This is a genomic window from Paenibacillus xylanivorans, from assembly GCF_001280595.1.
Classification (GTDB): Bacteria; Bacillota; Bacilli; order Paenibacillales; family Paenibacillaceae; genus Paenibacillus; species Paenibacillus xylanivorans.
Window position 1 is genome coordinate 186,057 of record NZ_LITU01000082.1, and the last position, 49,168, is coordinate 235,224.

Below are 49,168 nucleotides of genomic sequence, written 5' to 3' on the forward strand. Positions count from 1 at the left end.
AATGAACGTGCCGCGTGGCAGGTTCGAGAAGCCGTTCTCGACGTAATGCGAGATGGAATGTTTAGTCGTACCGATCAGGGCGCGGAATTTATCCTGAAATCTGTATTCCTGCTGGCTTGTCCGATGAAATCGAGCCGATTAGGTACTCTTTGCCCTCGCTATACGAAGTCCACGACCTAACTGTTACAGGAATAAGGTCAGATGAATCTCGGCGGCAATCATATGATCAAAGAAGGCAGTATTGTCTTTGGCATCCATTCATTCCGGGGTGTGGTTAATTCAAGCAGGATTTTCGGTTCGTAGAGTAACAACAGCCTCTATAAACAAAGCTGCTGCCTCCTGTTAGAATTCATCCACAATGATAACATTTTTATATGGAAAATAAATCATATAAAAAAATTATTAAGCGCAACTTTTCCCGCACTTATTGAGTCTATTTAATTGTAAGGTTTATCCAAATAAAATCACAAATGGAAGGGGGTACGAACAAAATATCACATTATCTAAAAAACCTTACAATTAAATAATGAAGGGATGCAACCGGAATATGGCCAAAAAAATGACAGTTCTATTCTCTTTCTTTTTTGCTTTTATTCTAATTGTTGGTTCCAGTTCTGCTAATGCAGATAGCTGGTATGCGGGTGTTACCAAGCCAGGAAGTACTTATTTAGGTATGTATGCGTATATTACAACACCAACATCTCTTCCTAGTCTAGGCGATAGCGGTGAATCAGCATGGGTATCAAATGTTACTTCAACTAGGGATTGGATTCAAACGGGTATCCGCTATTATTCGGGATACTCAGGCTTTAGAACTTACATTGAGCACACCTATAATGGTGTTCATGGTATGGAAGAAGTAGGAACTCATCTTTTGGACACCTCAATCCAATACACCGTGCAGTATGAAGGAGCAGATAGTAAATGGCACGGATATATTGCTGGTTATGATAAGGGGAGTTGGAATCTAGGTACGTATAACAATGTTCAGGCAAACGCAGAAAGTCATGCAACAAATACGCAGATGGGGCCGTTTAGATTTACAAGTGTATCTTATAAAAATTCAAGTGGAGTTTGGACTGTAAATGACACAGCTCCAACCGCTAAAAGCCCTTATTCAGTCAGTAAGACCAGTAATGCAAATTTCCGAGTCTATGGGCCTTAAATTTAACTATTTATATGGAGGATAATTATAATGAGAAATAAAAAGTGGTTTCTTGTCGCAGCAGCAGTTATCGTCCTGAGCGGAGCGTTTTACATGAACTCTATTTCTGCTGAAAGTCCTACCCAACTAATCCAAGATCAGCTTGTTAAAGAAGGAGTGGCTATTTCAAAAATCACCTCCCAAGAGAGGAATTTAAAATTGGAAACAAAATCAACTTCTACTTCTGGAGAAGCAACCATAGAGGATATTAAAGCCATCCGAAAAATCCGGAATGAAGTAAGAAGTGGTGTTAATGGAACCTCTCAAATCAAAAATATTGATCTCACGATCACGGGCAAAAATGGTCAAAATATATACAATGGTGTTTCTAATGACATTACCCAAATACCAGACTTCTCATTTAAAATTGTAGGTAAGCTCGATTCTGAATCAGTCCAGAACGCTATATATAGTGAACTGAAGGCAAACGGTGTAAGTGTGGAATCGACAGAAATTATGGATAACCAACTGGGTGGAAAGCTGGCCTCGATCGTGCTTACAACGGAAATCCCAGAGGTGAACAGTCTCGTTCCTAAAATTGAGCAATGGATCACAGCGCTTAATGATTCTGATGGTATTGGAGTTTCTCAATATGAACTGACCATTAATGATAAAAGTAATCATTCAACGTTGTTATACTTGACAACAGATTTAGTGTATCGTGATTTTTATTGGTGGCAATCCCCAGCTCTTGGCGATGAAGTTTGGACAAAAACTAAACCAGAAAGCCAAGAATCAGCTGCTAGTAAAGACAAAGTTCCGGCGACAATTGAAGAAGGGATACATGCTGGGCCCTCTGGAGCAGATAACAATGGATATGAAGGGCCTCAATTTAAAAAATAAAAAAACTGAGTTTATCTAAACTCTCGTTTGAAAGACACAACAGAATCTCTCTGAATTTGAGGAGACTCTGTTGTGTCTTTTGGTAATTAACCCCTCAAACAATACATTTATTCGCCACCGCCACCATCTTCGCGGGCATTTCTTCTCGCAGTCGCCACACAAAGCTCATCGGTTTGTTCCCCTCATGACTCACATAATCGGCTTCGCCCAAGAAAACAAATGGAGACGTGTAACTATGCTCCTCCTTATATTCCCGCACGAAGAGCGCAATCCGGTTGCCTGTCTCCCGGTGATGGATATACCGCTGCGCGGTCGCCGTATGCTCCGACACCCTGCTCTGAGTCTGCCAGTGGAATAGACGCTCGTTGATCGCATAATCCTCATACAGAGTAGAAGGAGAGAAATCTTTGTCCGACTTGTTCAGCGTAATGAAGAAGATATCGGTCTGTTCATCTGCAAAATACTTCACGCCTTCACGGAAGGCGGGTGATTGCTCAGCGTTCCAGTAGCCGAAGGCTGCGAGCACTTGGTCAATGGAGTACAGACAGTGGATATCCAGTGGACAAATGTACGGGAACGAATTGCTTTTATCCACAAATCGCAGATGAGCTAGATTATACTTGAAAATATCCACAAGCTCTGCTCGGAATGCTTCGCAAGACAGCACACGCTGCACACCCTCTTTGATGCTGCTCAACCCTAGTTTCTCAGGTGCGGCCCGGTGGAATGTTTAATAGAACATAATGAGCATGCGCTGTTAATCCTGCTCCGGCTAACATACCGCAGAGATACCTTTTACCCGTTCGTCCACCATACAATTGATACATTGTCATCCCGTGATGTTCCACCAAAATGAGCCAAGGTCAGCGGCAGTCAGGTATCTTGCTGGAACATTTGCAGCTTCTCGATCAACGCTCTGCGGTTGCGACTCATTTGCTTGAGGTTACGCATGATGTAGTCTTTCGCCTGTTTCTCCAACTGGATGAACGTGCCGCGAGGAAGATTCGAAAAGCCGTTCTCAACGTAGTACGAGATGGAATGTTTCGTGGCGCCGATCAGGGCGCGGAATTTATCTTGGAACCTGTACTCCTGATGCGCTTGCCCGATGAAGTCGAGCACGGTCAGGCACTCTTTGCCATCCGCCATCCGTAGTCCACGTCCCAACTGTTGCAGGAATACGGTCAGACTCTCGGTAGGTCGCAGGAACAGAATGGTGTTCACCTCAGGGATATCCACCCCCTCATTGTACAGATCCACGACAAAGATCATGCGCAGTTCCCCGTTCACCAGCTGTCCTTTCGCAGAATGACGTTCCTGTTCGCTGGACCCACCATGCAGGGCCATGGATGGAATGCCGGCTTCGTTAAATATTTTTGCCATATACAGCGCATGATCCACCCCTACGCAGAAACCAAGGCCCTTCACATCGTCCAGATCGGTTACGTATTTGTTCAGACTTTGGATGATCTGGTTGGCACGGATTTTGTTATGAGTGTAGAGCTTTTCCAGTTCGTTCAGGTCATAGCCTTTACGCGACCACTTCACCTGAGATAGATCGACAGTATCGGTGACGCCAAAATACTGAAAAGGACTCAGTAGCTTCCTGTCAATCGCATCCGTTAGACGGATCTCGGCGGCAATCGTATGATCGAAGTAGGCGGTAATGTCTTTGCCATCCATCCGTTCAGGCGTGGCAGTGAGTCCTAGCAAAATCTTAGGTTCATAGTGGGATAACAGCTTCTGGTACGAAGGCGCTGCGGCATGGTGGAATTCATCCACAATGATGTAATCGTAATAGTCTGGGCTGGTGATCTCCGTCAGCTTCATGGAGTTAAGACTCTGAATACTAATAAACAGATGGTCCAGCGCCTCTGCTCGGTAATTCGCGACATGTAGCTCACCAAAGTTCATATCCTTCAAGATATACCGGAACGTATCCTGGCTTTGCTTCAAGATTTCTTCCCGATGGGCGACAAAAAGCAGCTTGGCTCCCGCATGGCTTGCACGGAATCGCTTGTAGTCGAAGGCTGAAATGACCGTTTTGCCAACGCCTGTGGCGGCGACGATCAGGTTACGGATTCGTCCATACAGCGTACGCTCGGCGTTCAGCTGTTCCAGCACTTCTTTTTGGTAATCGTAAGGCTGGATGTCGAGGTGAAAGTGGTTGGACTGATCTTTTTTGCGATTCAGAGCCGCTTTCAACTGTGCCTCATGGCCTTCATCCTCAGCCATATACCGGGTAAATTCACGGTCATTCCAGTAACTCTCGAAGGTCGCTTCAATCTTGCGCAGCACATCGAGTGAATCTTTCTCTGTCACCTTGAGGTTCCACTCCATACCACTGGTCAGCGCCGGGTTGGATAGGTTGGAAGAGCCGACATAGGCTGAAGTGAATCCGGTATCGCGGTGAAAAATGTATGTTTTGGCGTGCAACCGGCTCACTTTGGTATCATACGAAATCTGGATTTCGGTGTTAGGTAATTTGCTAAGTTCAGTGATGGCTTTAAGATCGGTTGCTTCCATATACGTGGTCGTGATAATACGCAGCTTGCCACCGCTCGCCGTGAATTGTTGAAGTTGTTCCAGCAGCAGGCGAAGCCCGCTGAACTTGATAAATGACACCAACCAGTCGATCCGATCGGCAGTCACGATCTCCTTTTGCAATTCCAGTAACATACTTGGTTCGGACTTCGCACCTGTGAATAAAGAGCTTTGGGAGATGGACGTATCTGGACGAACGATTTTGGTATCCCGGATCGCACGAATGCTGTTCAGTTTGGAATACACATGGGTCAACACTTCCCCCTGCTCATCCAGTTGCAATTCGTTGTACTCTTCTTCCCCCAGTGTGTCTTTCAGGGTGGCAATAATCTCATTACACGTTTGGATCTGCGCCAACACTGCCGTCTTATCTTCCGTCTGTTCCCGCACAATCTTGAGCGCCCGCCGGGTTACCGCCGCCAAATACGTGGACAGCAGCTTGCGTGCCTCCTCTGCATCCAACTTCTCAGTCCCAATGTTATACACATCCGGGTCCAGCGCCGAAATCTCCTGCCTGGTGATGGTGTTGATAAGCTGTTCATATATGCCTTGTTTCATGAATGTACCTCGTGTGGGTGTAGGATGGTTGTGGATAATTCTCTATGTATAGGGTGCGCTAAAAATTACTTCTTCTATATTATCGACCAACCTGTGGAAGATTTCATTAGTTGTTTTGATTTCATAGAAAAGCACCTCTACTTGTGGTTTGATAATATACGTATAATAGTTTAGTTTTGAAGATCCGTTTCTATTAGAAGTTAAACCAAGTACCCCGGTAAAACGATATAGTCTTTTTTTCCTGTTTGTTCACACCAGCTAAGCCGCTCGAAGATGACACTGTAATTCTGATAACATTATAAAAGGTCGCCAGTGAGGCGACCTTTTATGTACATATGTTTTTTTCCATATACACCTGAAGATTAAACCTTCTTTGAAAGAATCGTTTTACTTCATTCTTTGTCCTTTTATTATATTCTTCACATCTGACAAATCTGTTCCAGAGATGTTATCAATCCAATTATAATTGGCTTCTGATGTAACGTTTACAATTTCCTTGGTATCCTCAAATTCATAAGATTTTTCGATAGATGACTGAAATTCATTTAGATTTGTCTCTACATTCACTTTATTTTGAGAGTCTACTATGAGTTTGAACGGTTCAAACGGCGTGAAATACATATCCAAATCTGTATCTTTACTTAAAAATAATATATAACTTGCACTTGTGTTTGGACTCTTAAAGAGAGGATTATCTATACTTATTCTTTTTTCATTTCCTTCTTTATCTGTAAAGAGATATTCGCTATCGGATCTCAATCCAATGTCAATTATTGTTTCACTAACATTGCCTGAGATAATTTCATCTATTTCAAAATCATAGATAAGTCCCTTTTGATATCCTAGTGTACTTTCTTCTTTTGGATTATTTGGATCTCTTAACATGTTTATAGTTCCTTTTGAGTTATTAAAATGTCCCATAACTATTACATCAGCGTTATTGGCCATTTGCTCTAAACTATTAAAAGTAAGAATATCAGAAGAAACAAATATGTTATTTATGTTAAAATCAGATTCTTTATTTAGTATAAGCTCATCTAACACATTATTTTTAAAAACAGGATACCGCGCGTTAATACCATTCACATCGTCAGTCTGTGGCAAGTAAATTGTAGCTCTATCTCTATTAGAGTTCATAACTGAAGTTCCGCTAACATGATCAAGTCCCATTGCATGAGCTAATTCGTGATTAGCAGTACTCCTTGCTACATTTGTTGTAGTAATATTGTTTGCATTGTTATTGATGTAGCCGTTGAATTTAGTTACAAATTTTAAAAGATCGGAGGTCCATTGCATTTCACCATATAAAGTTTTATCAGCACTATGATAAGAGTGTAATTTACTATCTGAACTGCTAGAATATACAAACTCAACTTTACTTTGTTTATTTTTCCAATCACTAACTGCTGACTGCCACGCCGATTTAATTACGCTTGATCCTCCCATGTTATCTCCCCATGAATATGAAGGGTATGCTGTTTCGCAAGTAGAACATTTGAAAAATCGGTTATTATCGTCATTAAATTTGTAGGCAGATGCTTCTAAGCTAAATGATATTGAGAGTACAAGGACAACCGGCAAAACCAGATATTTTTTTACTTTTTTCAATTACAAAACCTCCATTTACTATATTTTCATAGACCAAAAAGGTATATAATGGATATAATAACATAAGGAGGTGTGAAATGGTAACTAAAGTTATTTACTTTTTTCTATTATCTACTGTCACAATATTTAGTATAGTTGGCTGTACAGCAGAAACTAGCGCTACCCAAGAAGTAGCCCAAACCTTAATGAAAGAGGATAATAATAGTGATATATTTTTAATCGAGTCCATTCTCTATAAAAAGGTCAAAACCGTTAATGAAACAGAATTTAAATCTGTAAATACTACTTCATACGGACAAATATCTATGAACTATAATAAAAATAAAAAGTTTCAATCTGGTATGGCTTCTGTGTTGCCTATAGGTACAAAATTATATCGTTCTGTAGAAAATCCTGAGTATGTATATTCCAGTGAAGAACGCGGTTATACGATGTATAAGTCTGTCCCTGAAGGTTAATCTAAAAGCGTCGTCGAACTTATGAACTCGATGCTAATCTTTCCTTCATTCGCATTTTTATGATCAATTTTCCCCTCGAATAGACTACTTTATCCAACTTGACAGTCTGAACTAAATTTGTTTTAACTCTTATGAAAGTGCAGTGATTCTAGCTAAGCTGACTCCTTTTAGTGTAGTTACCCATGATAGAGAATTATCACGGGATATTTCTGAGCATCTAACTTAAATTGCTCTCTATGTCTTTTAATTAGATTTATTTCTATCTTCTAATGGATTTTACAACATACTTATCAATTATTTATCATTATTTTGGCTTTGGTAACTTACAATCTCCTTAATATGTACTCTAAGTATTACTGTATTAACTTTATCTAGATGTCACCACCAACTGATTGAAGGCCTGTCTTATTTCGTTACCTGCTATAATCAATATGTTACCATCATCTATATAGTCTAACTACACACCATTGAATCAGATTAATAATGCAAGTATTCTAGAACTGATTATGAAAATAAGCCTATTCCTACTTAGTAACCAAGTTGGATTAGGCTTTTTAACAATTTATTGCACAATAATAATCTTTAGGGTCGCGGATTCTTATAACACCAATCCGGGTCGTACTGTAGAGCCTTTAATTTTTTCATATCCTCCCAACTGTAAACCCAGTCATAGTCTGCTACCCAAAAATAATCATCAGGATTTAACTTGAGGTAGTGGTATATAAACTCAAAAACAAGTTCCTGAACACCGTATATCTCTTCTATGCAGCCCACCTGAAAAAAATCTCTGTCTGCTTCTAGTCCAACATCATCATTATAGTAAAATTCCAATCCCGAATTATCTGTTGCATCCACGTAGAAGATAAACGAGTAGTTATTTTCTTTCACTAATTTATGGCTTATGTTCATGGTAGTTGAGAGAAAATGGCCGTCTGTTGAATAATTTTTACTATTGTGAAAGTTGAGTATAACATCTGCATTAAAAGCTGCAACTATAGAATCTGATAGTAACTTTTCAGTTGTATATTTTTTTCGATCCGTTAATATAAATGCGGAAGTTCCCATTATTTTAATACTCCTTGCCGATGCCTAATCCTTATTAATCCCCCGTTATTTTTAAATGTATAAAACTAGACAATCTTTTCACTGCACCACTTAGAGTCATATGGCATCTGACTTAATTTTAGAATATCCTCAGCCGTGTAATACCATTCGACATCATCAAACCATAAATAATCCTCGCCGTTATCTTTGAAATACTCTACAACGAATCTAAAGATAAACTTGTACTCATGATTAATATTTTCGATATCTAAAGCCCAGAAGTACTTTTCGTCTTGAGTAAGCCAAGTGAAACTATCAATTGAGTCTGCTTCTACTTGATTAACATTAAATGTGAAGTACTTTAAGTTGTCTTTATTATCTATGCTTTTAAAAGTACATTCATCAACTTCTGAAAGTGTCCCTTCAGCAGATATAAAAAGATCATCTCGGTATTTATCTTTTATCAAAATGCAAAACATATTCGCTTTTTGCGCTGCTTTCTTAAAATCCTCAATGGCTTTTTCAGGTGAATACTTTTCTAACTTTTTTAGGAAAATGACAGAACTCATCTCAAACAGCCCTCTTTCAATTCTTCTCGATTAGCTTTCCCGCTCTCATAGTTCGTCTTCGAAGTTGATTTTGTAACTTCTAAAATTTAGATCCTCTACCCTATAAAAACAATTACGTCCTGTCTTTGAAATGGAAGTGGCAACTTTTCTCGAAGTCCGTCTATTCTTTCGACTATTTTATTTATTTGCTCATCTTTTAAATTCTTTACAGCCCATTCCTTTACCAGAAGTAGTTCCTCAATAATCATCGGCACATCTTCCTCCTCTACATAAACACCAGTTGAAAAGAGATCTATCCATTTTAAATCTAATACTTCAACAGCGGGTTTCCAGCAATCCTTAAAAAAGATTCTGTTGCAACTGGAACAAAAAACTCTTTTCAAAATCACTTTGTAGTTCAAGTATTTTCAATTTATTTCTATTAATTATTGATTTTAGAACATACTTATCGATTATTTATCATTATTTTGGCCTTGGTAACTAACAAATCCCTCCTTGATATGTACTTTGAGTATTCCTGAATCCACTTTATCAAGATGCCACCACCAACTGTTAATAGGTAAATCTCTATTCTCATCCCCAGCAGTTATCAATAATTTTTCATCATCTATAACCAATAATCTCAAAATCAACTCATCTACATGATTTATCTTTTCTTTAAGAGACTTATTTAAAGATTGAACTTTTAGATCGTCTCTCATCTCAAAAAGGTTCCTAAATAAATCTAAGTATTGCAACTCCTCTCCATCCCATCCACCGTCTTCTTCAATACACTCTATTCCACCGACAAACTCTTCGTTTAAACATTGGATAATACCTTCGATTATTTCATCATTAATTAGTCTAGAGTCATAAAATTGTTGAGTGTTTTTAAATTTCAGATTCTCTATCTCATCATTAACAAATAATCCACTATCACCATGATATATAAACACATCTTTGCTTTTATCAAGGATTGAGTAAATCTCTTCACAAAAAGATAACGCCAAAAACGTAGCATTTCGATCCTTGCTAGGTTGAATAAATAATGCAGTTTTCAGATTAGTATTTTTAACCTTATCCTTAGAAATATCAAACCACATATTCCTTATCTCATCATTATCTTTAAGAATATAATAGTTAACCCATATCCAACTGTTGGATCTTTCTATTCCCCAAGAGGATATTTGATCTTTGGCACCAAACTCAGACAGCACACTGTTTAATTTCTCAATACTAAGTTCTTCTTCCATGTACATTACTATATTGGATTGTGACATTATCTTTTGTCTCCTTTTAGGGTATTAATTAATTCCTCTGGAGATGTTACAATTTGAACACCAATTGAACTTATATTTTTTGCTTTCACAGTATCAATACCATTTGGGGCATATAGAATAACTCCTTTATGTTCAGGATTTATATGTGGCTGCTTAACATCGCCTTCAAAGTATTTATAAAAATCACTGTTACAGGATAACTGGGTATGTCCAGTCTCTCGAACGTCATTCGCATGCGGTGAAGTGTAGGTGGCATTACATCATCTTGACCTAAGCTATTTGTAAATAATGCTGCGGGTTGTACCAGCCAATTGGCTTCTTCACTGAAATTTAGATTCATCAAGTTATACTTATCCATAATCTGCGTCATATCTGTAAAGTTGTAATAGAGCTGGCTGCCTTGTTCTCCATCCTCAACCATCTCGTTTGTTATTTTCTCATTCTTAAGTATTCGGTCAAATAAAATATCATTATTTATAATCGCACTCTTCATATCAACCATATCTTGTCGTACATTCATCGTTAGATACTCTTCATACATTCTTTTTTCTTTATAAAAGCTATAGGTTAGAACAAGCAAGAATACAAATCCAATGCAGCAGCCAATCATTACAAATCGTTTCTTTAATATCATGGCAATTTGTTCTCCTAGGATTTTGAAAGTAAGAAGGACCTCTACGTTGTCTGGTAGAGCCTTTATGCATTATCTGTAATTCAGTTGTGAGGTTTTGTAAAAACCGAATACTCGATATTTTCAAGAAGTTCTCCATAATGCGTCTGGAGCAATTCAAGGTATGTTCCGATCAAACTCATGGATGAACAATGAATTGTGTTGTCTGGTTATATAATTCACTTCAAAGTTCTTACTTTCAATTAATTTCTCCAACCATAACGCATCTTGTTTTCCATTCAACCTCAATGAATATTCCATAACCTTTTCGCCTTTACTTTAATTTGTGGAATGTTTAGACTAGTATACTTCCAGATAATTTCCCTTATTGTTCCAGCCCCCTTTCAACATAAGAACAGTTAAGTAAACAAAGTAGGCTTGAAGTTAAGTACTTCACTTGATACTGATTTAAAGAATTATTAACCATCAACTGACCACTTTCCATTCTAAGTAACTGAGCTGAACCATCTTCCAAGAATAATAGATTTCCATTGACATGTCTTATTAGCTTTCCTATGACTTTAAATAATTTCTCAATACCTTTATAAAACGTACTCCCATACAATTGAACCCTAATACATACATTAACATCTAAGTTATAATGCTTTTTAACAAAAGCGATGTCAGAAATATCCTCTATCTCAAGTGTCAATGAGAAAAAATCAGAACCAATTACAATCTCTTCATCGTTACTATTAAAAGAAACCGATCCGTTAACAAATTCAGTGGTATATCTTTGTAACAGTTTCCCTAAAGAATTAAGATCTAAATTAGATCGTAGAAATAATTCGTAATCCATTTATTTATCTCCCCCAAACCCGACTTTGTAGCCCACGCAAACTTCTGAGCATCACCTAGATTATATCTCCAACCTGATAACTTAATCCTAATCCACGAAAAGGGAATTCAACTGATCCATTTAGCTTATTATCATCCACAGTTATTACACTGTTTTTTCGCAATAATATTGGTTTATCATTCAACTCTAGAAGACAGTCTCCATCCATACCATTAATTAATTTTCCAATGAAGACCATTAGCTCGTCTGCCCAATTACTATAAGAAGATATAATATCAATGTAACAACTAAATTTTAATTCAATATTATAATCTTCACTTGCAAACATAGTACCAGGCCCTCCCTCATTAATGGATAGTGTGAACCCGTCGCAAGGGACAGTTAGCTTATTATTCTCTTCTATTATTTCAACATTTTGAAATAATTTAGTTAATGAGTTCTTTAATTTTTTATATTCAAAGTAACCTCCAAAATAAAAATTACCAAACATATTTTTTCTCCTTTTCTTAGGTTTTAATCTCGTTATCTATCAAATCTAGTTGTTTTGATTTTATAGAAAAAGCACCTCTACTTAGGGTCTGGTAGAAGTGCCTGAATCTTAATTATTGTGTTTCACTTAAATGTTTTTTGGATCTATATAGCACCAATTATTATTGTAGGATGCCTTTATCTTTTTCATATCTTCCAAATTGTAAAACCAATCTTCCTCAATCCATACTCTTGCATCGGGGAATTCGCTCAGAAAAGCAAAAAGGAATTGAAATAATAAATCCTCATTATCATCAAAATCATCAGATACTACTTCTTTAAAATATTCATTTTGCGTATCATCCCAGTCATAAGTAACGGTTTGAAATTCATAAGGTTCATCATATACACTAAAGCTAAGCGTCCTTGAGTAATTCTCCTTGAATGGCGTGTCGCTTATATATAGTCGAGTATATTTTAATGCACCTTCGCTATTGTAAGTTTCTTCATCATTATCAAAGAAAAGTTTCTCTTTTGTACATATGTTCCGAGCAGCACTCGATAAAAGATAAGTCGGCATGCCCTTTCCATGTTTAAATAGTATACAAGATGATATCCCCATGAATTAAATCTCCCAATAATAAGATGATACAACTCTTCACTGCTTGCCGACCATGATTAGGAATGAGCTTTACATCATCTATTGTATAGATTCATTTTCTATACTCTCAACTTCTAAAATCTTTTGTTCAACCCATTTCATAACCATTTCTGCCTCCTTTAAAGCAATCACTCCCTTTTTACTTTTAAATTTGTAAGTTTCGTAAGCCCATAGTAATATAATTTTCACAAATTCAACTGTCTCTAATTTACAGATCGGTTCAATTTCATCTTCTTCCTCATCATAAAATGGATCTTCAATTATTGTATAGTCTTTATGTGATATAACGCTGGATGCGTTTCCTCCATGTCTGTATTCGGGTATCCCCCCCCTTAATAATTCAAAATAATTCTCAATATCTTTTTTCAAATCTTTAAATCTCCAAGGTATATCAGATCCTAAGGGATCACTTATCATACTAGCGAACTCTAGTGATTTTTCCTCGTCAAAATCCAATACAACCATATTAAATTCATCCATATATTTTAATTTATATTTATATTTTATCGTCACTAATTTACCCTCCAATTCAGTATATTGGGTATGCTGAGATTATCTTATCATTTCTTAAAATAAGCTCTATTTCCATTCCTGTGCTTGTTTTCCCTATATATTTATTGTTTTTTATATTTACTTTATTATTAAAAGCTTCATTTACTGAATCAATTACCTGTTGTGGTGTCCATTCCTTTGGAAAAAATGTGGATTTGGGTCCTTTTGGTACTCCATTAATTTCAACATTGGCTTGATAGACACCAAACTCATTAGGTGTATCAACTTTCCCGACAATTTTACCGTTACTATTTGGGATCCCTTCATAATGAAAACCATTGGCATTCCCATTTTTGAGTATTTCACCACCAAAAATATGGCTTAATCCGTTTTCTTTAGTTCCTGTTTTAAAGTTTTCTGTATTTTGTAGACTCCCGAGCCACCTCTCTTTATCTACAACAGGTTTACCATTTTGTCCAGCCCCTTCTTTACCCTTATCCGATTCTCTCTTACCTCCCCCTAATCCCCCTCCCGATCCCATATCCTCTTTCGAACGAAGCGCCTTGCCAACAAAAGCATAGGCCAACACCTGACCCATCATGGAGCCACTGTAATAACCAAGCCCGTTCTCATCCACCTGTTTCTTCTGCTCATCCACAAATTGGCCTACATCAGACCTGGCTGTTCCGTTTCCCCAGGTTGCATCCCAAGCAAACTTAATGCCTCGCCCAACATCGACCACTCTACCCAAGGTCATAGCATAAGCCACACTGGTCACTGTACCGAATGGATCATAAAAGAGCGCCTCTGCTGTCTGTCCAATTCCAGTTACGGTCTCTCCAATCGACTTGTCGAGCAGTCCAACACCGAAATTTCGTTTCAGTTCTTCAGGTATATATAGAGCAACCTCACCCGAACCATCCGCTGTTCTAAAATTCTTCGCTATAAAAATAAATTCATTCTGAATTTTATCCAAAAGACCCAGTGTGGCAGGGAAAACTTCTTTCAACTGCATAAAATCCCAAAAGAAACGTTCCCCCGTCACACCCGACCATTCCGATTGCAACAGATAAATTGATTTTTCTAGTTCCCGTACCATCCGCTCCAGTTTCAGTTTCTTTTGCTGGACCAACCGGGCTTTTTCCTCTAATACATCGGGATGTATCTCGATTCGTTGCATTCCGTCTTCACCGCCAACCTGACCGTAGTATATGTACCTAAATTTTAACAAGTAAGAAGGACGATTGGAATCAAACGGAGGATTCATTTTTTACGGGTGATCCGATAGGTGGACCATATTCCTTAGGCAACTATTTTGCGTATTCATGTATTTTCAGCACCGCTTAAACACTACGTCTATAAAGTGGAACCTTGAGTCGATGGATGTCTTATACAAAAAGAACGACTTCTATCTACGATAGAAGCCGCACAAGGTAAAAGGTAGAATGGTTCTGGCTAGTTTTAAGACACTACGAATTGTACGACAACTGGAATTCCTGCATTCAGTGCATCTCCTCCGGGAATCGTAATCGTGGTGGTTGTAACGGTGGATGTATCCGCTGTTTGCATAATGCCATTAATATAAAGATTGTAATAATTGAACGTGCCCGGAAATGCCGTTGCGGCTGTACCCGCGTCATTTGTAAAAGTAGTCGCGGCAATTGCAAACGTTGCTCCGGTTCCCGTTCCATCACCAATTGTTGCAGCAAATCTTAAACTGTTCTGAAAGGGTGTCACGAGTGGCATGTTTCTCACCTCCTACCTGACATAGTATATGTGGTAGATTCGAGAGTAGTGAAGGCAAAGTCACGAGGAGGTTCGACCAATTTTAACCATTAGTTATTTTGGCTGTTAACTGAATCGTCTCAAGAATGATCGGTGTTTCTGCAAAGAGTACACCGCTTTGTGACGGAAAAAACAACATGTCATGACTTACGTCGTATGAGTTGCCCGGCTGGACGATCCCGTTTATATAAAGATTGTTGAAACTGGTAAGCCCTATTCCGGCAAATTCGGTTACGCTACCGCCTTCGTCATTTATAAATTCCCCGGCAGGAACCGTAACCGGGTCCGATAAATCCAGATCGGTGTCCGGAAAAAAGAAGTAACGGTTTACCGTAGGAATAATCTCAATTCCGGGAACGCTACCCGGTGGTCCTTGCTCACCAGGAGGGCCGACAGGCCCTTGCGCTCCAGGAGGGCCGACGAGACCCTGGGCTCCGGGAAGACCCGGCAGGCCGTGCTCGCCGTGAGGACCGGCGGGACCTTTAGCGCCTTGCTCCCCCACTAGCCCCTGCATTCCGGGCGGTCCGACAGTCTTCGTTTCATGTTCTCTCACCGGAGCAAGCCGGGGCCCGGGCTCTGCAAATGCCGGGTTGACGCCAATCCCCCTCGGCAAAGCAATGACTTTTTTGTCCCAGATGATCTTCAGTTGTCTTATTGGACGCTGCGGTCGGAGGGAGCGGCGTTTTCTCCGGCAAGGTTTACAGATAATATGGCATTTCTTGCGTTTTTCCGGGGATTTTTTTCTGCTTTTTGGTGTTGGACGTCTGGACCTTAATTTACTGGACGTAGCTATCCTCTTATTCAGATACCTCAAAACGGTCACTCTCCTTAGGCCAAGGCACACAGTGTGTATGCCCTATGTATATGTCATTCGCACATTCAGAGAGTGTGCTAATAACTATAGAGGAGGCCCAATAAAAAAAGACAGAGTTGCTCCTAATATATAGGAGTCTGACATGAAGCGATCTACGCCGAGTAGGCGCGCCATGCCTTCCACCGGAATGACATTGTTCGGGATGGTGGTCAGCGTTGCAGCCAGCGTTATATCGCCATGAGACACTTTCTTCTACCATCTATCGTAATACTTCGCACTCTGAGCTCTGAGGTATAATAAACGAAATACTACTATAAACAACCCTCGTTTCACAGGAGCTAATGTTCCATTTCAAAGGAGGCCTCTATCCATGAAAATAGAACGTCTGGATCATCTCGTGTTAACTGTGGAAAATCTGGAAGCGACGATTGTATTTTATACGAACGTATTAGGCATGCAGGTAGTCGAATTCGGCCAGGGCCGGAAAGCGTTACAGTTTGGACAGCAGAAAATTAATCTGCATGAGCGAGGAAAAGAATTCGAACCCAAAGCTCATACGCCCACGCCCGGTTCAGCAGATCTTTGTTTTCTGGTCAGCACACCGCTGGAGCAAGTCATTGTGCATTTAACACGACAGAACACGAAGATCGAAGAAGGACCGGTAAAGCGGACAGGTGCACTCGGACCAATCTGTTCGGTATATGTGCGTGATCCTGATGGAAATCTGATTGAACTGTCCAACACTTTATATGGATAACCATCGGCTCGTAATGTTCACCTAGCGCAAAAAGATCCTGCAAAGCCTCGGCTTTGCAGGATCTTTTTGGTTTACAGCCTTAATAATTACATATCTCAAATATTTACGGATAGATATCACTCTCATAACTTGGGAATAGAAAAGGCGTCCCCTTCCTTCTCACACCCTGTTAACACATAAAACACACGTCCCTGTTCACTCTTAATCGTACCGATCCCTTTGCAGATGTTGTTCGGTCTCCCCTGTTTTGAGCCGTAAGCATCTCTTGAGTTGTCATAAGTCGTTTGAATGGCTGTGCCATCGTAAATCAATTCTTGGATGATGGCTCCGCTTGCTCAGGGTTATGTGGCTCAATAATTTCCGGAAATGAATTCATGATTACTGGAGAATCCACTGTCTGAACATTTGTTTCACAGGCTGTTAACATCATTAATGCTAACAGTATGATGATGAACATACTTTTTCTCATCCTATCACCTCATGTTTATAACGCTATAGACCTCCGTACATGTTACCTATGTGCTGTAAGTAAAAACTTAAACAACACTCAGCGCCGATCTTCAATATAAAGGAAATTTTTATCATTTGTATGTAACTTCAATCCTCCATAAAGTGTTTATATAGAAATGCATCATTTACGTCCATCTCATCCGAAAAAGAGGCGATACCATGCGCTCGGTTAACCCATCCGATGATACAGCAAAAGAAAAACGACGCTCCACTTCACGCTTGAATCATAGGCCTAATGGTAAAGGTAAATCATCCCGACGATTCGCCATTGCAATGGCTGCCGCATTAGTTGCATCAAGCCTGTTGTTGGAGCTGACAGCTGAGCCAAACGCTCACGCAGCCACTAACGTACAGCATTCCGCCAGTAACACTTCTGTTCAATCGAATGCAGCAAACACAGAGAAGAAACTCCACTATATCGCTGTAGAGGGGGCTTATTATTACACAGTCGCCTTGAGAAGTGATGGTTCGGTCTGGACTTGGGGCCGCAATCTGTTGGGAGAGCTGGGTGTGAGCGAGAACATTCGATATCGTCATACATTTAGTCCCATCCGCGTACCGGAACTTTCTAATGTAATAGCTATTTCAGCCGCCGGTGGTGGAATCAACGCAGCCGTTCAGGCGGATGGAACGGTCTGGGAGTGGGGTGCTGGCAAACTACCAAGCAAAGTCGAAAGCATCAACTCTGCGAAGGATGTAGTGACTGGTTCTTTTACCGTCGCCCTTCTCCAGAACGGGACAGTATGGTCATGGCAGCGCCCTACCGCTCAAGGAAGCGATTCTGATCTCATACGGAAACCGCATGCGATTAGCGGACTGAAAGATGTTATCCAGGTTGGATCCGCAGGTCTGCATGGATATGCCCTGAAGAAAGATGGCTCCGTATGGACGTGGAACGAGCCCGACGAATCCGGGAATGTCCTGTCCAAACCTACCAAGATAAAAGGTCTGACCAACATATCTTCGATCACAAGAACAGATACGTCCCTGCTTGCACTGGATAAGAACGGGAAAGTCTGGGGTTTGGACGAGACAGGGAAAGCATTCGCCTTTCATTACGACTTCAAGGTGAAAAAGATGGATGGAAATTCGCAATATATGTTATTACTCACGACATCCGGTGAGGTGTATAGCTACGGAAGGAGCGTGAACGGCAAAGAAGGAAAAGTAAACCATCTATCCGGGATTACCGATATTTCAGCAGGATATTACCACAGTCTTGCCTTATCCTCGGATGGAACCGTCTGGGGCTGGGGAAGTGATAAATACGAGGAAGCGGGTGCACCTGCAACGTCATCTGGAGGAATGGTCTACAAACCCGTTCAAGCCAAAATTGGTACAGATGTATATCTGAACGGTGAGCTGTTCCAGTCGATGTATGCCGCTGTTGAAACGCCTAAGACCGTGCAACTGCCAATCAAAGCCATCGCCACAGCACTTGGAGCAAAATTTGAGATTCATCAGGTGGAAGGTAGCCTGAACCACTATACGTTGAATTATGACAATCGGACAACCACAATCCGACCTAACGAAACACAGTATGTTATAACTTCCGCAGATGCATCTGGGGAGCGAGTCATGCAGCTACCTGAACCCATAAATAACTACTCGGGAGCAACTACAGTGCCTTTTGAGGTATTGCGTGGTTTGGGATTGAACGTGTCCTGGGATTCAGAGAAAGCTATGCTGACCATTGACGATGCTGATAAGAAAGATTCAGGAAGCTAAACGAATCGCTTAACATACAAAAAATCCCCTTCAGGTAAACGTCCTGTTCTTAACGAACACCGTTTACTTGAAGAGGAGTGTTATAATTCATCTCTATCCCTGACTGTTAAATCATGTGTCCTACTTCTCGAACCGGAACCAGCCAAAGTCAAACTGACTACCCGGCAGGAAAATAAAAGTCACCTTCTGCACACCTTTAACTTGCTCAAGCTCAAACACCCGCTCCTCATATCCTTCGGATTGTGTGAATTCGACCAGCTGATTGCTCTGTCCGTCCTCACCTGCAAAGCGGATATGAATCGTGTTTTTATCAATCGGCGAACGGCCATAAATCACAAGCTTCGATGTACCTTCTGCCGTGAAGTCCATATTTTCAAACTCCAGCGACACATTGTTCCCGATCCCCTCAACATGATCGCCCTCGATCTTGAACGTATCCCCGTAGAGATGATCGCATGATGCAGCCGTATTCTGTTCAAATGCCCGGCTTTGGCGCTCGAATGAGAAGCCTTTGATATGAATCTTCTGCTTCAGTACAAAGCAGATCGACGTAATCCCGCTCAGCCGCTTGGAGAGATGATACGTCTCTTCCTGATATACATTCCATCTAGACTCTTTGTCATATACCACATCTGCCAGCAGTATACTTCCCTCTTCATCCGGCATACCTTCCCAGATCTGAATGAAGTACTCCTCACTGGACAGCGCAAAGATCGGAATTGTAATGGTGTCAGATCCGTAAGGCCCGAAGTCGATATTGCGGAAGCCCACATGCGTCTCCCCATCCCGGCTTGTCGCTACCCCACGTTCATTGCCGTTACCGACATCTCCTTTAGTGTAATCGTACAGTCCTCCTGTAATGAAACCATATGGATCTTTGTAAGCCGTGCCCAGACCTGTTGCTTTGAACTCCAGTTGGGAGATCAGTTTCGTTTTATCGGTACCGTTACTGCTCGTCGCACGAAGACGGAATTCCCCATCGCCCAGAGCGGATACGTTGACTTCCAGACCATTGGCTTCGACCTTGGCAATGTTAGATTCGATACCTGCATCGTTCACAACTGCCCACTCAATATCCCGATAGGATGTGTTCTCCGGATAAAGCTTGGCTTTCACCGTCATTTGTTGTTTCGATGGATCGAATAGCTGTCCACCTTCGCTGATAATCTCGATTTTCCGTAAAGGAATCTCCTGCGCGCGTCCCGTCAACACCGGACGTTCCGTATTACTCATGAGTAGAGTTTGTTCCTGACTTGCAGCGGCCCCGGAATCACTGAAGGTACGATCTCCTGTGCCTTCAACAGCTAGCGATTCGAACTCTGCAGCTGCACTTTCCAATCCTTCGGAAGTCACCTCGATCTTCACCGTTCCCGATTCGTTCGATGCCCCGATGATTGCCATCAGTTTGCCGCTGAACAGCCTTCTGCTGAGACCCTTGTATGGATCATAGTCCGTGCTGTCTCCATTATCCAGACCCAACAGACGGCCTGCACCTGTCACTTGGACCTGCACACGGTTGTTTGCATTTTGCACGGGATTGCCAGCTTCATCTTCCACTAGAATTTCCACGAAAATAAGATCTGTACCATTCGCTTGCAGCTGCTCCCGATCTGCTTGCAGACGAACCTGCTTCGCATCTGTATAGGATCTTTGCACATCCGTTGCAATAACGTTTCCGTGTTCATCATAAGCGATGGCTTTGAGCTCGCCTTCTTCATATGGCACTTTCCACCAGCCTGCTAGCTGCGTTCCCGTTGCATGGTCGATATCGTACGTGCCGATTGTCTTACCATTCAGCTGCAATTCAATCTTCGGCGCATTACTGCACACGCGTACATCGATGAGCTGACCAGGACTGAAATCCCAGTAAGGGAACAGGTGAACCATCGGACTTTTCTTGTAATCCGTCCAGGCTGCTTGGTAGATATAGTAGGAATCTTTCGGGAACGTTGCTGTATCCAGCTGTCCAAAATACGAATTCTTCGTATGATACGGTGTCGGCTCTCCAATATAATCGAATCCCGTCCACAAGAACTGCCCCAATGAATACGGAGTATCCCGTTCTGCCAAAATGCAATATTCTGCCGACTTCGCTCCCCAGCTTGTCGTGCTGTTCCCAAGTACCGAACACTGCTCGTCATCGTCTGCCAGTATGGATTGCTCAAACGGGAAGTGATAGATTCCACGGCTCTGCACGACAGACGACGTTTCACTACCATAGATAATCCAGTCCGGATGTTCTTCATGATGCTTGTCGTAATATTTTTCCGCATAGTTATAGCCTGCCAGCTTCACGATATCGGCGCATTTTTGTGCGTTTTCCCACGGCATGTAGTTCGAACCGATGGTCACGCCTGCATTCCCTTTTGGATCGAATTCCAGTACATATTCCATCAGCATGCGAGTCACTTCCTGCCCCCGCTCATCTGCATGGGTATCATAAATTTCGTTACCGATACTCCACATGATCAGACTTGCATGGTTACGGTCACGCTTCACCCAGCTCTTCACATCAGTATGTGCCCATTCCGGGAAAAATCTCGCATAGTCGTAAGGGGTTTTGGCTCTCTCCCACATGTCGAACGCTTCCGAAACGATCAGCATACCCATCTCATCCGCAAGTTCCATGAACTCTTTGGCAGGCATGTTATGAGCGGTCCGAATGGCGTTAACGCCCATCTCCTTCAACAGCACAAATCTTCTGCGCAGCGCTGTCAGGTTAAAAGCAGCCCCAAGCGCCCCGAGATCATGGTGTTCACACACGCCGTTCAGCTTCATCTTGACCCCATTCAGGTGGAATCCTTCGTTTGCATCCAGCTTAATATCCCTGAAACCAATCCGCTGTGTGACGGTCTCGATCGTCTCATAGCCCTGCTCACCTGTAGCTACTTGTAGTTCCGTTACCAGATCATACAGATTCGGTTCATCCGGGCTCCATAACTTCGGAAGATCGACCGTCAGCTGTTGGCTGTTCGATTGTATCTCTCCATGTCCGGTGTCTTTACCCGCTGTAGCTGTAACGTCCGCTTTGCTGGATACGATCTGATTACCCTGATACCAAATCGTGTGCACAAGTTGTGCATTCTGATTGAGACTTAGCTCCGTATCCACCTCAACCTGCCAGCCTTCTGGCTGCTGCTGAATCGATACATAGGTACCGTCTGTGACGATGTGATTCCGATCTCTCGTTTTGAGCCACACATTGCGGTAAATTCCAGCCCCGGAATACCATCTGCTGTTGGGACTCTGATGCACGACTTTGACTATAATTTCATTGTCACCTTCCACCAAAGCACTCGTGATCTCATGCTCAAAAGCCGAATAGCCGTACTTCCATTCCCCCACAAGCTGACCGTTCACATATACGGAAGAATCCATGTACACCCCGTCAAAGCAAAGCAGAAGCTGCTGCTCATCCTTCGTATATGGGAATGTCTTGCGGTACCATCCGATGCTGTCCTCATACAGTTCAAGCGTATTATAGATCAGCCAATCATGGGGAAGCTCAACCGGTTCAAACGTTAACCCCGCAGGCTCCGTAACCTCCAGCTTACTTTTCGCAAATTGCCATCCATCCGTAAAAAGCTTTTTCTGATTCATCTCAGCTCTCACTTTCTGTGTGTATTTATGATTGCGGTTACAACCAAAAATAGATAACTCACCGAAAACCTTTTCGAAATTAGTCTGGTGAGACGATAACCTTCATTCGATTATATCATCTGACTGCTCTATGTACGTCCATTTTGGGCAGATTTAATTAAAAAAACAGTCCCGCTTTAGCTTTATCCAAATCGGGACGTTACGAAGTCTATTTTATTCATCTAACTACATTAATCATTTATTAGAAAATATGGAAATGCTTTCGGAACTACTATCCTCCCTTTTTGTTGATTCACAACACTATTATAGATTCCATGTCTGTCAATCGATTCCTGTAATTTCTTGTCGTGCTATGTTAGATTATCCATTGGAATAATATCACATATATAGATAGGGGAAATTAGAACGTGAAGAAATCATGGGTACTATCAATCATTATGAGTTTTGTTTTGCTCGGCGGGGTATTCGCACCTGCAGGGTCGTATGCCGCTGCTGCGGATGACTCAACCACTACATATTCGGATGACGCATACTCCGAAGTTGACACAACAGAAGAAGAGCCGGAACTTACAGCCGAGGAAGAGGATTTCCTGAACTACCTGGATCAACTGGATAGCGCATCTATATATGAGGAGAAAGCCTTTGACGCTTTGGGAGGGGGATTTTACATTACATCCTCTAATCGCAAGTCCGTTTTCCTCAAATTGACCAACACAGCGATTCCTAACTACACCAAATATGTATCCAAGCTGAAGCTGATTAAACCGCAGAATGCGGAACTGCAAAAAATCCATGCCAACTTGATCAAAGGTAGCTATACACAGCTGGAAGGATTCCAACTCGCTAAAAAGGCTGTCTCCAAAACAACGGTAAACAGCGCTGTCCTGAAACAAGCCAACGCCAAAATTGATACCGGCAAGAAAAGCATCGAGAAATATCATAAAGAAATCTCTGCTTATGCCAATAAGCTTGGGTATGATTTTTAGTAAATAGACCACCAAAATGTGTGTTGATTTTGAATCATTCTACCCTCACACATGAAGCGGGACACACCATTTGTTCCCAAATAAACAAATTGAGAATTCAGGAAAAAAAAGTGTTTTCTTTTTCCAAATTAGTTCGTATAATAGCACTATAATCAAAAGGCTATGCTGCCGAAAGGTACAACCTCGTAAACATTGGGGTTGTGCCTTTTTTGCGTTTATAGCCGTATTATCTATCCCAAACAAGGAGTGAATGTCATGTTACTTGAAGCTATTTATCATCGTCCCAAAATGAATTGGTCCTACGTGTATGACCGTTCGACCATGCATCTGAGACTCCGTTCCAAACGGGGCGACCTGGATGCTGTTATCGCTATTATCGGAGATAAATACGCCTGGGATCGTACGGTCCTCCACCTTCCTATGCGGATCTTTGCCCGTGATGCCCTGTTCGATTATTGGGAAGTGGAAGCGCAACCACCTTACCGCAGATTGCGCTACGGCTTCCAGCTGATTGAGGGCGAGGAATCCGTCTGGATGACCGAACGGGGATTTGAGCAGGCGCTGCCCGATCATCCGCTGGAATTTTTTGATTTTCCATTTATGAATCCGGTAGATATCTTTGAACCGCCAGCTTGGGTTAAGGATGCTGTGTTCTATCAGATCTTCCCTGAACGTTTTGCCAATGGTGATCCTTCGATCAGTCCGAAGAACGCAGAGCCCTGGGGCGGTAAACCGACTCCTTTCAATTTTTTCGGGGGTGACCTGCAGGGGGTTCTGGACCATCTCGACCATCTAAGTGCGCTTGGCATTAACGCCATTTATTTCTGCCCGGTGTTCCAGGCTACAACCAACCATAAGTACAATACCGCAGACTATATGAGGGTCGATCCCCACTTCGGCACCAATGAGAAATTGAAGGAACTGGTGGATGCGTGCCATGAACGTGGCATAAGGGTTGTTCTGGATGCGGTGTTTAACCACTCCGGAAGAGAGTTTCTTCCATTCGCAGATGTGCTTGAGAAAGGGGCCGCTTCCCGTTATGCGGACTGGTTCCATGTCAGAGAGTGGCCGGCGCGTATTGAGGATGGCATTCCCACTTACGAAACCTTTGCCTTCGAACCCCTTATGCCCAAACTGAACACGGAGCATCCCGAGGTCAAAGAATATTTGCTGGAGGTGGCCCGCTACTGGATTCAAGATATGGGTATCGACGGTTGGCGGCTGGATGTTGCCAATGAGGTAGACCATCAATTCTGGCGTGAATTCCGGCAAACGGTCAAAACCCTTAATCCGGATGCCTATCTGCTCGGCGAAATCTGGCATGATTCCATTATGTGGTTGCAGGGAGACCAGTTCGATGCGGTTATGAACTACCCGTTCACCAATTCCGTCATGGACTATGCCGTGCTTGGCAAGCTGGATGGTCTCGGATTCGCCAACGAGATTGGCAAACTGCTTGCTGCTTATTCACAGCCTGTAACCGAGGCAGCTTTCAACCTGCTCGGCAGTCATGACACGCCGCGACTCCTCACCCTATGTGAAGGGGATGTTCGCAAAATGAAGCTGGCTGTCATGCTGCTGCTTACGTACCCAGGTGCTCCTTGTATTTACTATGGTGATGAAGTAGGGCTTGATGGAGGGTATGATCCAGGTTGTCGCAAATGTATGGAGTGGGACGAACAGAAGCAGAACAAGGATCTGCTCGACTTCTTCACCCAAGCCATTGCCCTGCGCAAACAACACGCTGCATTGCGCGGTGCGGACATCACTATGATTTACGCTGAAGCCGGAGATCCATGCATTGCTATTGGACGCAAGGATCAGGAGACTGGGGAACAATTCGTGCTCGTCCTGAATGCAAGCGAAGAACCCCGCAGTATGGAGTTGCCACTACACCAAGGAACTTGGCGTAATGTGTTCACAGCCACCTCCAAGGAGACTCAGCAGAACAAGCTGAAGCTGGACTTGGAAGGGTACGGTTTCTCCCTGTTGCAGCTGAATGTGAAATCACACGTGAAAGCATAACATTCACTTTAATCAAAGCCTCTCTCGATGCCTTCCCAGGTCATTTGCACGGATAATGAACATTAATATGTGCATTTTGCATAAATCCAAATAGCGTCTTTCAATCAGCAAGATCTAGATCGAAAAGCTTCTATTCGTCTAGATCTTATACCCTGGAGCGAGTTGAATTAAATGATGCAAAATGCTGATGTAGATATGTTTATTTCTCCAAGTCAAAAAAGGGGAACCGTAGATGCGTAATGCATCCAACGGTTCCCCTCTCCAATTACAACTCACTATTTCCCATCCTGCATTGGCATTCATGAGTCACTTCATTTATACGTTCATTCATTTTTACGGCCCTTCCGAATCTTCCTCCATGCTTGCCGCAACCTCATCCCGAACGGAAAAGCTTGGACCGGGATTTCTTATTTTCTTCATTCTTGGGCTTGTTAAGGTTTCATGAGTAACGACGATCTTTTGCGGGATTTTGTATGGTGGCAGCTTGTCTTGGCAAAAGTCCCAGATTTGTCTGCGCAGTTCTGTAAGAGACTGCTCACCTGTAAGTCTGACCGTGGCCTTAACCATCTGCCCCGTAATTCCACTCGGCTCCCCGCTGACGACAGCCGTTTCAATGGAATCCATTTGCTCCAGAACGCTCTCCACTTCCGCAGGATAAACCTTACGTCCGCCTACATTAATGATCTCCGAGCGGCGACCCAAAATGCGAATGTAACCATCCTCCATCTCCGCTTCGTCTCCGGTCTGAAGCCAACCATCTTCCGTGAAAGGAGATGGAGCGTTCAGATACCCGATCATGGCCGTTTCACTCTGGATCTCAAGCAACCCGTCTACAATCCGATAACGAACTTCTTCGTCACGCACCGTAAATAGCAATGAACCCGAGTCTTTGGAGCGTGTCGGCAGAATGCCAAGCTCAGACATGCCATAAGCTTGGACCGTGCGTACATTCGGGAACTGTCGATTCCATGCTGCAAGCAGCGCCACTGGCATAACCTCTGACCCATAGGAGACCACTTCGAGACTGGATAGGTCGAACTCCCGATAGATTTCACTAAGGAGCATTAGATTCATGAACGTTGGTGAGACCGGCAGCGCCTGAACGCGATACTTTTCAATGGTTCTGCATACTTCGACGGGTGAGCGATCCGGTATAACGCATAAACAGCCGCCGCTGGACAAGGATTGCAGCATCGTGTTTAAGCCGCCAATATGGTCAAACATCATGAAAGGGATCGTACAGAGAGGACGGACTTGCCGCTTGAACCCGTCCAGCAAACGATCCGCGCTGTGAACAGCAGCTTTGCTTCGTCCTGTCGATCCGGAGGAGAAGATCACCAGACCTGCTTTCTTTTCCTGACCCAGCCCTGCCAATATCGGGGACCGACTGTCCTGCACGGAGCGGCGTCTGGCAGTAGCTTCCCCTTCCCCGACACTCATGCGCCATTCTGCCTGTGCGAGCGCTGTATATTCATTCCGTTTAGCCTCAACCAAGTGTCGATCCAGCGGAACCACAATACAATTCCGTTCCAGAAGAGCGATTAATGCCGCTGCCGCATAAGGAGAATAATCCTCTTCAAGCACAACGATCCCTTCTTCAAGCCCTTCTCTGGTTATCCACTGGCTTAGAGTGTTCACCTGTTCCAATAACCAGTTATAACTATGTTGCTCGTCTTTCCATATCAACGCAGGGCGACTACCATACGCGGCGAACCGTTCCAGAAGAAAAGTGATATTCATCCCTCATCACCTTTCGGGCAATATTTCAATTGCGCCTCCAGATAATCAATCAGTGATTCCACAGTTCGGTAGGGACTTTCCGGCATGGAAGCAGCAGCCATTTCCGCGAGAGTTATCCCTACACCAAACGCATCCTCAACCCCTTGCTCTACAACCGCAAGTAAAGTGACAAGTTCAAGGGAGTCCAGTCTCCCCCGACTTCCATATAGAGGCGCCTGCAAGCCTTGCTCTAGAGGGATGGGCGCGTTATGGAACCGATTAAGCTCATCGCAGCTATCCAGCACAATCCGCTCAATGACTTCCCAACGTGAGGGCGTGAGATTCTCCTCAGTCGAAGAGGTCTGTCTGAAGCGCTCGGCATGCTGATGTGTCGTCATCAACGCCTCGTACCAACGCAATTCGTCCTCCGCCAATTGTTGGATAATATCCGTTAACTGCTCCCGCCAATCAGGGCTTCGTTTCATTCTGGCGATCTGGAGCAGCTTGTGTGCCTGTTCCCACCGGGCTATCATTGCACCGAATTCCGCAACATATTGATCATGGGGAGAATCGAGCCATTTGGCCGCTTCTTCAAGCAAATCGCGGAAAAAGTAGCGGCTCCAGCGCATGTCGAACAGGAACGCGGAAATGGCTTTCTCCTGTTCCCGATCCGACTCGGCATCCGGGCGCAGTCTTTGTAACAATTGTGAGGATACAGCCTGTCCGAAATAATAGCTTCGATTGCCCTGCCAGACCGTTCTGCCCGTGATGAACTCATGGGCCTGCGTCGCCAGCGCAGAGCGCAGCATGTTTCGGTAGCCTGCCGCGTCTAGTGTTTCCACAGCACGGATCTCCATCGTGCCGTATGTCCGTAATGTTTCTTTTCGCCGGGCTATTTCCAGCTCGGAGATATTTTTGTTTCCTTTCCAGAACTCCTGGAAATCAGTAGCCGATACAGCTCCCATGTATTTGGAGGGAACGGGATCATAGACATAGATCTGCTCCTCATCCATCCCGTACACAGCCAGCCAATGATCGACCAGATGAAGACGCGAGCCTTGTTTAACGAGTTTATGAATATACTCCGGATTTCGATAATCCTCCCCATAAGGCAAGCAATAACTTGTGCCTGTGACGATCAAAAGCCCCTCATTTTCAAGGCGCTCCCGCATATATGCCTTTCCTTGTTCGAAGCTGTCAAACTCCCGTTCTCCAAACACTTCCCACATCGGCTCCTCATAATTCAACTTATGAAAGTAAGGCTTGATCAGGCCACGATCCGAACAGGAAGGCAGACTATACAAGCGGCTGGAAGCCAACAGGCCCAGACTGCTTATGGAGCCCTGACGCTGAAGGATTTCGTGAACCAAAGGAAAATTGCAGGGATAATAATACGGAATATCCATCGTGGGTTGAAATGGTTGACTGATCATGGCTACCTCCTGTTCCCGGCTTTGGCAGCCGTGCTGCCCCAAGACTGGATTTTGTAATGTAGCGACAGGTTATCATGGGCACGAAACACCCGATTGGGTAGCGCCTTGCCATCTGCATCGGTTTCGAACTGCCGGAAGCCTCGCGTGAACCTGAACCGAAATCCGCTGTCACGCGGAACTTCGAAGCAGCCCTCATAACGGCCGCCGCCTGCGTGCAGAAGCTTCATGCCCATGCCTCCGTAGATTGAATCATCATATATGTCCTGAAACGGTACCTCCGCACTCATGCAGACTGTCACATGACCCGATAATTCTTCCACAACCGTGTACATGTGTGATGCCGACAGCGCTCCTACCTTCAGGGTAACCACTGCATTACCCGTCTTGACAGGAACCAGTCCCCCATTGGGTCGTACTTCAAGAACATCGGGTTGATCGGACTTATATTCCCCTTCAAGTACACTCATGGTGAACCCACTATCATAATGAAGCAGCGCATTGACGTGACCGCTCATTCCGCCCCTCAATCCGATCACGTCCCTTCCCTTGAGCTCCAGAGATACCGGATTACCGATTCGGCCAAACATGTACAGTAGCGGAAGATGAACCCGCTCTCCCCAATCCGCTTCCTGATGACCTGCATCCGGCTGTTCCAGAAATGCGATGTCCTTGCCAGGTTTATACCCCAGTTCAAGCATCTGATGGGTTATTCCCCTTACCTGGGAAGGGAGAAACAATCCTTCGGCGTCCCCAATATCCATCCACATTTGAATCGGAGCACTGCTCTCAGGCATGAGGTACATGTTCTCTTCCTGTAACCTGCTCTCCGACGTTTCGTCCAACTGCACGTCCACGAAGAAGGGAGAGAGCATGATTATTTTCCCAAAAATTTCGGGATGACGTGTTCCCATATGAAAGGTGCTGAGTGCCGCTGCGGAAGAACCAAGCAGTCCCGTATTATCCTTGTCCGGAAGTGTGCGGTAATGCTCGTCAATGAACGGTTTCAGTTCATGAATGATAAAGTGTTCATAATCCAGGCCTGAGCAGCCCACGCTTACCGCTTCTCTTGCAGGCGCAATGAAATGATAGAATTCATTGTGTGTAACTGGACGAACATGGGCAATTCCGACAATGATCAGCCCATCCATTAAGCCTTGAGCGATCAGTTGGTCTGCTGCCTGATCTACGTGCCACGTTTCATTTCCCGCAGTCGAATGGCCGAAGGCCCTCTGACCTGCATGCATGTATAACACCGGATAGCGATGATCCACATGCTCCTTATAGCCTGGTGGCAAATAGACAAAAATCTTTCTCGTGTTGTCCAGCCTGGATGCCTTGAAACCTTCCACACATTCGATAACAGAATGAGTGTTCACTGATCCATCAACCGCCTCTCCTATAGATTTCGTTTTACATACTGAGATTTTTCCGTTATATCTGCTTCGTTCTTCCCTCGGCTAACATCGACAAACAACCCCGTCTCTGAAGAGACGGGGTTGTTTTAAAACACCGAAATGTTCTAAAATGCATAGCCCTTATATTGGTGGGTCTGCGAATAGTTTAAATCTGTTGAGGCTGGTTTGTAAATATGGAAATAGAAAAAAAATGCTCAGGAAAAAGTTATTGACAACCAAACCATTATTTAATTATCATAACGTTGTGATTATAACTAGAGGGCCATGCTTTTAAACCCAATCGGTTTAGGACAACCCCGGTAACTCCAGCAGGAGGTGCCGGGGTTGTTGGCATTCATAAGGAGGGGATATCGTTAAGAATAACCTGCCAACGTCTAACTTGAAAGCGCTTTTCTAAGGAAGAGAACACACATCTATATAAATTGACTAAACATTTACACGAGAACGGAGAGGACAGAAATAACCTGAAGAAGTGGAACGTTCGCCTTTATCCCTGGATTTTCCCCTTTGAAAAAGGGAATCAAAAAAAATCTGGGGATAACAGCGATCGGAAGAGTGTTCTGTCATCGGAGTGGTAAGTGTAAATATTCTTTAGTTCAATTTATATAATAAACGAAGGGTGGATTACCATGTTCAAATGGACCAAGCGAATCATCCTCAGTACCACGCTGACCCTCAGCTTAATGGCCGGAAGTGCACTGCCATTATTCCCTGTGGCCTCCGTATTCGCAGATGCGGATACGGCTGTAACCAACAAGCAGAACTTTAGCACCGATGTTATATATCAAGTATTTACCGACCGGTTTCTGGACGGTAACCCCTCCAACAACCCTACTGGGGCGGCCTATGACGCCTCCTGTTCTAACCTGAAGCTCTATTGCGGGGGCGACTGGCAAGGATTGATCAACAAGATCAACGATAACTATTTTTCTGATCTCGGCATTACGGCACTCTGGATTTCCCAGCCTGTGGAGAACATTTACTCGCTGATTAATTATTCCGGTGTCAACAATACGGCTTATCACGGCTATTGGGCACGTGACTTCAAGAAGACCAATCCTGCTTTCGGTACGATGACCGATTTTCAGAACCTGATCAATACTGCACATGCCAAGGGCATTAAAGTCATCATTGATTTTGCTCCCAACCATACCTCTCCTGCCATGGAAACCGATACCTCATTCGCAGAGAATGGAAAGTTATACAATAACGGCACGCTGCTTGGTGGCTACACCAATGATACCAACAAATACTTCCACCACAATGGTGGCTCCGATTTCTCCACACTGGAGAATGGTATCTACAAAAACCTCTATGATCTCGCTGACTTGAATCACAACAACAGTACTATTGACACCTACTTCAAGGATGCGATCAAGCTCTGGCTCGATATGGGCATTGATGGAATCCGGGTGGATGCGGTGAAACATATGCCGATGGGATGGCAAAAGAATTGGATGTCCTCCATCTATGGCTATAAACCGGTATTCACGTTCGGTGAATGGTTCCTGGGTTCATCCGCCTCCGACGCGGACAATACCAACTTCGCCAACCAATCCGGAATGAGTCTGCTCGACTTCCGTTTCAACAACGAAGTACGTAACGTTTTCCGGGATAACACGTCCACGATGGTTGCCCTGGATTCCATGATCACCAGCACTGCGGCTGATTATGCCCAGGTGAATGATCAGGTAACCTTTATTGATAACCATGACATGGATCGCTTCAAAACAAGTGCCGTTAACAACCGTCGTCTGGAACAAGCGCTTGCATTTACACTCACCTCACGGGGCGTACCGGCCATCTATTATGGCACGGAGCAGTATATGACAGGTAACGGTGACCCGGATAACCGTGCCAAAATGCCTTCGTTCTCCAAAACAACAACGGCTTTTAACGTCATCAGCAAGCTTGCTCCATTACGCAAAACCAATCCAGCCATCGCCTACGGAACTACCCAGCAGCGCTGGATTAACAATGATGTGTATGTGTATGAACGCAAATTCGGCAACAACGTGGCTGTCGTAGCGGTTAACCGCAATCTCTCGACTTCCACTTCCATCAGTGGCCTTACTACATCGCTCCCTTCTGGAACATACAACGATGTACTTGCAGGTGCATTAAGCGGCAATAACATTACCTCTACAAGTGGTAACGTCTCTACCTTCACACTTGCCGCAGGAGCCACAGCGGTCTGGCAGTACACAGCCAATACTACAACGCCAATCATCGGGCATGTTGGCCCTACAATGGGTAAAGCCGGTAACACTGTTACCATTGATGGTCGCGGATTCGGTACTACCAAAGGCACGGTGTATTTCGGTACAACCGCTGTTACCGGTTCAGCCATTACATCATGGGAAGATACTCAGATCAAAGTGACCATCCCTGCTGTTGCCGCGGGCAACTATGCAGTTAAAGTCGCAGCGAGCGGAGTCAACAGTAACACCTATAACAACTTCACGATTCTTAGTGGCAATCAGGTTTCCGTTCGTTTTGTTATCAATAATGCATCCACCACGCTTGGTCAGAATCTCTATCTGTCAGGTAGTGTCGCGGAGCTGGGCAACTGGTCCACAGGTCCTCTCGCCATTGGTCCAGCGTTCAATCAGGTGATTTACTCCTATCCAACCTGGTACTATGACGTCAGTGTACCTGCCGGAACGAAACTAGAATTCAAGTTTTTCAAAAAGAACGGCTCTACCATCACGTGGGAAAATGGCAATAACCATACCTTCACCACACCAACCAGCGGAACAGCAACCGTTACAGTGGACTGGCAATAGTCATTCCTTCATCTTCCTATCATTCAACCCGGAGTCAGACGCGATAAGCGCCTGCTCCGGGTTCTTTGATTGAGCTTGTCCCTACATATGACATACATTGCTATCGATAGGTTCGAATGGATTTTAATCCTGCTGCTGCGATCACCCCTACCACCAATAGCAACGCGCCCAGGCTCTCCAGCACCGCTTGGGCACCCCATTGATCAGCCAGAACCGAAACCACCGTTAATCCCAGGATCGGGGCTGTACTTGTTATGGTTCCGAGCACACCGTAGATTCTTCCCTGCAGCTCATCAGGAACCTCGGCACGCATCATAATCTGGGTTAACATCGTACAGCACGCAAACATCGCTCCTCCCCCAATGATCAGCGGCAAGGCCAGCAAAGGAGAAGATACATTGGATAACAACATGTACAGCGGGCCAAGAACCAGTAAGCCGATAAACACCCATCGCCCCCTTCGTTTCAGCCGTTTACCGGAGGCAATCAGAATTCCGGAACCTAGCATATACCCCAGAGGAATACACGTCTCGATCAGTCCGAACTGGACTGGATTTGCCTGCCATACTTTAACGGCCATGACCTGAACTAGCATGATGGCTGACATGAAGAAGAGAATCAGCAGCGGATTAAGGATCACGATCGAGCGAATCAGGGGATTGGCAAAGATGTAGGAGAACGAACCGCCCCACTCCTTGACGAACGATCCTCTATGCATGGAAGAACGTTGTACATCCGGGAAACGCCCGGCCAACATCACACATATCGCAGACAGCAAAAAGGTCACACCCGTAATCATTATGGCTGTAAACCCTCCAAATGCAGAAACTGAAATCCCCGCTGCGGCCAGTCCGCTGATACGGGCAATATTATCGACCAAATGAATGGTTCCTGTAGCTTGTTGCAGATGCTCCCTCCCCACCAGACTGGTTACCGAAGCATGAAATGCAGGCGCCTGAAACAGGCTGGAGAACATGGACAGGGAAAGCAAGAGCAGCACGAATGGAAAAGGAGCGTGCAGTACAAACAGACTCACCGCGATGATAAACGCCATAGCTCCACGAAACAAATCCGACGACAGCATCAATGTTCTGCGATCCAGCCTGTCGGCAAACGTACCCGCGAACGATCCGAACAGAAAACTGACGACCATATTACATACTTGTACAGCTGCCATGCTCTTCGCACTTCCCGTGGTCTGCAACACCCACAGACTGATGGCAATGCCGTTGAAACAATCACCGAATACAGAGATGCCGTAGCCGCATAAAATTCTGCGATAAGCAACATTGCGCCAAAGCGCCCTGTTGGCCATTTTCTGACTCTCCGCAGCAGTGCGAGCCCCGTTCGGCCCCAATTCTGGTTCTGGGGACTGTAGCGTTCCCATCGATCTTTTCCTCCTCTTATCATTCGGTCTCAAACAGCAGACAGGCGCTTCCGATGCAGTTCCAGCGATGAATGGAACCTCTCAGAAGCGCCTGATTGGTGGCCTGGGTATGTTCTACAGGCTGTCTATGCGGTTAGGTGTCTATCATTTTATCCTTTGGAGGCACCAGAAGTCAGCCCCTGCACAAGGAAGCGTTGCAGGAATACAAACAACAACGTAATCGGAATGGCGATCAGCACGGCCCCGGCAGCAAACATCGTAAAGTTACTGTCCTGATAGCGGCTCACCAGATCCCACATGCCAACCGCAAGTGTCCAGTTCTCTTTCGTCCGGAGTACCAGCCGGGCAAAGATAAAGTCCATCCACGCACCGGTGAAGCTGGTTAAGGCTACATAGGTCAGCATCGGCCGGGACAACGGCAAAATGATACTGGTAAACACGCGCAAATGACTGGCACCGTCAATTCGTGCCGCTTCATCCAAACTGCGCGGGATGGTATCAAAGAACCCTTTGACAATAAATCCACCCAGCACGGCCCCGGACGAATAGACCAGAATCAACGCGGCATGAGTGTCCAGCAATTTGATCTGAAGCAAAATAATATAAATGGCAATCATGCTCATGAAGCTGGGGAACATCCCGAGGATCAGCATGGTGGATAGAATGGTCTTGCGACCGCGAAACCGGAACCGGGATAAGGCATACATGCCCAAAGTGACCATGAGCGTTGAGAAAATCATGGTGAAAAAGGCGATCTTCAACGTGTTCAGATACCACGTTCCATACATGAACGACGGGTTGTTAAACAGCTCCCCATAATGTGCCAGCGTGAACGCTTCAGGCCACAGACGTTCACTGAATAGGGCCGCACCTGGACGCAGTGACGAGAGAAATATCCACAAGACGGGATACACCGATACGATTGCAATGATGACCAGCAGCACATAACTGATCGTCAGACGCATGGGATTGTTGCGCTTTTTCATTGAATCATGTCCTCCTCCTTGAACGATTTGGAACGACGGAAATTCCAGATGGAGAACGACGCAATAATCAGGAAGATAATGATGCCGACCGCCGAAGCCATATTGAACTTGTTGTTATCCAACGTCAGTTTGTACAACCAGGTCACGAGAAGGTCGGTTGATCCCGCATATTGATAATCGCCACGCAGCGGATTACCATTCGTCAGCAGGAAAATGACATTGAAGTTATTGAAATTTCCGGCAAACTGCATAATAAGCACCGGTGTTGTGGCGAACATGATAAAGGGAAGCGTAATGATGCGGAACTTCTGAAAGCCAGATGCACCGTCTACCTCAGCTGCTTCATACAAATCCCGTGGAATCGCCGTAAGCACGCCCAGTATGAGCACCATGCTGACCGGGATTCCGATCCACATGTTTACAATGACGACTGTAACTTTCGCCCAGAACGGATCGGTTAACCAAGGCAACCCCTCAAGGCCAAAAGCCTTCATATACGTATTAATGGGGCCAAACTGTCCGTTGAACAAATTACGCATCAGAAGCAGTGAGATAATCTGCGGAATGGCATAAGGAAGAATGAATATCGTCCGCCAAAGCTTTTTGAAGCGAATACCCTTCTGTTCAATGAGAAGCGCAACCAGCACCCCTCCGAAATACGTGGTGACCGTTGCCAGAATGGCCCAGATCACGGTCCACGTTAATACGCCAAAGAAGGTATGGCTCCACGATTTAAGCTGGATCAGATCCGTGAATGTCTTGAAACCGACCCAGTCCACCAGCTTGGCGGGCGGAATATGATCCGGTGCCGAGTAGTTGGTGAAGGCAAGCGTAATCGTAAACAAAATCGGCATAATCGTGAAAAACAGGATGCCGAGCGCAGGGATGGACAAGAAAAGATACGGGAATTGTTTATCGAGCAGATATCTCAGGGAAGCAGAAGCTCCGGTGGCCTGCTTTCCTTCCTCTCTTAATTTTCCCGTGAGGTAAGCATCCCGGATATTGAAGATATACAGAAGAAGAAAAACAAAAAATACCAAAAGCACAATAATTCCATTGAGCAGCAAAAAGATGGAGTGGTCGCCTTGTTGCAGCACCGTTGATCCATTCACTTTGACAAAACGCTGCGTCTGCTCGCCCAGCGTCCATACTCCCCATACGGCTTGATTCAATCGAGGAATCAGATATGCGAGACCAATTCCCTCCAGGATCAGAAAACATATTCCCTTGATCCATTGACGGTTATACAACTGTCCAAGTCCTTGGAGGACAACGGACAACACAGCCGCTGTCATGCGATGCTGTCTTTCTCTATTCGGCTTAACAGTGACTGGAACATGCTGCTGTTTCATTCATTCCTACTCCTTCCCGGCAAGCGAAGTTACCGATCAGTTATAGCAGAGTGCAGAGGAAATGTTGGCTTCCTCTGCACCTGCTCTTTCTTTATTTATTGGACAGTTGCAAGGCTCTCCTTAACTTGGTTGACTGCGTTATCCAGAGATGTTTTTACATCCTTGCCTCCATCCCATATGTCGGTAATTGCCGCGCTGATGGGACCCCAAACGCTGTCCATGGCAGGAAGCGAGGGCATTGGGGTGGAATTGTTGAATTGCTCAAGGAATGCCTTCGTAATTTCATCCCCCTGAATCTTCGGATCTGCCGCGACGTCTTTATTAGCCGGGAGAGTTCCGTTCATCTCAAAGTTAACCATCTGAGATTCGGCACTGGAGAGATATGCCGCAAACAGCTTGGCAGCATTCGGATAGGTTGTAAATGCATTGACATAATATGCCTTGACTCCAGAGAAGGAGGTCATCGGTTTACCTTCAATCGCCGGGAGTGGAGCAACACCAAAGTCAATACCAGCATTGCGATAATCGGCGATAGACCAAGGTCCGTTGATATCCATAGCCAGTTTTCCGCTTGAAAAGAGACCTTTCTTGATGTCATAGTTCACATCGCCCATTTTCACAGGCAGTACTTCCGATTTCAGCGTTTGCAAGAACTGTCCGCCCTTGATGGCTCCCTCATTGTTGAGGCCGATATCTTCGCTGTTCATGCCTTCATCACCAAAGATATATCCGCCCTGGGAAGCCAGATAAGCGAAGTTGTAATAGAACTGCTGAAGCTCCCACATCAGGGTGTACTTGTTGTTTTTAGTGTCATTAAAAGTTTTGGCAAAGCTGATAATGTCATCAAATGATTTTGGTGCTTCAGGATAAAGCTTTTTGTTGTAGAACAACGCATAAGTTTCTACGCTGTAGGGATAGCCGTATAAGATGTCTTTGAATGTTACGGCTTTAACCGCATTTTCACTCGTGGATTGTGTGGTCTTTTGCTCAAAAATATCGTTCGGCAAGATCAGTCCGGCTTCTGAAGCGCTGCCAATCTTGTCATGCGGGAAAACGACCACATCCGCAGCCAATCCCGCGGGTCCATCCGTTGTCAGCTTGGTCACCTGATCGGTCGGCGGCAATTCCTCGATCTTTACAGAAACGCCGTACTCCTCTTCAAATTTCTTCGCTCGCTCCTCGATAAAGCTCCGCTGATTTTTATCCTCCCATATGACAAGGCTTGCGCCCTCTTCTGGCTGAATATTTTCCGCGGTCACTGTTGTTTCTCCAGTTTCACCGCTGTCTGTTGTGGTTGGCGCAGCGCCTCCACCTCCGCTTGAACATGCGGTAAGTGTGAGTGCCATGAATCCTGCAAGTGCTGCTTGCTGCCATCTTTTCATTGAATTTCCCCCTTTTCGTAGTCATGAACGATGCTGTACTTGCGCTTTTCACCCGTTTTTCTGTGTACTGTTCCTGTATTCTGAAGTTCGGCGTATATCCGTTTGAAAATAGTACAAACGTTTGCCCATATTAACCTCAGACTGGTCCAATCCTTATGTAATCGGAATGAATTTTCTTAGATGTATGTTGATTCAAGTCATGTAAGCGCTATAATAACAATCACATCATACAATAGCTAACTTTATTTGCACAAACGTTTGCACAAGTCATTTTCGCTCATTTTCCTTCATTTTTACGGCATATGTTCCTGTAATTTCCGATTTCCTTGATCTCCCGCCGTCTTCCTTTATTTCGCTACCTCTTCTTTCTCATGGTGCAGTTAGCAATTGATTTATCAAAGTCTTTGAATTAACATAGGAGACATGTTGAAATGCTTGTACAGAAGGGATTTTTCACATGATTACAATCAAAGATATTGCCAAATTGGCGGGTGTATCCCCTTCTACGGTCTCACGGGTTATTTCCAACCATCCCAGAATCAGTTCGGAAACATCACTCAAAGTGAAGCAAATCATGAAAGAACTGAATTATCATCCAAATATGATGGCCAAAAGCCTTGTTTCCAAAACGACTCATACCCTGGGTATCATGCTGCCCCGACCTGCTGAAGAGCTGTTTCAGAACTACTTTTTCGGAGAATTGCTTCGGGGAATCATTACGCATGCCACCCGCATGAATTATGAACTTCTTCTCTCCACCGAAACGTCTTCCAGCGATGAATTGAATGCCATATCCCGTCTGGTACATGGGCGGCGCGTGGATGGCATTTTGCTGCTTGGCTCCAAACGGGAAGATCCGATCATATCGTTTTTGGAGGCGGAAAAGTTCCCCTTTGTACTGATTGGTCGCAGCGAAACGCATCCCGATGCGCCGATGGTCGACAATAACAATGTACAAACGGCATTCGATGCAACTACACATCTGATTGCCCAAGGGCATAAACGAATCGGATTTGTTAGCGGACCACCGGATTTGACGTTGTCTCATGATCGCTTGCGGGGATACAATAATGCGCTTGAAGAAGCGGGTCTTGACGCAAACAATGACTGGATCGTGGAAGGAGAATTCCTGCAGGAAAGCGGCTTCCGGGCGATGTCCCTGTTCATGTCGCTGCCGGACAGACCAACCGCCCTCGTTGTTATCGACGACAATGTTGCCTTTGGAGTGCTCCGCGCTCTGGCCGAGCTGGGATATAACGTTCCTGAAGATATAAGTGTTGTGAGCTTTAATAATATTGCCTTATCGGAACTTGCTTCACCACCGCTAAGTTCCATTGATATCGGAACTTATCAGCTAGGCTATACTGCGGTTCAGGTATTGTTGAAAATTTTGCATGGTGAACATCTGCCTCAGAATCCGGTTATTATCCCGCACCGCTTAATTGTTCGGGATTCGTCCCTCTTTACGTTATCCGGGAATGCGTAGACATGCTTGTGCAAACGTTTGTCCTACTACCCTGGTGTCCCATATTCTTGCCTGTTGTGAACAACAAAAGAAGCCCATACACTGGTATGAGCTTCTTTGCACATTTCAGATACTTTACTCACAAGCAGAACAGATACAACCAAGCTGTATGATGACATCTTCCCCATTCCTGACCGTTTCTGCCCTAAACGATAGATTAGTATGAGCTCCACCCTGCATCTGCTGTTACGACTGTTCCGTTTACGAAGCTGGATTCATCCGAACCCAGGAACAGGGCCACCTGTGCAATTTCTTCACTTTTACCTGCACGCGGATTAATCGCCATTCCCAGCTGTTGTCTGCTGGCACCGAAGTGGTTAATGTTTGTCATTGTGGAAGCAATATTGGTTTCAACCCCGCCCGGAGCAATCGCATTACAGCGAATACCTTGCTGAGCATACATGAAGCCTGTATTTTTAGTGAATCCCACAACCGCATGTTTGGATGCCGTATACGCCGCGCCTGCACGTGCGCCATGCAATCCGCCTGCTGAGGCAATGTTGACGATAACGCCTTTTTGTTTTTCCAGGAAGATTGGCAGTACTTTGCGGGTAGCACGCATCACACTTGTGGTGTTGATTGCAAAGATCCGCTCCCACTTGTCATCCACAATGTCACCAGCTGGTTCCATACTGTCCATAATACCTGCATTATTGACCAGAATGTCCACTGTTCCATAGGTGTTAACCGTCGTATCAATCAGATTCTGAATATCCTCTTCCTTCGCCACATTGGCAACCACAAACGTTGCTTCTCCACCTTTTGCCTTGATATCCTCAGCAACCGCCTGCGCTGAAGCCTCATTGATATCCGATACAACCACCTTAGCACCTTCTTGCGCGTACAGTGTTGCAATTGCTTTGCCCATGCCTGAACCTGCACCTGTGACTACAGCTACTTTATCTTGAAGTCTCATATTGTATCATCCTCCATGTATTCGTTCACAATAAGTTAACAAACAAATGTTCATTAACTCTTTTCCTTAGTATAATAAGTCATAGCATTCCTGTTCAATCAGTAAAAGCTTGCCCAATTGTACGTTAAACAACGCTTTTGCTTCAGAATGTACTTTATCTTAAAATTCCCATTTACGAGGAGTACTGTATATGACCGAAATTCCCAATTCCATGGATCGAAGAATCAAAAAATCCAAAGCGGCGCTGAAGGATGCCCTTATCCATTTGATGCAAAAGCAATCCTTCAAGGAGATTTCTATTACCGATATCGTACAGCTGGCCGATCTGAATCGCGGTACCTTTTACAGACATTATCAATACAAGGAAGACCTCTTCAATGAAATGATTGATGACGTGATCAAGGATCTGGTCGCTTCTTTCCGTGAACCCTATCAGGATATGAAGCTATTCCGAGTAAGTCATATGCCCTCTTCTGCGATCAAAATATTTGAACATGTGCACCAACATGCGCAATTTTACACTCTTGTGGTGAAGTCCGACGCTGCATCCAACTTTCAGCAAATGATCTGTGAGGTCCTTCGTAATCTAGCTTTACAGGATCTGACTGAGATTTTCCCTTCTCACATCAACCAGGAGTTGCTAGCCAGTTACCAATCCCATGCGATTTTTGGCATGATTCTAGAGTGGATTCGGCAAGAATTCAAGCATAGTCCCGCGTATATGGCAGATGAGTTATTTAAAATCATTAATTTCAAACCTGCCAATGCGGTGGTCCAGCCCAGCCATAAGGCACCTTGATTACAAGATGTTTAGACAAACCAACATATAGGCTGAATGAAACTCTCTCTTTTGCCTCATATTAATTAGGAATCCATTGAATAGTTTCGCAAAATATGGGTAAAAGGTAGGAACGCCATATTTAACTATTTACATGTGCACCTAATAAAATATGAGGAGGAATTATAATGACATCTTTCAAATATCGGCTTGAACAAAAAGAACCCCGTACGGGCCCAGGCGGTATTACCCGCGGCGCTTCCGTTCGGGATTTTCCTGCGTCCATTGGCATTGCAGGCGTATCCATGCGCCTGGAACCGGGAGGCATGCGTGAACTACACTGGCATGCCAATGCAGCAGAATGGGCTTATGTAATCAGCGGCTCCTGTCGCACAACGGTCATTCATCCGGACGGGCATGCGTACACCGATACATTTGAGCCAGGAGATGTGTGGTATTTCCCACGTGGTTACGGACACTCCATTCAGGGACTGGGACCGGACGAATGCCATTTTATTCTGATTTTTGATAATGGCGATTTCTCGGAAGATCATACGTTCAGCATTACCGATTTCCTGTCTCATACACCTAACAACATCGTTGCCCAGAATCTCGGAATCACCCCGGAGCGTGCAGCGGAGTTGCCACAGGGAGAAGCGTATTTTGTCAAAGGACCTGTTCCCAATGACAGCTCCTCTTCTGGAACCTATCGCCGCAATTCGGAACTGACAACTCCCCACCGATACCCGCTGCATGCCAAGCAGCCAAGACGTGCGCCAGGCGGCGGAACTCAGCGCACAGTTACGGTCGAAGATTTCCCCATCTCCACCACGATGGCCGGATCATTGATCGAGCTGCAACCAGGCGCATTACGAGAAATGCATTGGCATCCCAACGCTGACGAATGGCAGTATTACATTAGCGGCACTGCCGAAATGACGGTATTTCTCGCAGAAGGTCATGCGGTGACAGAGCAATTCGAAGCAGGCGATGTGGGTTATGCACCAATGGGCGCAGGTCACTATATCAAAAATACGGGAGATGAGGTCTGCCGTGTGTTAATCGGGTTCAACAGCGGACACTATGAAGCTATTGATCTGAGCGAGTGGCTTGCAGGCAATCCGGATGATGTGCTGTCCACGAATCTGGAAATGTCCAAAGAGGAAGCCGAACAGCTCCCCAATGATACCCTATTTATCGCACCAGACCCGAATAAGCCGAAGTCATAGTCCAACTGCTACCGAAACCTATTGAATATAGGTTGGGATTATTGGTCCTTCTGTCACCTATCACGGAACCATTCCGTTCTCATGGAAAAGGGGTTGGACATCATGGCTTCTGCTTCCGATTCGACCAGTGACCACAGACGTGTGGGACATACCGTAGAACGATTGGAGCCGGGTCTTTCCCGGCTTCTGCTGTCATGTGTGCTTGTGCTGATCTCCGGTTTCATTGATGCTGTCGGTTATTTGCAGCTGGGGAAAATCTATCTGTCTTTCATGAGTGGTAATAGCACCAAGCTTGGCATCGCGCTATTTGAGGGAGACACCGCTGTATTAACGAATATAGGTCTGGTCATTTTGTTATTCATTGTAGGTGCCTTTATTGGTACGATGATTACAGAATTATCGGGAAAATGGCGACTGACGGCGATCTTGGGTATGGAGTCCCTTCTGTTTGTCGGTGCCATTGTACTGTTGCTGTTCCTCCATACACAGAGCGTGCTTTTCCCGATTGCTATTGCCATGGGTATGCAAAACACCATGCACCAGATGGTTGCTCATGCGGACGTAGGCAAAGGCTTTGTGACAGGTACATTGTTCGGAATAGGACAGGCACTGGCCAAAGCCGTTCGAGGCAAGGCCCCTGCTTCCGAATGGGCAGTACTTGCTCTATCCTGGGTTATATTTGTGATCGGTGCAGCGCTGGGGGCACTGCTGTTAACCCTAGGTAGCCTGCTGCTTGCCCTAATCGCCTCATTGGCTCTGCTTCTTCTGCTGATCCCCTACGTCCTCCATGTTCAACGCGATTTGACCTAATCAGCAGAACGACAGCTTTCATATTTAGCGTCCGTAGGAACCTTCATTTCTTCAAAATAAGATCAAAAAAAACGGTTGAACCAGAGCTTATCTGTGTTCAACCGTTTTTTAGTGTCATGCATGCAGCTTCCATGATTCTTCTGGCTGCCTTTCAGACTACAGTCCCAGCTTCTGCCCTTTCTCCAACCGCTGAATCTGTTGCTCCCCGGTATCCGCCAGTTCACGGAACTGGTTAATGGTCTCCCGCATCCGTGGCAGCGCCTCCTGCTTATAGACACTGATCGAGTCGAGCGCAGAAAGTACATCTGTGAACGCCTGCTTCATCGTATCCACCGAAATGCTGGCATCATAAGCTTGCTTCTGGATGGCAATACCTTGATCCTTGAGCATTTTGGACGTACCTGCGATCAGGTCGTTGGTCGTCCGGTTGAGCAGTTCGATTTTCTGCAATACAATCTTCTGATTGTAGAGTGCACTCGCCACGGTGACGGCAATTTTCAGCGCGGAGATCGTTACATTTTTAGCCCGATCCACACCGCGGATCAGTTCCTTGTTGTTGCGGATGACGACTTCAATCGCCATGATGCCCTGCTGGTTCACAACCAGCATTTGCTGCAAATCCATGACCCGCTGACGAAGCGGGAACAGCACTTCTTCCGTGATAAAACGAACTTTCTCCGGGTCCTCGTTACGCACTTTGGCAGCTTCGATCTGCCCGTCGATCGACTCATCCATCAGCACGCCAAGCTGGATTTCCTTTTGTAGTCGCTTGGTCAACTCGCGCAGGTTCTGCTGTTCAATCTCTAGTGTAGTGTTGTCGTTTCTTAATGTGGCTCTGCCTTTATCCAACGAAATCACAATGTCTGCGATGACGGTATCGGCCTTCTGGTATTTCAGGAAATAGGCCCGCAGCGGATTGAACAATTTGCCGAGGAATCCGGTTTTGGCAAAATCGACCACGCTCGGGTCGAGATCCTTCAGCTGCATATGCAGCTCGGTCAAGCCTTTAGCGACCTGACCGCCCTCGTCTCCCGTCTTGGACAGATGTCCAACGGAGACTTGAAGCAACGCGTTTTTCTCCGAAGAGGATCTCATCGTGTTCATGCCAAAGCCGTCAATGGATTGCAGTATCTCCTTGCGTTTCTCCAGTGATTCGAGATCCAGTGTCATGATCATCTCCACGTTGGCATTCGCCACTTGCTGCAGCTCTGCCACTTCGGCAGGTACGGGCTTTATTTCCTCCTCAATCACCTTCTGAATTTCCTTCTGGCTAGGTATCTCCATCGAAAACGACATCCAAGTTCCCCCTTAAATTACGTGCTATATAATTAAAATAATGAACTTACACTAGATCACTTCGAGTGCATCAACCGTATTACATCTGCACGTTGAACAGGTTACCGATTTTGTACACCACATCGTCGGTATCCGCGTTAATGCTCGCCGCTTCGTTAATGCTGGAGATGCTCTCCAAAGCCTTGATGTCCGCGTTGTAACCAATCGTGTAGATCGGCACTTTGTACGTCTCGACCAGATCACGAATATCCTTTAGGGTATGACCTTCGTTGGTCTCTCCATCACTTAGGACAAAGATCAGTGGCTTTACATTCGGATTGGTAGCCATGTAATCTTCCAGCATCTTCATCGCCACAACGATACCATCGAAGGTTGCCGTACCTCCACCCGCTTGCAGGCTATCCACCGTACCGACAAACATGGACTGCTGATTCGTATCATACTTGGCAATCGGAAGGTTCACGGTTACCCCGCTGGAGTAGGAGACGAGGCCGATACTATTGTCTGTGCCCAAGAACTTCTGGCCTTTGCGCAACGATTCCTTGAGTCGGTTCAGCGGTTCCCCGTCCATGCTTCCGGACACGTCGGTGACGAATACGGCTGCGATTGGTTTGCTGCCATTCTTTTTCTCTTTCCATACTTTCTGAGCGGACAACAGGGTGCCACCATCCACTGTGTTCAATTCAGATTTGTAATCCTGCAAGCCGTTGAAGCCGAATTCCTCAGCCGATTGCTGATACTTCGCTTGGGTTACGAATTCCGCATACTTCTTAATGATCTCTTGCTTGTTCTGCGGCAATTGTCCCAGTGCATACAGTGGGCTGTCATGTCTTACACCAAAAGGCGTAAAGACGTATCCGCTTTTCAGATCTGCGGTGTTTACGTAAGTCTGGTATTCCAGTACAAATGCGTCCAGACGCCCTGACTTTGCTGCTTCACGCATCTGAATGGTTGTTGATGCTGTAAACGGTACGTTCGCCTGGAACTTCTCAAAACCCACAATGGCTTTCTCACCGAGCGGATTGGAGCTATCATATGTGTTGAGTGCCGTCACGAGAAAGTTCAGCCCCGTGGAGCTGGCAAATGGATCAGTGTACCCCATCGCGAGCTCATTGTTCGCAATCGCTTCAGTCACGGTTTTTACATTAACCGAGCCGTACGTGTCAACCAGCGCATCATATTTGGCTTTGGAGATGACGATACCGGGAACGTTCCCTACCAGCCTTTTGGATACCAGGTCTGTCTTTACACCACTTGCGGCTACCATCTCGCCCCATAACTCATTCGAGGGGGTAAACGCATCAGGCACATATTTACCAGACTTAATATAATCGGTCGCCGTACCGGATGCGATATTGCGTAATTTCACCGAAACCTGTTTGCCGCCAACAGTAATGTTAGCCTTGTTGAACTCTTCGGTTACTTCGGTTAACCAGCCATCCGCTCCGGTTCCCGCCTTTTCGATGGAAGAGAATATCTCTACATAATCATTCGTTGTATTCTCGACAGTGATCGGGAATTTGGAGATGTCTGGCAGAGACTCTGCCACATCGACCGGATCGAGATCAATCTGTCCCTTGACCGGTTCAGCTGTTGCAGGAGCAATGTCCGCATACAGCTTGCCTAATTCTTTGCCTGCATTCTCTGTCGTCACCTGTGTACTGGATTTACCAACGTTCGATGTCAGTGTAATACCTGCATATACGAGGCCGAACACGAGCACCAGCATCAAGATCGATATGAAAAAAAACTTTCCCTTCTTCGCCATAAGGCAACCCCTCACTGTCTGTATAATTTGGTGTGCTTGATTAATTGGTCAATTTCCTGCATACAAGGCATCTGTTCGATATCTCCAGCTTCAAAGCTGTCCAGGCGGGAGATTTCCAGCATTAGCTGGTCAAGCTTCAAAAGAATTTCCTCATTGCTATGAAGCGAGTTTTTCACGTAGCTGAGATAGTCGTTATATACTTTGGTCTTTTCCTGAAAAAGCTTCTGGGGAAGTGTAGCGGATTTGGACTTCATCAGGCTGGCGTACTCCGCTTCATCGAACACATTAAGTCGGTTTAGTACGCTTCGGATGTTGAGGTATAACAGCTTCTCCACTTCGAGGGTGACCGAAGCAAATTTCTTGTAGCTCAGTTCCCCCGGATCAAATCGCTGATTCAGCACGTTCAGGAGGGTTTCTTTCTTTTTCTTCATGCGGCTCAGTTGGGATAATCCCAGTGTGATATCTTCCTCAAGCACTTTGATGCGTCGATAAAAGGATAACGCTTCCACATAATCTTCATGGGTTTCGATATTCTTCACGGGCAAGACTACAGGCTGTCTGAACAACAAGGTGTAGCTTCCATAGAAGAGCGTCATCACGCTGCCGAACAGAAATGTCACCGAGAGCGCTGTCGTAAATGCTCCCCCGCCAAACTCCAGTCCGATGAATCCTGGCGAGAACAATAGAACATCCATGACCACAACGCCGAAGATCAGCCCCAGCAGTTTTATGTACTTTATCATGTAAATCATCAGACCTCCTTTCGCGCTATGTGTTGGACTTTTATGTCGATATTTCCCATTGGAACTTTATTTCATTGTACATGATGTTGCTGCATTCGGGTGGATTAATATGGATATTCATAATATACGTGGCATGGGCTTATCCCATTTCATCTTTAGAGGGACAACGTGGATAAGATTTTGTAACCTCTGGGAAACGAGCCGAGTGTCTTGAACCGTCAGTGGCGGAAAAAGAAATGTTATCAGGTAATACGTGGAAATTTGCAGTGCGTGTCATTTTTTATATAGGGCTTATTCGATAAAAAGCAAAAAACACCCCGACGCTAGCGCCGGAGTGATTATGAAGTTAGTTCTCATTTCATTTACGAAAAGATGGACTCCGGTTTGCTCCGCGTTGTACGTACCTCCACGACTTTCCCGGCACAGCCGTTGACGTCCAATGCCTGAAATGCAACCCGAACGCTGTCTTTGCCTGACGTAACTGTCTCAGGGATATCATAGATAACGTAGAATACTTCACCGATCTTGTTCATATGAATCCGCTGTTCTCCGACCACATTTCCATCGACGGCGATACTAAATACTCTCTCATACAGCGTACCTTCCCGTTCAAAAGGAGAATGATCCCCGCCCCAGTATGCCACGCATACATAGTTCGGTGCAGAACCATCCACTGCCAACTGGTAGCTGAAGTAAGACCCGCTGACACCAAAAGCTTCCCGCCACATATGCAGTTTGTTGCGGCTGTCTGTATACGAACCGTTATGATGTTCTGCACGGCAATTACTATCCAAATGATGTCCAATCTCATCCTGCTGACCGTCAGGCTGTACCCTGTCGATGGTGATATCGTTCAATTCCTTCTCCAACGCATCCCCTTCATCGTTAAACGGCCAATAAACCGTATAGAACTCATGATGCACATCATAGAACGGGATCAGCTTCACCGGGTTGCCATGCGAGGTGACATCCTCGCTGATCTCAAACGTCAGCGTACTTGCGTCCACGACTTTGATCCACTCGCGCACATCCTCCTGCTCTGTCCAAATCACTGGTACAGGGGCAGTTTTGGGATTCAGTGCCGTTTCGTCCACGATGGTATCCTCGGGCAGCCCTTCGCTTCCCAAAGCGCCTGCCAGTACAATCGGCCCGTACAGGAATGCCACCTTGTGTACATCATCCCGGGACGTGTATTGGTGGAGCGACATCGGCAGCGTGATTGTGATGACATCGCCAGCGATCCATGTGCGATCGATGTCGAGGTATCCGGCTTCCATCCCGGTATGCGGATGGGCCGTATCTCCGTTGACCGTTGCCGTCATTGGCTCCTGCAGCCATGAGGGCACACGTAATCTAAGATTGGCCGAGGCGCTGCCTTCGGTGATCGTAAGGGTCACCTTTTCCGAATATGGAAAGTCGGTTTCGAGCTTCAGCGATATGCCTTGGGATCTCCAGTCCAATTGGGAAGCGATATACAGGTTGACGTACAGATTCTGTTCATCCTCGAAATAGATTGCCTCGGCGTATTTGCCCGGGTTCTCCATGCCAGATCCTGTACAGCACCACCAGGCGGTGTCGTGCGTACCGTAAATTTTGTAGTGACCTTGCAGCGTTGATGAAAAATACGTTTTGTTCCCTGTATCCGGGTCCTGTGTGCCCAGGATGTGGTTGTAGATCGCATTTTCATAATAGTCCATGTAAGCACTGTCGGGGGTCCAGGTGTAGAGCTGCTTCGTCAGATGCATCATGTTGTGGGTACAGCAGCTTTCCCCGGTTTTGATGCCCAGACTCTCCATGCCTTTCGCTTCATAATGCTCCGAAATGCTCGTTGCGCCAAATACGTAAGAACGGTGATGAATCGTGGTGTCCCAGAAAAACTCCGCCGCTGTCCGGTAACTCTCGTGAGTATGGTCCTGATTGTAGATTTCGGCTGCACCGATGACTTTTGGAATCTGTGTATTCGCATGTTTGCCCTGAAGATCGTCCTGCTTGTTCTCTAATGGTTCGAGGATCAGTTGATGTGTGAATTTGTTGGCTATTTCAAGATATACAGGCTTCCCCGTGATGCCATACAAATGTGCAAATACTTCGTTCATGCCACCGTGCTCACATTGAAGCATGATCTGTATTTGTTCTTCGGTCATCTGGCTCAGGCCGTCCACCGCCCAATCAGCAAACCGTGTTACCACTTCAAGGGCCTGCCCATTACCCGTTAGTTTGTAGGCGTCAATTAGCCCGCGATAGATTTTGTGCACGCTGTACCA

The 49,168-nt window shown here is 45.1% G+C and carries 38 protein-coding genes and 2 pseudogenes; 12 read left to right on the forward strand and 28 right to left on the reverse strand.

What is annotated here, in order from left to right:
• Window positions 1-183, reverse strand: a pseudogene (locus AMS66_RS34470) (hypothetical protein); the annotation flags it as partial.
• A gap of 364 nt (window positions 184-547) precedes the next feature.
• Between AMS66_RS34470 and AMS66_RS29030 the strand changes: the two are divergent.
• The gene (locus tag AMS66_RS29030) at window positions 548-1,165 is read left to right on the forward strand and encodes a hypothetical protein (protein ID WP_053784082.1); all 618 of its coding nucleotides are present in this window, start codon (window positions 548-550) and stop codon (window positions 1,163-1,165) included.
• 30 nt (window positions 1,166-1,195) lie between these two features.
• The gene (locus AMS66_RS29035; protein WP_053784083.1) at window positions 1,196-2,047 is read left to right on the forward strand and encodes a hypothetical protein; all 852 of its coding nucleotides are present in this window, start codon (window positions 1,196-1,198) and stop codon (window positions 2,045-2,047) included.
• Window positions 2,048-2,141: 94 nt separating this feature from the next.
• Here AMS66_RS29035 and AMS66_RS29040 read toward each other — a convergent pair.
• Window positions 2,142-5,146, reverse strand: a pseudogene (locus AMS66_RS29040) (DUF3427 domain-containing protein).
• A 387-nt stretch (window positions 5,147-5,533) separates the two neighbouring features.
• Complete coding sequence (locus AMS66_RS29045) at window positions 5,534-6,754, reverse strand: zinc metalloprotease (RefSeq protein ID WP_053784084.1); 1,221 nt, start codon at window positions 6,752-6,754, stop codon at window positions 5,534-5,536.
• A gap of 77 nt (window positions 6,755-6,831) precedes the next feature.
• Between AMS66_RS29045 and AMS66_RS29050 the strand changes: the two genes are divergently transcribed.
• Entirely contained in the window at window positions 6,832-7,212 is a 381-nt protein-coding gene (locus AMS66_RS29050; protein WP_053784085.1) for a hypothetical protein, read from the forward strand.
• Window positions 7,213-7,794: 582 nt separating this feature from the next.
• On the opposite strand, the gene AMS66_RS29055 is transcribed toward AMS66_RS29050, so the two are convergent.
• The 12 genes from AMS66_RS29055 to AMS66_RS34475 form a co-directional block, all read right to left on the reverse strand.
• Complete coding sequence (locus tag AMS66_RS29055) at window positions 7,795-8,277, reverse strand: hypothetical protein (RefSeq protein WP_053784086.1); 483 nt, start codon at window positions 8,275-8,277, stop codon at window positions 7,795-7,797.
• A gap of 65 nt (window positions 8,278-8,342) precedes the next feature.
• Window positions 8,343-8,825: a hypothetical protein gene (locus tag AMS66_RS29060; protein ID WP_053784087.1), complete on the reverse strand. Its 483-nt coding sequence runs from the start codon at window positions 8,823-8,825 to the stop codon at window positions 8,343-8,345.
• A 95-nt stretch (window positions 8,826-8,920) separates the two neighbouring features.
• Window positions 8,921-9,073 carry a hypothetical protein gene (locus AMS66_RS32870; RefSeq protein WP_160319745.1) on the reverse strand — a complete coding sequence of 51 codons (153 nt, stop codon included), beginning with the start codon at window positions 9,071-9,073 and terminating at the stop codon, window positions 8,921-8,923.
• A 204-nt stretch (window positions 9,074-9,277) separates the two neighbouring features.
• Window positions 9,278-10,084 carry a hypothetical protein gene (locus AMS66_RS29065; protein ID WP_053784088.1) on the reverse strand — a complete coding sequence of 269 codons (807 nt, stop codon included), beginning with the start codon at window positions 10,082-10,084 and terminating at the stop codon, window positions 9,278-9,280.
• Window positions 10,085-10,223: 139 nt separating this feature from the next.
• Entirely contained in the window at window positions 10,224-10,718 is a 495-nt protein-coding gene (locus AMS66_RS29070) for a hypothetical protein (RefSeq protein ID WP_053784089.1), read from the reverse strand.
• Window positions 10,719-11,079: 361 nt separating this feature from the next.
• Window positions 11,080-11,553 (reverse strand): hypothetical protein, encoded by a 474-nt coding sequence (locus AMS66_RS29075; protein WP_053784090.1) that lies wholly within the window; start codon window positions 11,551-11,553, stop codon window positions 11,080-11,082.
• Between the two features lie 55 nt (window positions 11,554-11,608).
• Complete coding sequence (locus tag AMS66_RS29080; RefSeq protein WP_053784091.1) at window positions 11,609-12,043, reverse strand: hypothetical protein; 435 nt, start codon at window positions 12,041-12,043, stop codon at window positions 11,609-11,611.
• Window positions 12,044-12,169: 126 nt separating this feature from the next.
• Window positions 12,170-12,643 (reverse strand): hypothetical protein, encoded by a 474-nt coding sequence (locus tag AMS66_RS29085; protein ID WP_053784092.1) that lies wholly within the window; start codon window positions 12,641-12,643, stop codon window positions 12,170-12,172.
• Window positions 12,644-12,721: 78 nt separating this feature from the next.
• On the reverse strand, window positions 12,722-13,162 hold the full coding sequence (locus tag AMS66_RS29090) for a hypothetical protein (protein WP_053784174.1): 441 nt from the start codon (window positions 13,160-13,162) through the stop codon (window positions 12,722-12,724).
• Between the two features lie 49 nt (window positions 13,163-13,211).
• Window positions 13,212-14,354, reverse strand: coding sequence for an EndoU domain-containing protein (locus AMS66_RS29095; protein WP_053784093.1), 1,143 nt, complete (start codon window positions 14,352-14,354; stop codon window positions 13,212-13,214).
• Window positions 14,355-14,635: 281 nt separating this feature from the next.
• Window positions 14,636-14,920: a DUF4183 domain-containing protein gene (locus AMS66_RS29100; RefSeq protein WP_053784094.1), complete on the reverse strand. Its 285-nt coding sequence runs from the start codon at window positions 14,918-14,920 to the stop codon at window positions 14,636-14,638.
• A gap of 82 nt (window positions 14,921-15,002) precedes the next feature.
• Window positions 15,003-15,512, reverse strand: coding sequence for a DUF4183 domain-containing protein (locus AMS66_RS34475; RefSeq protein ID WP_201782233.1), 510 nt, complete (start codon window positions 15,510-15,512; stop codon window positions 15,003-15,005).
• Between the two features lie 631 nt (window positions 15,513-16,143).
• Here AMS66_RS34475 and AMS66_RS29110 point away from each other — a divergent pair.
• Both AMS66_RS29110 and AMS66_RS29115 read left to right on the forward strand, forming a co-directional pair.
• Window positions 16,144-16,530, forward strand: coding sequence for a VOC family protein (locus AMS66_RS29110; RefSeq protein ID WP_053784096.1), 387 nt, complete (start codon window positions 16,144-16,146; stop codon window positions 16,528-16,530).
• A gap of 669 nt (window positions 16,531-17,199) precedes the next feature.
• Window positions 17,200-18,768: a stalk domain-containing protein gene (locus tag AMS66_RS29115; protein WP_053784097.1), complete on the forward strand. Its 1,569-nt coding sequence runs from the start codon at window positions 17,200-17,202 to the stop codon at window positions 18,766-18,768.
• Window positions 18,769-18,888: 120 nt separating this feature from the next.
• Here the strand turns inward: AMS66_RS29115 and AMS66_RS29120 are convergent, their stop codons facing one another.
• Window positions 18,889-22,368, reverse strand: a complete 3,480-nt coding sequence (locus AMS66_RS29120; protein WP_053784098.1) for a glycoside hydrolase family 2 TIM barrel-domain containing protein — start codon at window positions 22,366-22,368, stop codon at window positions 18,889-18,891.
• Between the two features lie 407 nt (window positions 22,369-22,775).
• Between AMS66_RS29120 and AMS66_RS29125 the strand changes: the two genes are divergently transcribed.
• On the forward strand, window positions 22,776-23,354 hold the full coding sequence (locus AMS66_RS29125; RefSeq protein WP_053784099.1) for a hypothetical protein: 579 nt from the start codon (window positions 22,776-22,778) through the stop codon (window positions 23,352-23,354).
• A gap of 255 nt (window positions 23,355-23,609) precedes the next feature.
• Window positions 23,610-25,379, forward strand: coding sequence for a glycoside hydrolase family 13 protein (locus tag AMS66_RS29130; protein WP_053784100.1), 1,770 nt, complete (start codon window positions 23,610-23,612; stop codon window positions 25,377-25,379).
• A 333-nt stretch (window positions 25,380-25,712) separates the two neighbouring features.
• On the opposite strand, the gene AMS66_RS29135 is transcribed toward AMS66_RS29130, so the two are convergent.
• From AMS66_RS29135 to AMS66_RS29145, 3 genes are read right to left on the reverse strand one after another with little or no spacing between them, the layout of a single operon-like run.
• Window positions 25,713-27,119 (reverse strand): ANL family adenylate-forming protein, encoded by a 1,407-nt coding sequence (locus tag AMS66_RS29135; protein WP_053784101.1) that lies wholly within the window; start codon window positions 27,117-27,119, stop codon window positions 25,713-25,715.
• Complete coding sequence (locus AMS66_RS29140; protein WP_053784102.1) at window positions 27,116-28,531, reverse strand: cysteine peptidase family C39 domain-containing protein; 1,416 nt, start codon at window positions 28,529-28,531, stop codon at window positions 27,116-27,118. The genes AMS66_RS29135 and AMS66_RS29140 overlap by 4 nt, the downstream gene beginning before the upstream one ends.
• Before the next feature lie 2 nt (window positions 28,532-28,533).
• On the reverse strand, window positions 28,534-29,907 hold the full coding sequence (locus AMS66_RS29145; RefSeq protein ID WP_053784103.1) for an alpha/beta hydrolase: 1,374 nt from the start codon (window positions 29,905-29,907) through the stop codon (window positions 28,534-28,536).
• A gap of 668 nt (window positions 29,908-30,575) precedes the next feature.
• On the opposite strand from AMS66_RS29145, the gene AMS66_RS29150 reads away from it, so the two are divergent.
• Window positions 30,576-32,732 carry an alpha-amylase family glycosyl hydrolase gene (locus AMS66_RS29150; protein WP_082350941.1) on the forward strand — a complete coding sequence of 719 codons (2,157 nt, stop codon included), beginning with the start codon at window positions 30,576-30,578 and terminating at the stop codon, window positions 32,730-32,732.
• Window positions 32,733-32,832: 100 nt separating this feature from the next.
• Here AMS66_RS29150 and AMS66_RS29155 read toward each other — a convergent pair whose 3' ends face one another.
• The 4 genes from AMS66_RS29155 to AMS66_RS29170 all read right to left on the reverse strand — a co-directional run bounded on the left by AMS66_RS29155 (window position 32,833) and on the right by AMS66_RS29170 (window position 37,839).
• Complete coding sequence (locus tag AMS66_RS29155; RefSeq protein WP_053784104.1) at window positions 32,833-34,119, reverse strand: MFS transporter; 1,287 nt, start codon at window positions 34,117-34,119, stop codon at window positions 32,833-32,835.
• A 149-nt stretch (window positions 34,120-34,268) separates the two neighbouring features.
• Entirely contained in the window at window positions 34,269-35,105 is an 837-nt protein-coding gene (locus AMS66_RS29160) for a sugar ABC transporter permease (protein WP_024628944.1), read from the reverse strand.
• Entirely contained in the window at window positions 35,102-36,457 is a 1,356-nt protein-coding gene (locus AMS66_RS29165) for a carbohydrate ABC transporter permease (RefSeq protein WP_053784105.1), read from the reverse strand. The genes AMS66_RS29160 and AMS66_RS29165 overlap by 4 nt, the downstream gene beginning before the upstream one ends.
• A 95-nt stretch (window positions 36,458-36,552) precedes the next feature.
• On the reverse strand, window positions 36,553-37,839 hold the full coding sequence (locus tag AMS66_RS29170) for a sugar ABC transporter substrate-binding protein (protein WP_053784106.1): 1,287 nt from the start codon (window positions 37,837-37,839) through the stop codon (window positions 36,553-36,555).
• A gap of 457 nt (window positions 37,840-38,296) precedes the next feature.
• Here AMS66_RS29170 and AMS66_RS29175 point away from each other — a divergent pair, with 457 nt between their 5' ends.
• On the forward strand, window positions 38,297-39,325 hold the full coding sequence (locus AMS66_RS29175; RefSeq protein ID WP_053784107.1) for a LacI family DNA-binding transcriptional regulator: 1,029 nt from the start codon (window positions 38,297-38,299) through the stop codon (window positions 39,323-39,325).
• A 196-nt stretch (window positions 39,326-39,521) separates the two neighbouring features.
• Here AMS66_RS29175 and AMS66_RS29180 read toward each other — a convergent pair whose 3' ends face one another.
• The gene (locus AMS66_RS29180) at window positions 39,522-40,280 is read right to left on the reverse strand and encodes an SDR family oxidoreductase (RefSeq protein ID WP_024628948.1); all 759 of its coding nucleotides are present in this window, start codon (window positions 40,278-40,280) and stop codon (window positions 39,522-39,524) included.
• 190 nt (window positions 40,281-40,470) lie between these two features.
• On the opposite strand from AMS66_RS29180, the gene AMS66_RS29185 reads away from it, so the two are divergent.
• The 3 genes from AMS66_RS29185 (at window position 40,471) to AMS66_RS29195 (ending at window position 43,097) form a co-directional block, all read left to right on the forward strand.
• On the forward strand, window positions 40,471-41,079 hold the full coding sequence (locus tag AMS66_RS29185) for a TetR/AcrR family transcriptional regulator (RefSeq protein ID WP_053784108.1): 609 nt from the start codon (window positions 40,471-40,473) through the stop codon (window positions 41,077-41,079).
• A gap of 167 nt (window positions 41,080-41,246) precedes the next feature.
• A complete protein-coding gene (locus tag AMS66_RS29190) occupies window positions 41,247-42,287 on the forward strand; it encodes a cupin domain-containing protein (protein ID WP_053784109.1) in 1,041 nt (346 codons plus the stop codon).
• A 102-nt stretch (window positions 42,288-42,389) separates the two neighbouring features.
• Window positions 42,390-43,097 (forward strand): YoaK family protein, encoded by a 708-nt coding sequence (locus AMS66_RS29195; RefSeq protein WP_053784110.1) that lies wholly within the window; start codon window positions 42,390-42,392, stop codon window positions 43,095-43,097.
• A gap of 156 nt (window positions 43,098-43,253) precedes the next feature.
• On the opposite strand, the gene AMS66_RS29200 is transcribed toward AMS66_RS29195, so the two are convergent.
• The 4 genes from AMS66_RS29200 to AMS66_RS29215 form a co-directional block, all read right to left on the reverse strand.
• Entirely contained in the window at window positions 43,254-44,393 is a 1,140-nt protein-coding gene (locus tag AMS66_RS29200; RefSeq protein WP_053784111.1) for a toxic anion resistance protein, read from the reverse strand.
• A 79-nt stretch (window positions 44,394-44,472) separates the two neighbouring features.
• On the reverse strand, window positions 44,473-46,161 hold the full coding sequence (locus AMS66_RS29205) for a vWA domain-containing protein (RefSeq protein ID WP_053784112.1): 1,689 nt from the start codon (window positions 46,159-46,161) through the stop codon (window positions 44,473-44,475).
• An 11-nt stretch (window positions 46,162-46,172) separates the two neighbouring features.
• Window positions 46,173-46,904: a hypothetical protein gene (locus AMS66_RS29210; RefSeq protein ID WP_053784176.1), complete on the reverse strand. Its 732-nt coding sequence runs from the start codon at window positions 46,902-46,904 to the stop codon at window positions 46,173-46,175.
• Between the two features lie 362 nt (window positions 46,905-47,266).
• Window positions 47,267-49,168: beta-L-arabinofuranosidase domain-containing protein (locus tag AMS66_RS29215; protein WP_201782235.1), on the reverse strand; the 1,902-nt coding region annotated here is incomplete at its 5' end.

What these genes read in the sequence shown, in the direction of transcription:
- AMS66_RS29200 (WP_053784111.1), bottom strand. Translation starts at nt 44,393, where the DNA reads ATGTCGTTTTCGATGGAGATACCTAGCCAGAAGGAAATTCAGAAGGTG.
- AMS66_RS29160 (WP_024628944.1), bottom strand. Translation starts at nt 35,105, where the DNA reads ATGAAAAAGCGCAACAATCCCATGCGTCTGACGATCAGTTATGTGCTG.
- AMS66_RS29085 (WP_053784092.1), bottom strand. Translation starts at nt 12,643, where the DNA reads ATGGGGATATCATCTTGTATACTATTTAAACATGGAAAGGGCATGCCG.
- AMS66_RS29130 (WP_053784100.1), top strand. Translation starts at nt 23,610, where the DNA reads ATGTTACTTGAAGCTATTTATCATCGTCCCAAAATGAATTGGTCCTAC.
- AMS66_RS29135 (WP_053784101.1), bottom strand. Translation starts at nt 27,119, where the DNA reads ATGAATATCACTTTTCTTCTGGAACGGTTCGCCGCGTATGGTAGTCGC.
- AMS66_RS29150 (WP_082350941.1), top strand. Translation starts at nt 30,576, where the DNA reads ATGTTCAAATGGACCAAGCGAATCATCCTCAGTACCACGCTGACCCTC.
- AMS66_RS29035 (WP_053784083.1), top strand. Translation starts at nt 1,196, where the DNA reads ATGAGAAATAAAAAGTGGTTTCTTGTCGCAGCAGCAGTTATCGTCCTG.
- AMS66_RS29120 (WP_053784098.1), bottom strand. Translation starts at nt 22,368, where the DNA reads ATGAATCAGAAAAAGCTTTTTACGGATGGATGGCAATTTGCGAAAAGT.
- AMS66_RS29165 (WP_053784105.1), bottom strand. Translation starts at nt 36,457, where the DNA reads ATGAAACAGCAGCATGTTCCAGTCACTGTTAAGCCGAATAGAGAAAGA.
- AMS66_RS29050 (WP_053784085.1), top strand. Translation starts at nt 6,832, where the DNA reads ATGGTAACTAAAGTTATTTACTTTTTTCTATTATCTACTGTCACAATA.
- AMS66_RS29110 (WP_053784096.1), top strand. Translation starts at nt 16,144, where the DNA reads ATGAAAATAGAACGTCTGGATCATCTCGTGTTAACTGTGGAAAATCTG.
- AMS66_RS29170 (WP_053784106.1), bottom strand. Translation starts at nt 37,839, where the DNA reads ATGAAAAGATGGCAGCAAGCAGCACTTGCAGGATTCATGGCACTCACA.
- AMS66_RS29030 (WP_053784082.1), top strand. Translation starts at nt 548, where the DNA reads ATGGCCAAAAAAATGACAGTTCTATTCTCTTTCTTTTTTGCTTTTATT.
- AMS66_RS29070 (WP_053784089.1), bottom strand. Translation starts at nt 10,718, where the DNA reads ATGATATTAAAGAAACGATTTGTAATGATTGGCTGCTGCATTGGATTT.
- AMS66_RS29140 (WP_053784102.1), bottom strand. Translation starts at nt 28,531, where the DNA reads ATGATCAGTCAACCATTTCAACCCACGATGGATATTCCGTATTATTAT.
- AMS66_RS29090 (WP_053784174.1), bottom strand. Translation starts at nt 13,162, where the DNA reads ATGGATGAATTTAATATGGTTGTATTGGATTTTGACGAGGAAAAATCA.
- AMS66_RS29210 (WP_053784176.1), bottom strand. Translation starts at nt 46,904, where the DNA reads ATGATAAAGTACATAAAACTGCTGGGGCTGATCTTCGGCGTTGTGGTC.
- AMS66_RS29180 (WP_024628948.1), bottom strand. Translation starts at nt 40,280, where the DNA reads ATGAGACTTCAAGATAAAGTAGCTGTAGTCACAGGTGCAGGTTCAGGC.
- AMS66_RS29195 (WP_053784110.1), top strand. Translation starts at nt 42,390, where the DNA reads ATGGCTTCTGCTTCCGATTCGACCAGTGACCACAGACGTGTGGGACAT.
- AMS66_RS29175 (WP_053784107.1), top strand. Translation starts at nt 38,297, where the DNA reads ATGATTACAATCAAAGATATTGCCAAATTGGCGGGTGTATCCCCTTCT.
- AMS66_RS29190 (WP_053784109.1), top strand. Translation starts at nt 41,247, where the DNA reads ATGACATCTTTCAAATATCGGCTTGAACAAAAAGAACCCCGTACGGGC.
- AMS66_RS29100 (WP_053784094.1), bottom strand. Translation starts at nt 14,920, where the DNA reads ATGCCACTCGTGACACCCTTTCAGAACAGTTTAAGATTTGCTGCAACA.
- AMS66_RS29075 (WP_053784090.1), bottom strand. Translation starts at nt 11,553, where the DNA reads ATGGATTACGAATTATTTCTACGATCTAATTTAGATCTTAATTCTTTA.
- AMS66_RS29205 (WP_053784112.1), bottom strand. Translation starts at nt 46,161, where the DNA reads ATGGCGAAGAAGGGAAAGTTTTTTTTCATATCGATCTTGATGCTGGTG.
- AMS66_RS29055 (WP_053784086.1), bottom strand. Translation starts at nt 8,277, where the DNA reads ATGGGAACTTCCGCATTTATATTAACGGATCGAAAAAAATATACAACT.
- AMS66_RS29060 (WP_053784087.1), bottom strand. Translation starts at nt 8,825, where the DNA reads ATGAGTTCTGTCATTTTCCTAAAAAAGTTAGAAAAGTATTCACCTGAA.
- AMS66_RS29065 (WP_053784088.1), bottom strand. Translation starts at nt 10,084, where the DNA reads ATGTCACAATCCAATATAGTAATGTACATGGAAGAAGAACTTAGTATT.
- AMS66_RS32870 (WP_160319745.1), bottom strand. Translation starts at nt 9,073, where the DNA reads ATGATTATTGAGGAACTACTTCTGGTAAAGGAATGGGCTGTAAAGAAT.
- AMS66_RS29185 (WP_053784108.1), top strand. Translation starts at nt 40,471, where the DNA reads ATGACCGAAATTCCCAATTCCATGGATCGAAGAATCAAAAAATCCAAA.
- AMS66_RS29115 (WP_053784097.1), top strand. Translation starts at nt 17,200, where the DNA reads ATGCGCTCGGTTAACCCATCCGATGATACAGCAAAAGAAAAACGACGC.
- AMS66_RS29155 (WP_053784104.1), bottom strand. Translation starts at nt 34,119, where the DNA reads ATGGGAACGCTACAGTCCCCAGAACCAGAATTGGGGCCGAACGGGGCT.
- AMS66_RS29095 (WP_053784093.1), bottom strand. Translation starts at nt 14,354, where the DNA reads ATGCAACGAATCGAGATACATCCCGATGTATTAGAGGAAAAAGCCCGG.
- AMS66_RS29080 (WP_053784091.1), bottom strand. Translation starts at nt 12,043, where the DNA reads ATGTTTGGTAATTTTTATTTTGGAGGTTACTTTGAATATAAAAAATTA.